We start from the raw sequence: 57,671 nt of genomic DNA on the forward strand, positions 1-57,671 counted from the left end.
CGAGGAAGGGGTAAACATGCTGGATATCGTCATCTGGATCTGCGGCATCATGCTCGGGCTGGGTGCCATCGCCTGCCTGATCCGGGTTGCCAAGGGTCCGTCAATCCTTGACCGGGTGCTTGCCTTGGACGTGATGCTGCTGATCATCTCCGCCGCCCTGTGCCTGGAGATGGTGCTGCACAAGCACACCGACTACCTGCTGTTCGTGGTTGCCGCGTGCATGCTCGGCTTCATCGGCTCGGTGACCGTCTCACGCTTCGTCTCGGATCAGAGGAATGCCTAATGGAACTCTTCCTCGATATCCTCGTCGCCATCCTGCTGATCCTCGGCTGCCTGATGTCCTTGATCGCAGGCATCGGCTTGCTCACCTTCCCGGACATGCTCACCCGCATGCACGCGGCCACCAAGCCGCAGGTGCTCGGCTTCCTGCTGATCTTCGCCGGGTTGGCCATCTACCTGCGCAGCTGGGCGGTGATCCCGGTCCTCGCGTTGGCTTGGGGCATGCAGCTGCTGACAGCGCCGGTTTCCGCCCACATGATCGGCCGTTCCGGCTACCGCACCAAGCACGCGGCCAAGGAAACCCTGTTCTCCGATGAGCTCAGCCTTGTGGTCAACAGGGTCAATGGCGCACCGCCCACCGGAGCAACACCGATGTCCAAGGCCGAAGCGCCAGAGGACAAGTAATGCGAAAAGAGCGGGGGCAGTTCAGCTGAACTGCTCCCGCTCTCGGCTTGCCGCCGAAGCCTATTTGGTGAACTTGGCAACAACCTTGTTGGCGCTGCGGTCGGCCACGGTCTGCATGATCGCTGCCACCAGGGCCGAGACGATCGCGAAGCCCAATGCGCGGCGGAAGGACGCTTCAGCCGCTTCCTCGGTGCCCTTGCGTGGCGCTTTGCTGCCGGTTGCCTTCAACCAAATGAAATCAACCAGCTTGCCACCGAGCATGCCCGCGCCAACGGTGATTCCGGTAGTGACAAGTTTCTGCACTTTATCCATTTTTTCCTCGCGATCAAGCTCGTGACACATCGTTCCTCTGCCCAGCATACCTGCGGTATGGTGGGGGAGCAGTAATTATTCCGACAGGGGAGCGTCAGACTTCTACGAAGTCGCAGGACGCTGAGAGTGCGATGGATCGCAGACCCTCGAACCTGCCCCGGCTAGTACCGGCGAAGGAAGTCGAGCATCTCGGATGCGGATAGGCGCAGCATGCCCTCATTCCGTGCATCCCCCCTCCTTTCCATAGGAGGACCAACAGTGAACGAAACAATTTCGAAGCATCGTACCGGCTGGCGTGTCGTCGATATCGTCGTGGCATCGGTGATCGCCGTGGCTTCAGGAGTCATTTTCTGGGCATGGAGTGCCGGCTATGGCCTGTTTTCGCTGGCCTTCGCGGCTTTCCCTCCAGCCACCGCGCTGCTCACCGGCATGTGGCTGTTCCCCGCGGTGCTCGGCGCATTGATCATCCGCAAGCCTGGCGCCGCGATCTACTGCGAGCTGCTGGCCGCCGTGGTTGAAGCGCTGCTCGGCTCGCACTATGGGTTGACCGTGCTGATCTCCGGCCTGGTCCAAGGCCTGGGCGCGGAGCTGGTCTTCGCGGCATTCCGCTACCGCAAGTGGAACCTGGGCGTGGCACTTCTGGCAGGCCTGTTCTCCGGCCTGTTCGCCGGCATTACTGAGGCATACATCCTGGCCTACTACGTCGAGTACACCGCCGGGATGAAGATCTTCCACGTGATCGCCACCGGTGTTTCCGGTCTGGTCATCGCCGGGCTGCTGTCCTGGCTGGCCACGCGCGGACTGGCGAAGACCGGTGCCCTGAGCGCACTGGCGAGCCGGCGTGCACACCTGGAAACCGCAAAATGAGTTCAGTTGCCAATTCCGATGCCGCCTCGCTGACCCAGCGCGGAGCGTCAATCACCGCAACTGGTTTCGGCTGGCAGCACTCGGAGCGGCAGGAACCTGCCATCTCGGGGCTGGATCTGCAGATCCACGCCGGTGAAAAGGTGCTGCTGCTCGGTCCATCCGGTGCTGGCAAGTCGACGTTGCTGCATGCAATGGCCGGGCTGCTGGAAGCCGATGAGGATCAGCAGCTTGCCGGCCAGCTGCTGATTGATGGCAACGATGCGTTCAGCCGGAGCCACCCGGTGGGCTTGATGCAGCAGGACCCGGAAACCCAGGTCGTGCAAAGCAGGGTCGCCGATGATGTGGCCTTCGGAGCGGAGAACCTCGGGATGGATCCGGGCGTGATCCGCCAGCAGATCCCCGAAGTGCTGGACGCGGTCGGATTGGGCGCGCTGTCCTTCGACCACCGCACCCAGCAGCTCTCCGGCGGGCAGAAGCAGCGCTTGGCCCTGGCTGGCATCCTGGCCATGGAACCCGGCCTCATGCTGCTCGATGAACCGACCGCCAACGTGGACCCGCAGAGCATCGGGCCGTTGCGCGATGCGGTGCTGAACGCCGCGAAGCTATCCGGTGCCACGCTGGTTGTGGTCGAGCATCGGCTCGAAGCCTGGGCAGAGCATATGGACCGGGTTATCGTGCTGGAACCGGGCGGGGGAGTCGCGCACGACCTGGATCCGCGTCAGCTGTACACCGAAGAACCCGTGCGCCAGGAGCTGGCTGCCGCCGGGCTATGGGTTCCCGGATATGTTCCGCAGGTGGCACCGGCCGAGAACCTTGCCGGAGCTATGCTGCTGGAAGCGCGGCAGCTGGTTTGCGCCCGCACGGCTACCGCGCCGCATACCCAGGCGGTGGATATGGAAGTGCAGGCGGGCACCGCGACGGTGATTCTCGGCGAGAACGGCGCCGGCAAATCGACGCTGGCCCTGGCCCTGGGCGGTTTGCTGTCCCCGGCCGGCGGCGAGCTGACGGCCACCGCGCAACTGGCTGACGGCCTGGGCAGTTCCCCGTTTGCCTGGAAAGCCGGTGCACTGATCGGGCGGATCGGCTCGGTCTTCCAGGAGCCCGAACACCAGTTCGTGACGCAGAGCGTCCGCGAAGAGCTGGCTTTCGCACCCAGCCGTGCGCAGGCGAGCAGCGCCAACGCGCCGAAGTACGACCCGGCCCAGGTCCAGGCGCGCGTCGATGCGTTGCTTGAACGCTTGGGGTTGGCGCATTTGGCTGAGGCGAATCCGTTCACGCTCTCCGGCGGAGAGAAGCGCCGGCTGTCCGTGGCCACCGTTTTGGCAGCCGCGCCAGAGGTGCTGATCCTCGACGAGCCGACGTTCGGGCAGGATGCGAACACCTGGCGGGAGCTGGCCGGGTTGCTGGTCGAAGAGCTGCAGCAGGGCACTGCGATCATTGCAGTCACCCACGATGAGCATTTTGCCTCGGTGCTCCAGGCCAACCAGCTGGTGCTCGCTTCCGGCACCCCGGATGCTGATGCCCCGCGCCAAGGGCCGGTGCTCGATGCGCCGGTAGGGCACAGCTGGCTGGCGAAGATCAATCCGCTGGCCAAGCTGGGTGCGGTGGCCGCGGCAACGCTGCCGCTGATCACCACCTTGGATTGGGTCTCGGCACTGGTGATTATCCTGGCGACCGTGGTGTTCTTCCCGCTGGCCGGGCTGAGCCTGCTGAAATTCCTCAAGCGTGCGTGGCCGTTGCTGCTTGCCGGGATCTTCGCGGCCTGGGGCATTGCCCTGGTGGGCCAGGACAGCGGCATGGTGTACGCGCAATTCGGCGCCTTCAGCATCACCGAGGGATCGGTAGCCGGCGGCATCGCCACCGGACTGCGCGCCTTCGCACTGGCCATCCCGTGCATCTTGCTGCTGGCCACCACGAACCCCAGCGATTTGGGCGGGGCGCTGTCCCAGCAGCTGAAGGTCCCGCACCGGTTTGTGCTCGGGGCGCTGGCAGGCATGCGATTGCTCGGGCTGATGGTGGAAGAATTCACCACGCTCAGCCTGGCCCGGCGTGCTCGCGGTGTCGGAAACTTCGGCACCGTGGGCCAGCGCATCAGGGCAACCCTCGGCCAGGTGCTGGCGTTGCTGGTGCAGGCGATACGCCGCGCCGGACGGCTGGCAACCACGATGGAGGCCAAGGGGTTCGGCACGGCCAAGCGCACCTGGATTCGCACGGCCACCTTCACCTGGCGTGATGGCATGGTGCTGGCAACCGGAATCCTGCTTGGCACGGCCGCCATGGCTGCGGCCGTGCTGGCAGGGACCTACAACCTGGTGTGGTCCTAGCGGATTGCGTCGCTCAGGGCGCTGAGCTCCTCATGGAGCTCGGCGTCCAGCCGCAACGGCTTGGCGTCGATGGTGCGCACCGGGGTGAGCAGGCGGATCGATGACACCAGCCACACGCCGTCGGCCTGGTACAGGTCTTCAGGGCGCAGCGGGCCATAGCCCAGCTCCCAGCCGTCCTGCGCCGCGGCATCGAAGATCGCGCTTTGCGTGGTGCCTGGCAGAATGCCGGTTTCCAGCATCGGGGTGAGCAGCCGCTTGGTCTCGCCATCGCGCTGGGCAACCAGCACGGTCGAGGTCGGAGCTTCGAGGATGATGCCGTCAGCCGAAGTGAAGATGACATCATGGGCGCCGTGCTTGTGCGCGTAGCGCAGGGCGGCCATGTTGATCGAATAGGAGAGGGTCTTGGCGCCCATCATGAGCCATGGTGCGCGTTCGGCCAGCTTCGAGTCGTAGCCGCGATCCAGCAGCAGGACGTCCACGCCGGTTTCGCGCTGTTCCTTGCCCAGCGCCGGTGCCGGGGTGACGGTGACCCAGCAAATGGCGGGATCGCTGTCGTGCTCGCCGCGTGCAGCAACCAGCTTCACCACGGCCTCTTCGGCGCCGCCGGTGGCGTCGAAGTCGGCCACCGCGGTGTCGACCGCGGCATACCAGCTGCGCGAATCGGGGATGGCCAAGTCTGCGACTTCAGCAGAGATTGCCAACCGTGCCAGATGCGCTTCGAATTTGCGGACGGCCTGGTTGGTGTAGAGCATCGATTCGAAGATGCCATCACCTCGCGTGACTCCCTGTGCGGTGACCAGAAGTTGCGGTGCGGTGATATCGGCAAGACGTCCAGCCGGATAGGCAGGATCCAAGAATACAAGTGAGCTCATAAAGACAGATTATCGAACCCCAGCGTCTTCTGCGTGATTTCTGCGGGCGGAGATTCAGACAAGCAGGGGATTGTTCGATAAGCTAAGCGAAGGATTTTGGCCTGTGCATCGCAGATCAGAGGCCGAAATGCCAACTTCGAGGGTGTAGCCAAAGGGGGTGCCTACGTGTGGCCAAGCAATGAAGTCTTCTTGCAGATCGGCGGCGTTCTCTGGAGCGTGCTGGTGGCGATCGAGCTAGCGGTCCGCTACTTCATGATCGGGATCGTTCCGGGCAACCGGCGCCCCACCACCGCAATGGCATGGCTCTTGGCCATCTTCTTCCTGCCCGTGGTGGGACTTGTCGCCTATTGGCTTTTCGCCAACCCGCGCCTGTCGCGCAGCCGGCTGGAAAAGCAGCGCCGGGCCCATGATGAAATCATGAAGGCCACGAGCCACATGCAGCTGCCCGAAGAGTTCCATTCCCAGGAGGAATGGGTCGAATCGGCGGTCATGCTCAATCGCAACCTCGGTGCCATGCCGCTGGAAGGCGGAAATCAGGTTGAGGTCCTCTCCGATTATCGTGCCTCGCTTGACGCGATGCGCGTGGAAATCGAAAAGGCCACGCGCTATGTTCACATCCAGTTCTACATCATGGGCGATGACCCGGATTATGTTGGACCGGTACTCGATGCGCTGGAAGCGGCAGCGGATCGAGGCGTGCACGTCCGCTTGCTCTTCGACCACTTGGGAACCTTGCGCGTAAAGGGCTACAAGGATTTCAAGAAGCGCCTGAAGAAGTCCAATATCAACTGGCGCCCGATGCTGCCCATCGACCTGATTGGCCGTCGTTGGCGACGTCCGGATCTGCGCAACCACCGCAAGATCCTGGTGGTTGACGGCGAGGTGGCTTTCACCGGGAGCCAGAACCTGATCGAACCTGGCTACAAGCGCGAGTCCGCCCACAAGGTTGGCCGCGAATGGGTTGAAATGATGTTGCGCGTCGAAGGCCCGCTGGTGCGCAGCCTGGACGTCACCTTCGCTACCGACTGGTGGCAGGAGGACGACGACCAGGAAGTGCTGATGGACATGGCCGAGGCCCGCCACCCGCTGGCCTACGAGGAACGCCCTGGCTCCACCCTGGCGCAGCTGCTGCCCAGCGGCCCAGGCTACGGGACCGAGAACAACCTGCGGCTGTTCAATACGCTGATCTATTCGGCCTCCGAACGCCTGGAGATCACCAGTCCCTACTTCGTTCCCGACGATTCGCTGCTCTACGCCATCACCACTGCCGCACAGCGCGGGGTGGAAGTCGAGTTGTATGTTTGCGAAGAAGGCGACCAGTTCCTGGTGCACCATGCACAGCAGTCGTATTACCAGCAGCTGCTGGAAGCCGGCGTGCGCATCCACCGGTACCCGGCTCCCATGGTGCTGCATACCAAGTGCTTCACCGTGGATAACGAGGTGGCGGTGGTGGGATCCTCGAATATGGATATGCGTTCGTTCAGCCTGAACATGGAAATATCCGTGATGCTGCTGGGCCAGGAAATGGTCGATGCGGTCAACCAGGTGCAGAACCACTATCGGGATATTTCTTCGGAGATCACCCTGTCGCAGTGGCGCCGCCGGCCGCGCATGCAACGTTGGATCGACAACGTCGCACGCCTGACGGCCACCTTGCAGTGACGCGTAGCGCTTAGGATTCGTCCGGGAAGCTGGCCCCCAGCGCCTGGAGCACACCACGGGATTTGGTGATGACCTCGTCCCATTCGTCGGCGGGAACCGAATCTGCGGTAATCGCTCCGCCCAAGCCCAAGCTCAAGCGCCATGACTGGTCAGCCAGCTGGTCGCATACCAGGGTGCGGATCACCACTGAGAAGTCGGCAGCGCCATCAGCACCCAAATAGCCCACCGCCCCTGAGTACAGTCCGCGGGCACGATGGTCTTCCAGCTCATCCAGGATATTCATTGTGGACAGCTTCGGTGCACCGGTCATGGAACCGGGAGGGAACGCTTCACGCAGGGCCTCGGCGGCCAAGCGCGGGGAGGACAGCGTGGCGTCGATGGTCGAGACCATCTGGTGCACCGTCGCATAGGATTCCACCGCGCACAGCCGGGCTACCTTCACCGAACCGGGAACCGCATGGTGCGACAGGTCGTTGCGCAGCAGGTCGACGATCATGATGTTCTCGGCCCGGTCCTTGGGATGCGTAGCCAAATCATGCTTCAAAGCGAGATCCGATTCTTCATTCTCGCCGCGCGGACGGGTGCCCTTGATCGGCTCGGCCCGCAGCTGCCCGTCCTTGGACAGCGCGAGGAAGCGTTCCGGCGACATGCTGGCGATCTGCAGATTGGCGAAGCGCAGGTAGTGGGCAAAGGGTGCCGGGCTGGAGCGGCGCATGCGGCAATAGGCTTCGAATGGATCGAACTGTTCGGCATGGGCGGTCAACTCGGTGGTCAGGCACACTTCGTAGGTGTTGCCTTCATAGATCTCCCGTTGAGCTTTGCGGATCTTGTGCTTGTAGCCGGTTGCAGTATCCGCGCAGCTGAATTCCGGGATGGGCAATTCCCGCCCGCTGCGCAGTTCTGGCGGATTGCCCAATAGGATGCTCACTGCCGCTGCGGGCTCGGCAATGCTGTGCAGATGCATCTGCTCTTGGTGATGGTCGATGACCACCACGGTGTCCGGCGCGAAGAACTGGGCATCCGGGCGTACCCGTCCGGGTTCAACCACAGCCTGCAGATCTGCGGCGCCGACCTCGCGTTTCAGCTCATACCCGAGATACCCCACCCATGCGGGCAACGGATAGCCGGTTTTCGCATCGATTGGCGAGCCAGGCCAGCAGCCAGCCAGGGCGCGGAAGAAATCTTTGCCCAGCCGTACTTCAGCGCCGGGCAGTCGGATGCTCGTGCCGTGGCTGGTAGCGCTCAGCAACGGCGGCTGCTGAGCAGTGGAGAGAGCAAGCACCGAATAGCGATTGCGTCCCAATGGGTCGCTGAGCTTGTGGCTTGTCGATTCCAATAACGCGGCATGCGGAAGGACAGCGGCCAGTTGCTCGAAAATCGAGGCCGCATCAGCTGGCGCCTCGTAGCTCTGGCGGAATTCCAGGACGCTGGGGGCCGTGTTGGGGCCTGCGCACCGCTGGCGTATTCCTGCGGGCAGGTATCGGCAGGCCAGTGCCCAGATTTGCATGGGATCGCGGTCGCTGGCGACGTCCATCACCAGGTCGGCCGCGTGGTGCGGATTATGGGCCTTCAGGTACCGATCTTCCTGCTCGGCCCACATGTCCCAGTACGGGCTGTAGGTCTCGACGTCGCGGGCCAGCGCCCGGTCGCGGCGGCAGTTTTCCGGGGCCTCAAGCCAGATTCCGAGGTCGAGGTACTTCCGGGCTGCGCCATGGAGCGCGCCGACGCCTTCAACGATAACGATCTCGGCAGGCGAGAAGTTGCTGGATTGGCCGAGGGTACTCGATTCCCAATCCCAGGTGGGGTATGCAGCGGTGATCCCTGCTGCCAGCTGCGGCAGGATCCGTTCATACAGCTCGAAGGAACTGTGCAGTCCATCCCAACCGTGGTAGAGGTCTTCAAGGCGCAAAATAGCTACGGAGGCGGTGGCTTCCAAGTATTCCGCTAGGTCTGTTGCAAAGGTGCTTTTGCCGGATCCGGAACGCCCGTCAATGGCAATAAGTGTTGGTCTAGCGGTTTCCACGAGAGGTGATATTACTCCGCACGTAATCTACAAGGGCAGGCAGGGAAGCAGAAATGAGTTTCCAGGTCTCGCGGAAATCTCCCGCGTCACCGTACCAAGGGTCGTATATGCCCTGCTGGTCGTGCGGGGAGCTCGCGGTTCCCGGATCGAAGGAACGGAACATCCGCAGCTGTGGGCGTTCGCTCGGATCGATCTCGGCCAATTCGGGAACGAGATCCTCGAAGTGGTCGGTGTCCATTGCCAGGACAAGATCCATCTTGGCAATTTCGTCCGAGTCGATCTGGGCGGCAATGTGCTCAGCAGCATCAAGCCCATGGCTGCGCAGCGTACTGGCGGCCCGCTCATCGATGCGCTTGCCGACTTCGCCATCGGTGATGGCTCGCGAAATGACCTCCACCTGCGAGACCTCGGCGTCCTTGAGCGCATTCTTGAGCATGTACTCGGCCATGGGGGAACGGCAGATATTTCCCGTGCACACGATCATTATCCGGAACATGGCATCAGTCTATGGGCACAAGGCGATTCGATCGATAGCTACGCGCCCGTTTCCCGGCAACAAAACGGCAACGATTCGGTGCGCAGGGCCATGAATGGGTTACGACTAGGGGTTCGAGACGGCTTTGGGGGAGAAAAATTAGTGGATCAGCAACAGCAGCGCGGCGACCAGGATGAATAGGATGCCGAAGAGGATGTTCAGCAGCTTGGCACCCCGGTAGGTGGCAGTGAAGCGCTGGAAGGTACGGGCAGTGCCGGCAAAGAAGAAGAACATCACCAGGATGTCCACCACGATGACCGTGCCGATGAAGATGGCGTATTGGGACAGCAAAGGCTGATCGGTCCGGATGAACTGCGGGGTGAATGCCAGGAAGAAAACGATGGCTTTCGGATTAAGCAGGTTGACCAGGATTCCGCGGTTGAGCATTGCCCAGCGTGTCAGGCGGTGCCCGGTGCTGGTCCCGTCAGAGGCGACTTCCGGTTTGGAGAGCATCATGCGGATGCCCAGATAGACCAGGTAGGCGGCTCCGGCGTAGCGGATGATGCTAAAGAGCAGCGGGGAACTGGCTACCAGCAGTCCCACTCCTACCGCGACAATGACCACATGGATCAGCAAAGCGATCTGTTGCCCGATGACACCCCAGATGGATGCACGCCAGCCTTGGCGCATCGAGTTGCTCATCGTGTTTATTGCTCCGGCGCCGGGAGTGAAGCTGATGATGATGCAGGCGCTGAGCAGGGAAAACCAAAGTGAAAGTGTCACCTGATGATGTTAGTACCCGGCTATGGCGCGGCTGGTTTCGTCGCACGCTGTGTTACGACTTCTTCGCGGGCGCTGTCCACACCGGCGACGGCTTCGGCCATGAATTTACTGATGACCTGCAGCTGTTCTTCGTCATATCCGCTGAGGATGTCGAGCATCTTGATCCCCAGCGGCATGAACATTTCCCTGCCCTTGGTGCGGGCCTTGGAGGTCATGGCGATGCGGATGACGCGGCGGTCGCGGTCAGAGCGCTGGCGCTCGATCATGCCCAGCTTTTCCAGACGGTCCAGCATCGCGGTAGTGGCCGGTGAACTCAGCTGCAGCTCGCGACTCAGATCGCGCGGGGAGGGCAGCAGGCCGCGTTGCTCGTAGTTAATAATGATGGACAGCGCATTCATATCGGTGCGGTGGGTCCCGTAGATTGCTCCAGTGGATTCAACGTAGCGGTCCGAGGCTTGGCCGAATTCCTGCAGGAGCCTAACCACGTGATGGTGTTCTCGTGCGCTCATAATCGCAATCGTAGCTGGAAAATAATTTAATAGCTTGGCGAGTATTTCTATCATGGAAATAAATCTTGTACTATTGCCTTCTGGGTCGCTGTGCGATCCGCTGCCAGCAATCACGAGTGAGGATAGATCTGTGGCGCACCTAGCGAAAACCGATCAACCAGCAAACAGGAAGCGGTTGGATAAGAAGGGTATTGGCCTCAGGGCAGGGATTTACGCCCTGCTGATCATCCTGTGGCTGGCAGTGGCCGGTATCGGCGGCCCGACCTTCGGCAAGCTCTCCGAAGTCCAGACCAATGACCAGACCTCGTTCCTTCCGGCGACCGCCGAAGCCACCGAGGCGCTGCAGTGGCAGGGTAAATTCCGCTCCACCGAAGCAATCCCGGCCGTAGTCCTGCTTACTGGCACCCAGGGTGTTAGCAAGGAAGATGCCGAGCGGATCGGCGAGGCCTTGAAAGACTTCACCCATCTGGACGGCGAAATCACCGGCCCCTTCCTTTCCGAGGACGGCAAGGCGGCTGAATTCATCGTTCCGGTCTCCGGCGAGGTGAAAGTCGACGCCGGAGTCGAAGGGCTGCGCTCGCTGATCGCCGCCGAAAAGCCTGTTGGCTCCACCGCCTATGTCACCGGACCTGCTGGCTTCAGCGCCGATCTGGTTGAGGCCTTCGGCGGCATCGACGGCGTGCTGCTGGGCGTGGCCCTGGTGGCAGTGCTGGTGATCCTGCTGCTGGTCTACCGCTCGATCCTGCTTCCCTTCACTGTGCTGCTCACCTCGGTCGTGGCGCTGTGCGCAGCTATCCTCGCCGTGTACTTCATGGCCTCCGAAGGCTGGATCAGGCTTGATGGCCAGGCCCAGGGCATCTTGTCCATCCTGGTGATCGGCGCAGCTACCGACTATTCGCTGCTGTTCGTCGCCCGCCACAAGGAAGCCCTGGTCGCCGGCCAGGACCAATGGCAGGCTGTGGCGACAGCCTGGAAGAGGTCCCTGGAGCCGATCGTCGCCTCGGGCGGCACCGTGACAGTGGGCCTGCTGTGCCTGCTCTTCTCCGACCTGAACTCCAATAAGGCATTGGGTCCAATTGGCGCCTCAGGCATTATCTTCTCGATTATCGCCGCGCTGACTTTCCTGCCGGCAGTGCTCGGGTTGCTGGGCCGGGCAGCCTACTGGCCATTCGCCCCCAAGCTTGCAGCAGTAGATGCACAGGGTCAGGAGAAGGAAGGGATGTGGGGCCGCATTGCGCGTTTCGTTGCCAGCCATCCGCGTCCAATCTGGATCATTACCGCCGTGCTGCTCGCCGTGGGGGCGCTGGGCATGACCCAGCTCAGGGCCCATGGCGTGCCGCAAAGCGAGCTGGTGGTTGGCGGTTCCGAGGCGCGCGACGGGCAGATCGCCTTGGGCGAGCATTTCCCTGGTGGTTCGGGATCCCCGGCCACCGTGATCGTCGATGAAGCCCAGGCGAAGGTGGCCTTGGATAAGGCGCTGGATGTTACCGGCGTGGATTCGGCCTACCTGCAGGCCGCGGATGGTGGCCCGGCAATGCCCGCCCGTGGTGCTGATCCGATGAACGTCGAAGGCAGGAACCTGATCTCGGTGACCCTGGCTGATGCGGCGGACTCGGATGCCGCCAAGCAAACCGTGCTTGAGCTGCGTGAGCAGATGCATGCGGTGGATTCGGATGCATTGGTCGGCGGCACCACCGCAACGCAGATCGATACCAACGAGACGGCGATTGCGGACCTGTTCAAGATCATCCCGATCACGTTGCTGGCGATCTTGCTGATCCTCATGCTGCTGCTGCGCTCGATCCTGGCCCCGGTGCTGCTGATCCTGAGCACGGTGCTGTCCTATGGCACGGCGATGGGCGTCAGCGCACTGGTCTTCAACAACGTCTTCAACTATGTTGGCGCGGACCCTTCAGTGCCGCTGTTCGGCTTCGTGTTCCTGGTGGCCTTGGGCGTGGACTACAACATCTTCTTGATGACTCGAGTGCGCGAGGAATCCTTGAAGCGTGGAACCCGTGAGGGCATGCGCGTTGGCCTGAAGGTCACCGGCGGGGTGATTACCTCCGCCGGCGTGGTGCTCGCTGCAACCTTCGCCGCCTTGGGCGTAGTGCCAATCATGTTCCTGGGCCAGCTGGGCTTCATCGTGGCATTCGGAGTGCTCCTGGATACCTTTGTGGTCCGCAGCCTGCTGGTTCCCGCGCTGGTTGAGGAAATTGGACCAAAGGTCTGGTGGCCCTCGAAATTGGCGAAGAAGAAGTTCGAATTGAACTAGCAAGAAGTTCGCAGGATCCGGGAGTGCAAGTGGTGAACATCTCCCGGCATAGCAGTGCAAAGCGGGGCCGCTCACAGACGTGCCCCGCTTGAGCACTGTAGTATGGATCTTTGTGCGTCACCGGAAAATTCTGTGGCGTATGCGTCGACAGTTTAGATTTCCCCTCCAGTAGATCGCCCGGACAACCTCCGCCGGTTCACTTTTGGTAGCAGGCCTTGGCCTTGCACGTTGCGGACTTCCTCCTGGCTCGGCGAAACCCAACGCCTGCATCAGGCGTGCGAATCAGAGAGAAAGTTTGAATATGTCCGTAACTTTTAGCGCCCTCGGTGTGCCCGAATACCTTGCCAAGGTCCTTGCCGACAGCGGAATCGAATCCGCCTTCCCGATCCAGGAAGCGACCCTGCCTTCGACTCTCGCCGGCGGCGACGTCCTGGGCCGCGGCCAGACCGGTTCCGGCAAGACCCTGGCTTTCTCGCTTCCACTGGTAGCGCGTTTGGCAGATCGCCCGCAGCGCCGCAAGGCTCGTTTCCCCCGTGCGCTGATCATGGCTCCAACCCGCGAACTGGCAACCCAGATCGCCAAGACCGTTGAGCCTTTGGCGAAGGCTGCCGGCCTGCGCACCACCGTGATCTACGGTGGCGTGGCCCAGAGCCGCCAGGAAAAGGCCATGAACGAGGGCGTTGACATCGTCATCGCCTGCCCAGGCCGCCTCGATGACTTGATCAAGCAGAAGATCGTCGACCTGTCCCAGCTGGAAATCTCCGTGCTGGACGAGGCCGACCACATGGCAGACATGGGCTTCTTGCCTGTAGTACGACGCATCATGGACCGCATGCCAACCGGCATCCAGCACATGCTGTTCTCCGCCACCTTGGATAACGGCGTGGACAAGGTAGTCAAGCGCTACCTGAGCCACCCGACCATTCACTCGGTGGATGCGCCCGAGGCCGCTGTGAACACCATGGAGCACCACGTCTTCGTCATCGGCAACGATGATAAGAAGGACCTGATCCGCGTCCTGGCTCAGGGCACTGCCCGCCGCATCATGTTCATGCGCACCAAGCACCACGCCAAGAAGATGGCGCTGACCCTGTCCAAGGCTGGCGTTCCAGCAGTGGACCTGCACGGCAACCTGTCGCAGAATGCCCGTGACCGCAACCTTGCTGCTTTCGCTTCAGGCGAGGCGAAGGTGCTTGTCGCTACCGACGTTGCCGCTCGTGGCGTGCACGTTGATGGCGTGGAACTGGTTGTGCATGTTGATCCACCAGCAGAGCACAAGGCCTACACCCACCGCTCGGGCCGTACCGCACGTGCAGGTTCGGATGGAACTGTAGTGACCATCTGCACCCCTGATCAGCAGGGCGACGTTTCGACTTTGCTGAAGCAGGCCGGGCTGAAGGTACCTTTCGAAAAGGTCAACCTGAACTCGCCAGTTGTGGCTAAGGTCGTCGGCGAAGTTGCTGAGCATGTTCCATATGTTGCTCCAGCACAGCAGACCCGCAACCCAGCCAAGAAGAAGCCTGCCGGCGAATCCTCGAACGCCCGTGGCGGACGCGGTGGCGCACGCAATGCACGCGGCGGCAAGCCTGCCGGTGAGGCACAGGGCCGCGGCGGAGACCGTCGCCGTTCAGATCGTTCCGGTGCATCGAACCATTCGGAGCGTCCAGCACGCGAATCACGCGGCGCTAATGCTGAGCGTCCAAGCCGTTCGGCTCGTGGAGCGAATGGCGAGCGTCCGTCGAACTCCTCACCCTCAGCACGATCCGGAGGCCGCAATGCTGCAGGTGCCGCAGGTGGTCGCTCACGTGGACCACGTCGTGCATCAAGCCCTGCTACCGGCGGACGGTAAGAACTAGTACGAAAAAGAACCTCCAGACAGCCAAAAGCTGTCTGGAGGTTCTTTTTGTAGTGGGGTTGCCGACCTGACCGGACAATGGGAATTGGAGACTTTTGTGCCGCATTGTGCAAACGTTTCCTATGTAAAAAGTTGGAAAAATACTGAAAAGTTTGATGTTTTCCCTGCATCCGAGTGTAAATGTTGGAAACGCTTGCACTTGATGGAATTCGCTCAGTAGTGTGGGCTGAATCACTGGCGAGTCAGCTCTTATGGCTTGCCGCTCGTACCTTCGAATTCAATGGAGCATTTCGTGAACAGCAAAAGCGCTGCTTCCTCCGTGCGCAGTCAGCCACTGCCACCATACCTTCATAAACGTAGTTGGCGTCGTTGGGTCACCGCCTTGGCCGCAACCCCGATGCTGGCGCTCGCACCCATGGCACCCCTGGCTAGTATTCCCGCCGTGGCAGATGAAACTTCTGTGACTCTGGCCGGTTCTTTTCAGTCGTTGTTGGGATGTTCCGCTGACTGGATGGCTGACTGTGAAGCTACCAGCCTGCAATCCACGGACCAGGAAGGGCAATACAGCCTGGAAGTGGAAGTTCCGGCGGGGAACTATGAATACAAAGTAGCGTTGAACAAAAGCTTTGACACGTCTTATGGACTGGATGGGGGAGAAGAGAACATTCCCCTAGCCCTGAGTGCGGATAGCCGATTGCGCTTCACCTTTGATACGGCCACTGGGCTGACACAAGTTGTGCCACTGGACCTTCGCGGAAAATATTCAGATACTGATGCCGAATTGGTCGCTGCGCCGGTCAGGCAAGCCGGTTCTGGTGAGCAATTCTATTTCGTCTTGACAGACCGCTTTGCCAATGGCTCAACGGCTAACGACACCGGCGGTTTGGAAGGTGATCGACTAACCACCGGGTTTGATCCGACGGACAAAGGATTCTATGAAGGCGGTGATATCGCAGGCTTACACTCCAAGCTCGACTACATTCAGGGCCTTGGCACCAGCGCCATCTGGCTCACGCCCAGTTTTAAGAACATGCCGGTTCAGGGTAGTGGTGATGATGCCAGCGCCGGATATCACGGCTATTGGGTCACCGATTTCACTCAGATCGACCCACATCTAGGCACCAATGAAGAACTCTCCGAACTGATTGATGACGCCCACAAGCGTGGCATCAAGGTGTATTTCGACATCATCGTGAACCATACCGCGGATCTCATCGACAATAAGGAAAAGAAGTATTCCTACGTTGAGCAGTCTTCCCATCCCTATAAGGATGCTCAGGGTCAAGCCTTTGACCCGGCGGACTACGCAGGCAGTGATACCTTCCCAGAGCTAGACGCTTCCAGTTCCTTCCCTTATACCCCGGTTGTTTCTGACCAAGTCAAGAAGGTCCCCGACTGGCTCAATGATCCAACGCTCTATCACAACCGCGGGGACTCAACCTGGGAAGGTGAGTCGGTCACCTATGGCGATTTTCAGGGGCTTGATGACCTCATGACCGAAAATCCTAAGGTAGTCAACGGTTTCGCAGAGGTCTACAAGAACTGGGTGGACTTCGGAATTGATGGCTTCCGCATCGACACCGCAAAACATGTGAATTTTGAATTCTGGGAACAATGGACCAAACAAGTTCAGGACTATGCACGAGCCCAGGGTAAAGACGACTTCTTCATGTTTGGCGAAGTTTATGATGCCGATGCAAAGAAGCTTTCGCCCTACGTGCGTAAGACGGAAATGAATTCCGTCCTTGATTTCACGTTCCAATCTGCTGCTGCCGGTTTCGCGGGAGGAAATTCAGCCAAAACGCTAAGCACGCTGTTCTCGGCGGATGACTACTACACCACGGCAAACACCTCAGCTGATGCTCTACCAACTTTCCTTGGCAATCACGATATGGGGCGCATTGGGTACTTCCTGAACAACAGCAATCAGAAACTCAAACGTGATGAACTGGCCCATGAACTGATGTTCCTGACCCGTGGCCAGCCGGTGGTTTACTACGGTGACGAACAAGGATTTGCAGGCACCGGTGGAGACAAGGATTCTCGCCAATCACTGTTCGCTTCTCAAGTCTCGGAGTATCAGAACCAAGAATTGATTACCGGAGAAAAGCTCGGAACCCAAGATCGTTATGACAGTGATTCTCCGATGTACCAGCACATCGCGGCCCTCTCTAAACTTCGCGAATCAAACAAAGCGCTGAAGGGCGGGGCACAAGTAGAGCTATACGCCCAAGATTCCAAGGGAGTCTATGCATTCTCGCGTGTGGACCGTGACGAGAAAACCGAATACCTGGTGGCCCTGAACAACTCGGAAGAATCCGCTGATGTTGAGTTGTCGACTCTGACCTCCGACGCAACCTACTCAGCGTTCTATGGCGCCGAAGACAAACTCAGCAGTGCTGCGGACGGGAAACTCAACGTGACGGTGCCAGCGCTATCTGCAGTGGTTTATAAAGCTGACAAGAACGTAGATAGTGCTGCCTTCACACCTGAGATTTCCGCTCCAAAATCTGGGGCCGGGCTCAGCGGCGTAACACCCGTATCCGTGGATTTAGGCGAACAGGCGTGGGCTGAAACAAGCATGTCGTGGCGTGAAGTGGGCACCGAGAAGTGGCACCTACTGGGCGTGGCAGAAGACCACACCCCACGAGTCTTCCACGACGTTTCATCGCTACCACAAGGCACCTTGGTGGAATATCGTGCCGTGAGTACCAATGCCGCAGGAGAACACAGCGCCGCTTCCACCTATGCTTCCGTGGGCAACGACGTTTCCGGGTTTGCGAAGGAAAAACCGGCTGAATCGGATATCTCCATGGTCACCGTGCCGGGAAGCCATAACACCGAAATGGGTTGTGTCACCGACTGGGATCCGGCCTGCGAGGCAGCCAAACTCACTGAACAGCCTGGCGGGGTCTATTCTGGTGAATTCGATGTCCCAGCAGGGGACTATGAATACAAGGTAGCCATCAACGGATCATGGGATCTGAACTACGGCGCTGGTGGTATTGCCGGTGGTGACAACCTTAAATATTCTCACGAAGGTGGGACCGTCAAGTTCTTCTTCGATCCCCGCAACAACATCGCACAAAGCGATCAACAGGGTCCGATGATCACCTTACCGGGAAGTTTTCAAGACGAATTGGGCTGTAAATCCGACTGGGATCCAACCTGTCTCGCTACTTTAATGGCGGACGCTGATGCTGACGGTACCTACGAATTCACTACGGAGAAGATCCCGGCTGGTACCTACGAATTTAAGGTGTCACACAACTTCGGGTGGGACGAAAATTATGGCGTTGACGGTGCCGCCGGAGGTGCTAACTACAGTCTTTCGGTAACCGAAGGAAAGCCAGTGAGCTTCAGCTACGACTCGAAGACTCACCTGTTGCAGATTGGTTCTGACACCCAAACAGTCGCCGGCGTTGGTCAAATGAAAGCGCAGTGGATTTCCGCTGACACCCTAGCGATTCCTCGTGATCTAGGCACTGGTGAAAACTATGCCCTCTACGCTTCAAAGGACGCCAGCTTGAAATTGGAGGGAGAAGAGATCTCCGGTGCGAAGCCAATCGAGCTCAAAGAAATTATTGGTGGGTTGAGTGCCGAACAACGCAAGAAGTTCCCACACCTTGCCGACTACCGTGCCTTGCGTGTTGAGCTAGATCGCGAAGACGTAGCCTCTGCATTGCGTTCACAACTGGCATTGGCACGATTTGATGGCGAAGGGGATACCCAGAAACTCACCGCCTTCACCGGAGTTCAGAGTGCTGGTGTCATTGATGATCTCTATGCCAAGGCGCTTGACGATGTAGAACTGGGCGTGAGCTTCACCGGAAAACGCCCTACCTTTAGGCTCTGGGCACCCACGGCCCAAAAAACAACACTGCTGATTACTGACAAGAAGGAGAAGACTGCACGATACGCTGCTAGCTATTCGAAGGACAGCGGTGTGTGGACGGTAAAGGGTAAACCTCAGATGGCTGAGGCGAAGTACCGGTGGGAAGTTCAGGTCTTTGTCCCTGAAACGGGCAAGATCGAAACGAATATTGTTACCGATCCATATTCGGTTGCGTTGACCACTAATTCCACCCACTCGGTCGCGGTGAGCTTGGAAGACCCTCACCACCAGCCAAAACAGTGGCGTAAGGCCAAAGCCAAAAACGTCGAAAAGGACGTGGACCGCAGCATCTATGAACTGCAGATCCGTGACTTCTCGATTTCAGATGCTTCGGTGCCCGAGAATCAGCGGGGCCGCTACGGAGCGTTTGGAGCAAATGGGGCCGGGAGTAAACAGCTCAAACAGCTTTCCGAGGCTGGCCTGACTACCGTTCACCTGCTGCCAAGTTTTGATATCGCCACCATTGAGGAGGAACAGTCACAACGTGTTGAGACGGACTGTGATCTGAAGTCGCTGCCGGCAGCTTCCAGCAAACAACAAGAGTGCGTTACTGCCCACGGTGATGAAGACGGATTCAACTGGGGGTACGACCCCTTCCATTTCATGGCTCCGGAAGGTTCGTACGCCACGAACCCTGAAGGAGCGAACCGTGTCGAAGAATTCCGCTCGATGGTTGGATCCTTGCACAGCATGGGGCTAGAAGTAGTGCTTGATCAGGTGTTCAACCACACCGCAGCCTCGGGTCAAGCCGATCGCAGTGTGCTGGATAAGATCGTGCCTGGCTACTACCACCGTCTGGATGCCACCGGCAAAGTAGAAACCTCCACCTGCTGCCAGAACATTGCCACGGAAAACGCGGCTGCGCAGAAGCTCATGGTGGATGCCGTAGTGACGTGGGCCAGGGATTACAAGGTGGACGGTTTCAGATTTGATCTGATGGGACATCATTCGCGAGAAACCATGGAAGCCGTTCGCAGCGCCCTAGATGAATTGGAGCCAGGACGCGATGGCGTAGATGGAAAATCCGTATATCTCTACGGCGAAGGCTGGAACTTCGGCGAAGTCGCGGACAACGCCCGGTTCTACCAGGCCACACAGGGGCAATTGAATGGCACCGGCATCGGTACCTTCAACGACCGGTTGCGAGATGCGGTTCATGGCGGCAGCCCGGTTGATTCATCCTCGACCTTCCGCCAAGGCTTCGGCACCGGCCTGGGAACAGACCCCAACGGCAATGAGGTCAACGGAACTACTGATGAAGCTTTGGCAGACCTGAGGCAGGAAACGGACTTGGTACGTCTGGGGTTGGCAGGAAACCTTGCCGATTTCGAATTCATGGCTTCGGACGGCCAAGTGCACCGCGGGGATGAGCTGGACTACCGAGGCGCGGCAGCCGGGTATGCCTCCCAACCCGGAGAAGTGATCAACTACGTCGATGCGCATGACAATGAGACGCTCTACGACCTGACCGTGCTCAAGCTGCCTCGCGATACGTCCATGGAGCAGCGGGTGCGGATGAACACGCTGTCCCAAGCCACCGTAATGTACTCGCAGGCAGTTCCTTTCTGGCATGCAGGTACTGAGCTCTTGCGTTCCAAGTCCTTGGACCGCAACAGCTATAACTCGGGGGACTGGTTCAACCGGATCGATTTCACCGGGCAGGAAAACACCTTCGGTGCCGGCCTTCCTCCGAAAGCCGGCAATGGCGAAAAATGGGATCTGATGGCCCCGCTGCTTCAGGACCCTGAACTTAAGCCAAATGCCCAGGCCATGGCTCAGGCCGAGGGCGCTGCACTGGACTTGTTGCGCACCCGCAAGGAAGTAGGACTGCTGCGTTTGGGAACAGCGGAACTGATTGAACAGAAAGTGAGCTTCCCACTCAGCGGCCCGCAAGCTCAGCCTGGAATCATTGTGATGCACATTGATGACACCGTGGGTGCAGATGCTGACAGCAAGCATGACGGGGCATTGGTTCTGTTCAATGCTTCACCTCGCGAGCACACGCAAGTACTTGAGGAACTTGTTGGTCGCGACTACCAGCTGGCCACTGCCCTCGAGGAGGGAAGCGACGAGGTAGTGAAGTCGACCCTTTTCGACAGCGCCACCGGCGAGCTGAGGATTCCCGCACGCACCGCTGCGGTGCTGGTGGAAGCCGAAGGAGCTGGCCAGTAGTTTCCACCCAAGGACAAGGTTGGTGCCGCCGCAGAGTTTCTCGCGATGGGAACTCAACGCTGGCAGTAATCCTTGCGGACTACTCCCTCGCATCCAAGCAAATGGTGTGGGGGAGTAGCGCGTTAATGTTGGGAAATAGCGAGCCTAAAGTTTAGATCTGCTGGCTGATCCTGTTTCGACTAGGGGAAACATAGGCTTGAAGCAACAAATCATCGATAAACCTTCACCGCTTCAGGAGCACCAGCAATGATCGAATCCCTGCAGAACTTCGCCGCATCCTTCCCAGAGCCGTTGCAGTTCCTGGCCGTTGCCCTCATTGCTGCGGTTCCGCTGATTGAGTCCTACTTTGGTTCGGCCATTGGCGTGGTGATCGGTGTTCCGGTGGTTGCGGCAGTAGCTACTGCTGTGGTGGGCAACGTGCTTTCCATGTTGTTGTTTGTCAACAGTGCCCATGCGGTGCGTGCCAAGGTTCGCCAAGGCAAGGAATCGCAGAAGAAGGAACGCAAATTTGAGAAGCTGCGCCGAGCCTTCGACAAGTACGGCATTGCCGGGGTGAGCTTGTTGGGCCAGACCATCCTGCCTTCGCAGGTCACCTCGGCAGCGCTGGTTTCATTTGGCGCCAATAAGCAGAGGGTGATCCTGTGGCAGATCATCTCCATCATCCTGTGGGGCACGATTTTCGGTGTCTTGGCCGCACAGGGCATCAGCTTGATGAGCTGACAGGAACTCGCTGAAAGCGAACAAGCCGTCCTCGAATCATCGAGGGCGGCTTGCTTATGCATTATTTGCGGCGTCCAAAAGCAAAGTAGGAAATCGGCCCGAGGAAGTTGACCATGCTGGCCATCGCCCACAGGGGCTTGGGACCTCGCACCTGGTCGGCCGGGCGCTTGTATAGATCGCGAAGCGCTGTAATCATCAAGGTCAGCTCGATAATTGCTGCTGCGATGATCGCGATCTGGCCGCCGCGAGGCAGGTCTTGGAACTTGTGTTTCGTCTCCATTAGAAGGCTCCTAGGTTCGCCTCTCCTCAACGCTGGGCGAGGGGAAATGCGGTGAATGAAAAATTTTTTCAGTACGGGAATTATTCTCTCACCAGCGCAGTTGAAATGAGCAGAACGCAAAGATGAGCGAGGTTGGCTCAAGTTAATTTGACAGTCGAAACGGGCTGAGTAAACTTGAGTGCAGAACGCTCAATGGGGTAAATCCTCAGCGTTAGTACTTTCAATCAAGGCAAAGGAGAGCCATTATGTCGCGTGCCGTAGGCATTGACCTGGGAACCACCAACTCGGTCGTATCCGTGCTCGAAGGTGGTGAGCCAACCGTTATCGCAAACGCGGAAGGCAACCGCACTACCCCGTCCATCGTTGCTTTCTCGAAGAGCGGCGAAGTCCTGGTTGGCGATATCGCCAAGCGCCAGGCAGTAAACAACATTGACCGCACCATCGCTTCGGTCAAGCGCCACATGGGTACCGACTGGTCCATCGACATCGATGAAAAGAAGTACACCGCACAGGAAATCTCGGCTCGTACCCTGATGAAGCTGAAGAACGACGCTGAGTCGTACTTGGGCGAAAAGGTCACCGACGCTGTGATCACCGTTCCTGCATACTTCAACGACGCAGAGCGCCAGGCCACCAAGGAAGCCGGCGAGATTGCCGGCCTGAACGTCCTGCGCATCGTCAACGAGCCAACCGCTGCCGCACTGGCCTACGGCCTGGAAAAGGGCAACGAGGACGAGCTCATCCTGGTCTTCGACCTCGGTGGCGGCACCTTCGACGTGTCCCTGCTGGAAGTCGGCAAGGACGACGACGGCTTCTCCACCATCCAGGTCCGCGCAACCGCAGGCGACAACCGCCTGGGCGGCGACGACTGGGACCAGCGCGTTGTCGACTGGCTGCTGGCCCAGGCCAAGGCCAAGGGTGCAGACCTGTCCAAGGACAAGATCGCCCTGCAGCGCCTGAAGGAAGCTGCTGAGCAGGCCAAGAAGGAACTGTCCTCGGCTACCAGCACCAACATCTCGCTGCAGTACCTCTCGGTCACCCCAGAGGGCCCAGTGCACCTGGACGAGCACCTCTCGCGTGCCAAGTTCCAGGACCTGACCAAGGACCTGCTGGAGCGCACCCGCAAGCCATTCAATGACGTCATCGCAGAAGCAGGCATCAAGGTTTCGGACATCGCCCACGTGATCCTGGTTGGCGGTTCCACCCGTATGCCAGCCGTTGCCGAACTGGTCAAGGACCTGGCCGGCAAGGAAGCCAACAAGGGCGTGAACCCTGACGAGGTTGTCGCCGTGGGCGCAGCCCTGCAAGCCGGCGTGCTGAAGGGCGAGCGCAAGGACGTTCTGCTCATCGATGTCACCCCACTGTCCCTGGGCATCGAGACCAAGGGCGGCGTGATGACCAAGCTGATCGAGCGCAACACCGCCATCCCGACCAAGCGTTCGGAAACCTTCACCACCGCTGAAGACAACCAGCCTTCGGTTTCCATCCAGGTCTTCCAGGGCGAGCGCGAGTTCACCCGTGACAACAAGGCTCTGGGTACCTTCGAGCTGACCGGTATCGCACCGGCTCCTCGCGGCATCCCACAGGTCGAGGTCACCTTCGACATCGACGCCAACGGTATCGTGCACGTATCCGCTAAGGACAAGGGCACCGGCACCGAGCAGTCGATGACCATCACTGGTGGCTCCTCGCTGTCCAAGGAAGACATCGAGCGCATGGTTCAGGAAGCTGAAGCACACGCCGAAGAGGACAAGGCACGCCGCGAAGCTGCTGAGACCCGCAATGCTGCCGAACAGGCAGCCTACTCGGTGGACAAGCTGATCAAGGACAACGAAGACAAGCTGCCAGAAGAGGTCAAGACCGAGGTTCAGGCCGACGTTGACGCACTGAAGGCTGCTCTTGAGAAGCAGGACAACGACGACGAGGTCAAGGACGCGTTCGAGAAGCTGCAGGCTTCGCAGACCAAGCTGGGCGAGGCAATCTACGCCAACGCCCAGGCTGAGGGAGCTGCTACTGGCGAAGGCGAGCAGGCACCTAACACTGATGAAGACATCGTCGACGCCGAGGTCATCGACGAAGACGAAGCCGACAAGAAGTAGGGAGTTTAGGAATATGTCCGAGGCAAAGGACCAGAACGAGAACTCCGGCCAGGAGCCGGAGAACCAGCCCGAGGCCGCTGACCAGCAGCCAACTGCTGACGCCCTGGGTCAGGCCGAGGCGATCCTGAACGAAGCTGCTGCTGGCGCTGAAGCCGATGCGGAGCAGCCGGAAGATGCCGGTGCGGTGGAAACCGAACTGCGCAACGACCTGCTGCGCCTGCAGGCCGAATACGTCAACTACCGCAAGCGTGTGGAACGTGACCGGGCAGTGGCGCGTGAAAACGCCGTCCAGTCCGTGCTCAACACTCTGCTTCCGGTGCTTGACGACATCGATGCGGCACGAGCCCACGGTGACCTCACCGATGGCCCGTTCGCATCGATCGCCAACAAGCTTGACTCCGTGCTGGCTCAGCATGGCTTGGAGCGTATCAACGAGGCCGGCGTCGAATTCGACCCGAACATCCACGAAGCCCTGCTTCGCCAGGCTGTTCCGGAGATTCCAGCCGACCACGTGGGACAGGTGCTGCGCACCGGTTACCGCAAGGGAACCATCATCCTGCGCGCAGCCCAGGTGCTGGTAGCCACCGGCGAATAGCCACGAATAGCACAATCGATACTGCCCACTGCCGAGTCCTCGTCAGTGGGCAGTGTCGAATTGGCACTGAAAGGATGGGGCCCTGATGGCAAGTCAGGACTGGATCGAAAAAGACTTCTACGCCATTCTGGGCGTCTCCAAGGACGCCAGCGAGGCGGACATCAAGAAGGCGTACCGCAAGCTTGCACGCAAGTACCACCCGGATACCAACCAGGGGGACGCGGCCGCTGAAAAGAAATTCAAGGACATCTCCGAAGCCAACTCGGTGCTTTCGGATAAGGAAGAACGCGAGCAGTACGACGCGATCCGCGCCATGGGCGGCGGAGCGCGGTTCTCTGCGGGCGGCGGACCGGGTGGCCCAGGCGGGCAGGCCGGCTTCGAGGACATCTTCTCCAACCTCTTCGGAGGTGGCGGAGGCGGCGCTCGCGGTCGTGGCGGACAGCCGGACTTCTCCGACCTGTTCGGAGGCGGCGGCGGTTTTGGCGGCGGCTTCGGCCAAAGCGCACCGCCGCGCAAGGGTGCTGACCGCACGGCCAGCACCACGATCTCCTTCTCCGGATCGATCAAGGGAACCACCATTGGCCTGCGTGAACAGAACGGCGAGGTCATTGACGTGCGCATCCCGGCGGGAATCAAGGACGGCCAGTCGGTGCGCGTGCGTGGCAAGGGCCAGCCAGGAGCTGCCGGCAACGGCGACCTGCTGGTCAAGGTCAAGGTCAGCGAGCACCCGTTCTTCAAGCGCGAAGAGAACAACATCCGCATCCACGTGCCGGTGACCTTCGACGAAGCGGTACTCGGAGCAAAGATCCATGTGCCGACCTTGGATGGGGAATCCGTCGCGGTGAAGGTGCCAGCCGGATCCAACTCCGGACGAACCTTGCGCTTGAAAGGCCGCGGAGTGAAAACTTCCAAGGCCGCCGGCGATTTGCTGATCGTCTTGGACATCGCGATCCCGCAGAACCTGTCGGATGCTGCAAAGAAGGCCGTAGAGGAATTCGCCGCAGCCACCGAGGGCGAGGATCCACGAGTGGACTTGGCCGCCAAGGCCAAGCTCTAGGCTCAATAGGCTGTTTTCCCTGCCCGGCCATCGAATTGGCTGGGCGGGGAAGATAGACTCACAAACAAAAGGGCCCGAACCCGGGCTCCTTGCAGAAAGGTGGTAGAAGCAACGTGAACGGGGAGTACCTGCGACCTGTCTTCGTCATTTCCGTCGCCGCTCAACTTGCAGACATGCATCCGCAGACGCTGCGCCAGTATGACCGCATCGGCTTGGTCTCGCCGAGCCGCCAAAGCGGCAAGCAACGCCGCTACTCGCAGCACGACGTATCGCTGTTGCGCCAGGTGCAGTCGCTGAGCAAGGAAGGCGTCTCGCTGGAAGGCATCAAGCGGATCCTGGATCTGCAGGACCAAGTTGCGTTCCTGCAATCCGAAGTCAATGGACTGCGCCAGGAACTCAGTGCAGTACGCCAGGACCAATCGCGCATTTTCGCCGCCGGAACCTCTGGCGGAGACGTGGTTTCGCTGGCTCGGGGCATGAGGCCCGAACGCCGCGAGCAGTCTTACACGTTCTTCGCCGCCCGCCGGGCCATCGGACGCTAGATGCGGCCGTGGCGCGCTAGGCGCGCGTTCAACTGGCTGCGCACGGCGGGCCATTCGTGGGGGAGTATCGAGAAGAGCACGGTATCGCGCAAGGTGCCGGTGACCGGATCATATTTGTGATTGCGCAAGACGCCATCCTGCTTGGCACCCAACCGGGTAATTGCCGCCCGTGATGCGGCATTATGCCAATGCGTGCAGAACGCCACCGAATAGCACTCCAGCTGCTCGAAGGCCCGCTGCAGCAGCAGATATTTCGCTGCGGGATTGATCCCGGTGCCCTGGGCGGATATGGCCAGGAACGTTGATCCGATTTCCACACGGTGATTGGCCGCGTCGATATTCAAATACGTCGTGGCACCTACGGCCCTGCCGGTAGCCAGATCAATAATGGCAAAAGGCGCCATTTTACGGGCCTGCTGCAAAGCCAAACGGTGCTCAATATTTTCTGCCATTGCCTGGGCCGTAGGCGTGCTGGCAAACCACGCGTCATCCAACTGGCCCTGCTCAGCAAGGGCCACCAGATCTGGCGCATGCTCCAAAGAGAGCTGTTCCAAGCGGACCCCGGCATATTCCATCGTCGGGGCTTGGGCATGGGGAAGATCTTGCGCAGCAGAAAGGGCCATGGAATCCATTCTAGAATTCCATGGCCCTGACTAAGGTTTCATTACGGCGGTTAGCCGATGCGCGTGTACGCCAAATCGAAGACCAGGCGTCCAGCCTTCAGCGCCTTGCCCTCGAAGCTGGTGAGGATGCGTCGCTCGAAACGCGGTGCCCAGCCGCCCTGGACGTCAATGAAGTCAGGCTCGGGGTCAAAGCCTTCCATGCCATCGCGGCGCACCTTGGTCAAGTTGCTCTCCTCGCCGGAGAGGTTCCCTGGATGCTGGTTCTCGAAATCAGGGTGGGCTTCGAGGACCTCGCGCATCTGCTCCGCATAGTTCGACCAGTCGGTGGCCAAGCGCAGGGTGCCCCCTGGCTTGAGCACGCGGGAGACCTTGTCCAGGAATGAGGCCTTGATCAGGCGGCGCTTGTGGTGCCTCGGCTTGTGCCACGGATCGGAGAAGAAGATCCATATCTCGTCCGCGCTGTTCTCATCAAGCATGACGTCCAGCACCTCAGGGGCATTGGCCTGCACGGCGCGGACGTTGGTGATGCCGAAGGATTCGACCTTCAGCATCAACTGGGCCAGGCCTGGACGGTAGACCTCAACGGCGAGGTAGTTGCTCTCCGGATCGTCCTTGGCGGCGTTGGCGATGCATTCGCCCAGGCCGGTGCCGATCTCCACGATCAGCGGTGCCGTGCGGCCGAAGGCCTCGGCGGGATCGAGCTGGAAGTCGTCAGCAACCGAGGTGTCGGCAATCTTGCGGGGCGGCTCGATGACATACTGCTCGGCATTGCGCTCCCAGGCGCTGGCCCGGCGGCCCTGCAGGCGGTTGCCGCGACGCACGAAGGACACCGGCTCGGCACGGAAAAGGTCTGGGTTCCTGGGGGCAGAGCCATGGGGTGGACGTTGCTGCTCGCTCGATTCGCTCATGATGATTAATCCTAGCCGAGCAACCTGCAGCGATGCGTGCCGAACGGTGGGGGATTGGACACCCCTAGGGGGAATTCGGGGTGATCCCCGATGGAGCATGAGAGGCAAAAGAAGGAGAATGTAGCCATGACTGATTTAGTGCGCGGTATTCTCAACATTATCTGGCTGCTGTTCGGCGGCCTGTGGCTGGCCCTGGGTTACGTGCTGGCAGGCATCATCTGCTGCGTGCTGATCGTGACCATTCCCTTCGGCATCGCCTCGTTCCGCATTGCCGGCTATGCGCTGTGGCCCTTCGGCCGCACCGTAGTCGACAACGGACCGGTCGGCGCGTTCTCCACCCTGGGCAACATCATCTGGATCATTTTTGCCGGCATCTGGATTGCCATCGGGCACGTGGTGACCGCGATCCCGATGTTCGTATCGATTATCGGCATCCCGCTGGGCATCGCCAACCTGAAGATGATCCCGGTGTCCCTGATGCCCTTGGGCAAGGTCATCGTGCCTTCGGACAATTACATCGGCAACGTTCGCCGCTAGGTAGCACCAAGACGGCAATGGCTGCCAACTCCAATGAGTTGGCAGCCATTGCTCTAAGCCTGAATCGGATCAGCTCTTCAGGTACTCATCGTGCTGGCGGTGCGCCTCGGCGACCTCGACGCGGATCTTGTCCACGTCCTTGGCCTTGTCGCGGTATTTCTTCTCCATGGTCTTCACATACGCTTCTTCTTCCACCAGGGCGCGGTAGATGCGTTCGCGTTCGTTTGGATCCGAGGTGTAGCTCAGGTCGTTGTAGCTGCTGGCATGGCGGCGAAGGTTGCCGATGGCGGTTTGGGCCTTGCCAGCCTTGCTGAACAGCGAAGCGAGAATGGTCAGCACAAGGACGCCGATGATCACGCTCAGCGACAACCCGGTGCTGATTTCGATGACCGTCACGTGCTCCCCATCATTGATGAACGGCAGGTTGTTCTCGTGCAGCGCGTGCAGGATCAGCTTCACGCCGATGAACGCCAGAATCGTCGCCAAGCCATAGGACAGGTAGATCAAGCGATCCAGCAATCCATCAAGCAGGAAGTAGAGCTGGCGCAGACCCATGAGCGAGAACGCTGTGGCGGTGAATACTATGTAGACGTTCTGGGTGAGTCCGAAGATCGCTGGGATGGAATCCAGGGCGAAGAGGATGTCGGTTCCGCCGATGGCCACCATGACCAGCAGCATCGGGGTCAGGACCTTCTTGCCGTCGATCTTGGTGAACAGCTTGTCGCCGTCGTACTTGTCGGTGGTGTGGAACAGCTTCTTGGCCAATCGGATGATGAAGTTGTTGGCCTCGTCGGATTCGTCGTCCTTCTTCAGCAGGTTGCCTGCGGTGAGCAGCAGGATCAGGCCGAACAGGTAGAAGACCCAAGCGAACTGGTTGATCAGCGCCGCGCCGACAAAGATGAACGCGGTGCGGGCGATCAGCGAGAAGACGATGCCGAAGAGCAGCACTTTCTGCTGGTCTTCGCGGGGGACCCTGAAACTGGCGATGATGATCAGGAAGACGAACAGGTTGTCGACGGACAGGGCCTTTTCGGTGATGTAGCCGGCGAAGTATTCGGCACCCATGTCGATGCCGCCGAAGATGAGTACCAGCACACCGAAAATGAGGGCCAAGCCGACATAGATGCTGGACCAGATCGCTGCTTCACGCAGGGATGGAACGTGGGCCTTGCGGATGTGGAAGAAATAATCGAAGGCCAGTAGGGCGAGAATCACGACAATCGTGATGCCCCAAATCAAAGGGGAAGCTCCCATAGGGATTCCTGCTTTCGTAAGTTGCGCGCGGACGCGTCCGAGTAAGTCTCTTCACCGACACTGTGGCTGGCCGCAAAACCCGGCAGGACCATGAAGTCCCGCGTATTGACGGATTCAACGATTGTGAATACTCCCTTACGTTCTTTAACCCTAACCCGAAGCGGTGCTCCTGGAAAAATTCTGGTTTATGGCTGTCATGTTGTTCTGTAATGTACTTCGTCTTTGCCCAGTTGGGTAGGCGTCATATGCAATTCGAAGGATGCGGTGGGCAAAGTGCTCGAGTGAATTCTTCGGCCCAGGTCTCGGGTCGCCTTGGAAATCCTCGCAGGACTCGGAGCGCTGGCAACAGCATGCGCGGTACCTGCCGTTGATGCGTGGCCGGCTAATTCCGTGCAGACAGGATTTGCTCACGCAGGATATCGGCGTGCCCGCAATGCTGCGCCAATTCGCGCAGCATGTGCAGCTGGATCCAGCGCAGCGGCAACGACCCGCGCCGATTGCCGGAGAAAACGTGATCCCCGGTCTTGCCCTTGACCACTTCACGTGACAGTTCGATGGCCTGGGCATAGTCACGCCGAATGGATTCGATGGTGTCGGACGCGGACAAGTCGAAGGACTTGCTGGGCGACGACGCAATGCCCAGTTCGGCCCGGCTCTTGCCGGTGGCTGCTTCGCCAAACCAGACACGTTCGACGAAGATCGCATGTTTCACCAGCCCGAGCAACGTGGTCTTGGATTCAACCAGCTTCAACCGCGCTTCGTCTTCGTCCAGCCCGTCGAGGCTGGAAAGCAGCATCTGCCGGTGCTGATCGATGAATACTTGGACCATGTCATCGTGGGGCAGGGAAAAAATATCTTGGGAATCCGGGTTGGCCATGCCTCATCCTAAGACTGCAAATCGCGCTCCACAAGGGGTTTTGCCGCCGAGGCAAAGGGAAGAAAAATATCTCGAGAATTTTGCTCTAGCGGGAATATTAGGACTAGGAGTATAGTTGAGTTAAGTACACTCAAGTTTATGGGTTCACTCCATTAGAGAAAGGATGCGCGTGGACACGAAACTCACCACTAAGAGCCAAGAAGCTCTCTCAGCCTCCGGGATGAACGCTTCAACCGCAGGCAATCCGCAGATTGAACCTGCGCACCTGCTGAAGGCATTGCTGGACCAGCGCGAGTCCGTCGCAGTCGCCTTGCTGAAGACTGCCGGGTTGGATGTCGACGCGCTATCCGTCAAGGCAAGCGCCGTCATCAACGCCTTGCCCTCCAGCTCTGGCACCTCGGTGGCCCAGGCACAGTACTCCCGGCAACTGCTGCAGGTCGTGAGCAACGCGCAGGCAGCCGCCGCGGAAATGGGGGACACCTACGTCTCCACGGAGCATCTGCTCATCGCCCTGGCATCGGACCAGACCAAGGCAGGTGAAGCCCTGCGCGAGTTCGGCGCCACCCGTGAACTGCTGGTGGGTACCTTGCCGACCATCCGCGGCGACCGCAAGGTCGATAATCCGGATCCCGAGGCCACCTTCCAGTCCCTGGAGAAGTTCGGCACCGATATGACCGCCCTGGCGCGCTCGGGCAAGCTGGATCCCGTCATCGGCCGCGACCGCGAGATCCGCCGCGTGGTGCAGGTGCTCTCCCGCCGCACCAAGAACAATCCAGTGCTGATCGGTGAACCCGGCGTGGGCAAGACCGCTGTGGTCGAGGGCCTGGCCCAGCGCATGATCGCTGGCGACGTCCCGGAGTCGCTGCGCGGCAAGACCTTGATCTCCTTGGATCTGGGTGCCATGGTCGCCGGTGCCAAGTACCGCGGCGAATTCGAGGAGCGGCTGAAGTCGGTGTTGGAAGAGATCAAGGCTTCGGATGGCCAGATTGTCACCTTCATTGACGAGATCCACACCGTGGTCGGTGCTGGTGCCTCCGAGGGTGCGATGGACGCCGGCAATATGCTCAAGCCGATGCTAGCCCGTGGCGAGCTGCGCCTGATCGGTGCCACCACGCTGGACGAGTACCGCGAGAACATCGAGAAGGACCCGGCCCTGGAACGCCGCTTCGCCCAGGTATACGTGGGCGAGCCGAGCGTGGACGACACCATCGCCATCCTGCGCGGGTTGAAGGAGCGCTACGAGGCGCACCACAAGGTCTCCATTGCCGACTCCGCACTGGTGGCTGCTTCCACGCTGTCCAACCGCTACATCTCCGGACGCCAGCTGCCGGACAAGGCCATCGACCTGGTCGATGAGGCCGCCAGCCGGTTGCGCATGGAGATCGATTCGGCGCCGGAGGAGATCGACGAGCTGCGCCGCGAGGTGGACCGATTGACCATGGAAGAACTGGCTCTGTCCGATGAGACGGATCCAGCTTCGGTGGAACGCCTGGATGCCCTGCGCAAGGACATGGCTGACAAGAAGGAAAAGCTGGATGCGCTGAATTCCCAGTGGGAAGCGGAGAAGGCTGGCCTGAATCGCGTCGGCGATCTGAAGGTCAAGCTCGATGAACTGCGCAGCCAGGCCGACAAGGCCCAGCGCGAGGGTGACCTGGAGAAGGCATCGCGCCTGCTCTACGGGGAGATTCCGACGCTGCAGCAGGAGCTGGATGCGGCGGCCGCCGCCGAAGCCGACAAGGCCGAGACGCACACCATGGTCGCCGAGGAAGTCACCGCGGATGACATTGCGGAAGTCATCTCGGCCTGGACGGGCATCCCGGCTGGTCGCATGCTGCAGGGCGAAAGCCAGAAGCTGCTGGAGATGGAAGAGATCATCGGGCAGCGCCTGATGGGCCAGAAGCAGGCCGTCGCCGCGGTCTCCGATGCCGTGCGCCGTACCCGTGCCGGCATTGCCGACCCGAACCGGCCCACCGGTTCCTTCCTGTTCCTCGGTCCAACCGGTGTCGGCAAAACCGAGCTGGCCAAGTCGCTGGCGGACTTCCTCTTCGATGACCCGCGCGCGATGGTGCGCATCGACATGTCCGAATACTCGGAGAAGCACGCGGTGTCCCGCCTGGTCGGCGCCCCTCCGGGCTACGTGGGATACGAAGAGGGAGGGCAGCTCACCGAAGCCGTACGCCGCCGCCCGTACTCGGTGATCCTGCTGGACGAAGTGGAGAAGGCGCACCCCGAAGTCTTCGACATCCTGCTGCAGGTACTCGATGACGGCCGGCTGACCGATGGCCAAGGGCGAACGGTGGACTTCAGGAACACCATCCTGATCCTCACCTCCAACCTGGGTTCCCAGTTCCTGGTGGATCCAAGCTTGGAAGACGAGGCCAAGAAGTCGGCGGTGATGAACGTGGTCAACGCTTCGTTCAAGCCGGAGTTCTTGAACCGCCTGGATGAGGTCATCCTCTTCGATCCATTGAGCATCGAGGAGCTGGGCAGCATCGTCAAGCTGCAGATCGACTTGCTCGCGCAACGCCTGGCCGATCGCCGCCTGAACCTGGAGGTGGACCAGGCCGCCAGCGAGTGGCTGGCCCTGACCGGTTATGATCCGGCCTACGGCGCCCGTCCGCTGCGCCGCCTGGTGCAGCGCGAGATCGGCGACCGGCTGGCCAAGGAGATCTTGGCTGGGGCGGTGCAGGATGGCGACACCGTGGCCGTCACCCTGGACGAGGTCGGCGACAAGCTCAAGGTGGCCAAGAAGTCCTAGCAACTGGCAACGGCGAGGGCGTGAACAGATGGAAATCCGTTCACGCCCTCGCCGTTGCTGTACTCAAGCTGCCTAGCTGTCGGTGGTCTCCTGGCCGTTGGACTTTTCGTCGGCCGGCTTTTCGTCCTCGGACTTCTTCTCTTCGGAGCTACCGGCATCGTCATCGTCGGCGCCCTCGGGCAGCAACGAGCTGCGGACGTTGCCCTCCGAAAGACTCAGGAAGCAGGAAACGGTGCGGTCGCCCTGGGCCCAGGTGCTCTCCGATGGGCGGGAGAAGTGATAGGTCCAGGTGGAGTCCAACCCTGCACGCGGGTCCAGCGAGACCGACTTGCACAGGTCTTCGGACTGGGTGAGCAGCACGTTGGCACCGGGGTACTCCTCGCCGTTGACCTGGAAGATGCCGATTACTTGCGCGTTGTGGGAGGAATCACAGGTCACGACGGTCTGCGGATCCAGTGGCGACGTGAACCCCCGCAGGCAATCGCCTTGCTCCAGCTGCGTAGGCGGCATCCCGGTGGCAATGATGCCGTCGAGGCCTGGATTCTCATTGCGTTCCACATTGTTCGCAGTTGGCGAAGCAGGTGAATCCACGAGCCTCAACACCACGAAAACCACTGCAGCGGCCAGCGCCAGAACGGCGACAATCATCAGGGCCCATTGGGCACTCTGCCGCTTCGGCTTCTCCGGTTCTGGCTGCAATGGCGGCAAAGCCGCCTGCGGCTCGGGCAGATTGTTTTCCACCACCTGTTGAGCTCCTTTGTGGTTGGGTCGGGCGATCGCTCGCCGGCTCAATACATAGTCGTTGGACTAATCCACAGTCTAGCTGTTTCGTTGGGTGTTGCATTCAGCGCTCGCCGGTGAATCGTGTTAACCTTTAATTACGAAAGAACTGATCACATATTCGGGGGCCTTCACCTTTTACAGGTGGACCACCTCCCGACTCTACTGAAAAGAGGGGGTCACGCCATGGGGCGCGGCCGTCAAAAGGCTAAAGCACAGCGTCAGGCGCGAGATATCAAGTACTACTCGCCATCCACTGACCTTTCGGCACTTGAACGCGAGTTGGGCGTTCGGTCCGATCATCATGCTCAGAATTCTGAGCGTAATGATTCATCGTATGACGACGAATACTCGGAATACGACGAGCTGACTAAGAAGTACTCGGGAGATGACGAAGACGAGTAGCCTCGTCTTCTGATGCCGGGAGTCCTTGGCTCAGAGTGCCACACCTTAAGCATTGAGTGGTACAGCTCTTCAGTACATTTTGCGACAAGCCGCAGCGACTAAGCTAAATTAGCTTTTAGTCGCTGCGGCCTTTGTCGTGCCCAGCAATTCTAAGGTGTAACGTGAGCACTCCAGAAGAACTGTCGATCCAGATGGCGCATCATTCGGCGATCCGCTCCATGCAGCGCATTGTGGAGCAACAAGCCCCGCCCTCGCCGGAAAACGAAGCCCGGGACGGAGTCCGGCGGCTGCTGGACACCGGGAATGTCCTCGTGGTGACCGGCGCCGGCGTATCCACGGATTCGGGTATCCCGGATTACCGCGGCCCCAATGGCTCATTGCAACGCCACCGGCCAATGACTTATCAGGAATTCCGCTTCCGTCCAGAAGCCAGGCAGCGCTACTGGGCCCGCGGCTACGTCGGCTGGCGGCATATGGACAAAGCCGAACCCAACCGCATTCACCGGCGCTTGGCGCAGTGGGAAGAACAGGGGAAAATCAGCGGCATCATCACCCAGAACGTGGACGGGCTGCACCAGCAGGCAGGATCCAAGCGCGTGATTCCGGTGCATGGCGATCTGTCGATCGTCCGCTGCCTGGACTGCGGGAACAGTGAGAACCGCCTTGACTTCGATCTGCGCCTCCAAGCAGCCAATGAGGGCTACCTGGAGGCCGTGGAGATCGATCCCGGCGCGGTGAACCCCGACGGCGATGTGGAGCTGCCCCAGTACCTGGTGGACCGGTTCAACATGGTGGCCTGCTTGCGCTGCGGATCGCTCGCGCTGAAACCTGACGTGGTGTACTTCGGCGAGAGCGTTCCAGCCGAACGCAAGGAGCGTATCGCGGCACTGGAAGCTGAATCCACGGCGCTGCTGGTGATGGGCTCCTCGCTTGCGGTCATGAGTGGCTACAAAATCCTGTTGAACTTCGTCAAGCGGGATCTGCCGGTGGCGCTGATAACCAATGGCCACGTCCGCGGCGAGCAGAAGGCCACCTGGCGCTGGCGGGTGCCGTTGGAAGACGCGCTGAAGCAATTGGACTAGCGGGAGAATATTTCGCTCCGCATGCCATGGTGGTTTAAAAACCGATGCGCCGCACTGGAATCAGTGCGGCGCATCGAGTTTATAGGAGCTTTCGGTGGCCTACTTGGCGTAGTTGCCGGTCAGCAGCACTGCGCCGCCGTCCACGCCCTTGGCACCCTGGACGAAGTCCAGCCCGGCCTCGGCGGCCGATGGATCCAGGTCCTCGACCTGGCCCATTACCCAAGCGCCCATGCCCGCGACGTTCAGCAGCTCGACTGCACGATCAGCGACTGCAGGATCAACGACAGCAACCATGCCCACGCCCAGGTTCAGGGTGCGCTCCAGATCCGGCTGCGGCACGTTGCCCAGCTGGGCGATGGTGGAGAAAACTGCTGGCAGCGCCCAGGTGGAGCGGTCCACGCGGGCCATCAGGCCGCGGGGCAGCACACGCGCCAGGTTGGCGGCCAGGCCGCCGCCGGTGACGTGGCTGAAGCCGTGCACGCCGAAGTTCTCGCCGTCGTTCAGCGCGCCGACCAGATCCAGGCAGGCGGTGGTGTAGATGCGGGTCGGAACCAGCAGCTCCTCGCCCAGGGTGCGGCCGAATTCTTCGACCTGGCGGTCCAGTTCCCACTTGGCGTGGGCGATGACGCGGCGAACCAGCGAGTAGCCGTTGGAGTGGATGCCGGAGGAGGCCATGCCGATGACCACGTCGCCGGCCTTCACTCGCTCCGGGCCGAGCAGCTGGTCGGCTTCGATGACGCCAGTGGCGGCACCCGCCACGTCGTACTCGTCCTCGGCCAGCAGGCCCGGGTGCTCGGCGGTCTCGCCGCCGACCAGCGCGGTGCCGGCCAGCTTGCAGCCCTCGGCGATGCCGCGCACGATGTCGGCGATGCGCTCCGGGACCACCTTGCCGGTGGCGATGTAGTCGGTCATGAACAGCGGCTTGGCGCCCACCACGACGATGTCATCGACCACCATGCCGACCAGGTCCTGGCCGATGGTGTCGTGGATGTCCAGCTTCTGGGCGATGGCGACCTTGGTGCCCACGCCGTCGGTGGAGGTGGCCAGGTACGGCTTCTTGTAGCCGGTGAGGAACGATACGTCGAAGAGCCCGGCGAAGCCGCCGACCCCGCCCACGACGCCGGAGGTGTGGGTTGCCTTGATCGCGCCCTTCATCAACTCAACGGCACGGTCACCGGCCTCAACGTCAACGCCGGCACCGGCATAGGTGATGGAAGTTGGCTGCTGATCATTGCCGCTCATGGCAGTCGGTTCCTTTTCTGTTCGGGGCGACGCGGATGCGGCGCCCTTTGCAACGGGATGGTTGGGGATCGTGAAGGGGATTAGCTGTTGATTTCGAACTCGGCATCAGGGCCCGGCTCGCAACCGGCCTGGTTGCTGCGCTCCAGCAGGTTCTTGCCACGGCGCTCCTCGTTGGCCAAGGCGATCGGGTAGTCGCCGGTGAAGCACGCGGTGCACAACCGTTCGCGCGGCTGGCGGGTGGCCTCGATCATGCCGTCTTCGGAAATGTAGGCCAGCGAGTCGGCGCCGATGGAGGTGGCGATCTCGTCCACGGCCGCGCCGTTGGCGATCAGCTCGGCACGCGACGCGAAGTCGATGCCGTAGAAGCAAGGCCACTTCACCGGAGGCGAGGAGATCTTCACATGCACCTCGGCGGCACCGGCCTCGCGCAGCATGCGCACCACCGCGCGCTGGGTGTTGCCACGGACAATCGAATCGTCGACCACGACCACGCGCTTGCCGCGCAGCACGGTTTCCAGGGCGTTGAGCTTGAGCTTGATGCCCAGCTGGCGCAGGGTCTGGCTCGGCTGGATGAAGGTGCGGCCCACATAGGCGTTCTTCACGAAGCCGTGGGTGAACGGGATGCCGGATTCCTCGGCGTAGCCGATGGCGGCCGGGGTGCCGGACTCCGGGACCGGGATCACGATGTCTGCCTCTGCGCTGTTCTCGCGGGCCAGCTGGCGGCCCATCTCCACGCGGGACTCGTACACCGAGCGGCCGGCAATGGCGGCATCTGGACGCGCCAGGTAGACGTACTCGAAGACGCAGCCCTTGGGGGTGGACTCGGCAAAGCGGGTGGAACGCACGCCGTTCTCATCGATGGCGATCATTTCGCCTGGCTCGATTTCGCGGATGAACGAGGCACCGACGGTAGCCAGACCCGGCTGCTCGGAAGCGACCACCCAGCCGCGGTCAAGGCGGCCCAGGACCAGCGGGCGCACGCCGTGCGGGTCGCGGGCGGCGTACAGGGTGTCCTCGTTCATGAAGACGAAGCAGAAAGCGCCTTCGATCTTCGGCAGCAGCTCCAGCGCGGTTTCTTCCAGCGACTGGCCTTCGGAGCCGGCCAGCAAGGCGGTGACCAGCGCGGTGTCGGTGGTGTTGCCCTGGGCGAGTTCGCCGCGGACCTTGCCGCCTTCGGCCTGCTGCTTGGCGGAGACCATGTCGGCCAGGTCGGCGGAGTTGGTCAAATTGCCGTTGTGGGCCAGCGCGACGGTGCCGGTCTGGGTCGGGCCCAGGGTCGGCTGCGCATTGGCCCAGTGGCTGGCACCGGTGGTCGAATAGCGGCAGTGGCCAATGGCCAGCTGGCCGGTCATGGAGTTCAGCGTATTCTCGTCGAATACCTGGGAGACCAGGCCCATGTCCTTGTAGACATTGATGCGCGCGCCATCGCTCGTGGCGATTCCGGCGGATTCCTGTCCGCGGTGCTGCAGGGCATACAGGCCGTAATAGGTGAGTTTTGCGACCTCTTCGCCAGGAGCCCAAACGCCGAAAACGCCGCATTCATCCTGCGGGCCCTTGTCGCTTGGAAGCAGGTCGTGATTTAAGAATCCATCGCCACGCGCCATGTTGGTTATTCTCTCATGTTCCGGTTGGTCGACACCGACCAAGAATGTGGTGGGTGGCGGCCAGGTGCGCGGCCGCCTGCTCTTCTAATTCAGGAGAAAAGCTGCCTAGCCTTGTTGTCCGCTGGAGTCAGTGTCCTCGGCCAGAGGAACTGCCAGATGCTTGGTGGTTTTGCGTGAGGTCACGCGGTCAACAATCACATATGCCAGTGCGCCGATGCCTACGCCCAAGCCTGCGCCGAAGATTGCAAAGAATCCGGAGGCCGAGGCACGGGTGTATTCCTGCGACGGTTCGCCAAGCAGGCCGATGATGAGGCCGACTAGCGCGCCGAAGACCGCGAAGGTCAGAATGAATGGCCAGAACTTGGGCGATGAGTGAATTTGCACTTCAATGCCCTGATCGGCAGGCGACGGTGTAGCGGGGTGTTGCTCCATGCCTTTAAGGGTACTCAATAAGTGGTAGGTGTGCTGACAAGTCTGCCCTAAGTCCCGAAGCGTGCAATTGCCCAGTTTGCAGGGCTTCGGCCCAACTTATGCGGCCAGTAGCCAAGGAAAGCCAGAGTTCAGCAGGCATTTCGACCACATTCGGGGGAGTTCCGCGGGTATGCCGAGGCCCGGCTATGCACTGGGTCACACCGAAGGGCGGAACGCGCACCTCGACCGAATTGCCCTCGGCGCGGGAAGCCAGCTCCTCCAGCGAAAACCGCACTGCCGTGGCCAGCACCGGCCGGGCTGTTTTTCCTTGTCCCCGCGCGGTTGAGGACCATTCGCGCAAGGCCGCTCGGCCAGCGGTTTCGTCAACGCGCCGTTTGATTGCCATGGGTCGATTCCACTTTCTCTCAATGACAGAGAAACGTCATATTCCTCTGTGCGGGATCCCTGCCGCGGATCCGGGAAAACCGTAAATCCAGCCATGCCAACTCTAGTCCAACTCGCCGAACGCCAGCTGACAGCTTCGAAGGTGCTCAGGTGCAGTACTGGAAGCGAAATCGGCCGGCGTGCGGGGACCCGGATGCCGTTCGAGTGCAGGGCTGGGCGCTGGTCTTGCGTGCGTCATAGACGCGGTTGGCCCATGGATTCTCCGGTAAACTCGACCGCGTGAAGGTACTGGTTATTGGCCCAGGCGGCCGTGAACATGCAATTGTCCGTGCACTGAGTGCAGACCCCTACGTCAACGAAGTTCATTGCGCCCCCGGCAACGCCGGTATCGCACAGGACGTCACCACCCACGCAATCGACGCGCAGGACCCTGCAGCAGTCGTCGCGCTAGCCCAGGAACTGGGCAGCGACCTGGTGGTCGTCGGACCCGAAGCGCCACTGGCCGCAGGCGTCGCCGATGCCCTGATCGCCGCGCAGATCCCGGTCTTCGGCCCGACCCAAGCCGCCGCGCAGCTCGAAGCCTCCAAGGCTTTCGCCAAGAACGTCATGGCTGCCGCCGAGGTTCCCACTGCGATGGCCCATGTAGCCGCGACCCGCGAGGAAGCCGCCAATGCGCTGGATGACTTCGGTGCACCGTACGTGGTCAAGGACGACGGCCTGGCCGCCGGCAAGGGCGTGGTGGTCACCAGCGATCGCGAGGAAGCACTGGAGCACGCAGATGCCTGCTTCGCGGCCGGCGGCACCGTGGTCATCGAGGAATTCCTCGACGGCCCTGAAGTGTCCCTGTTTGTCATCTGCGATGGCAAGCATGCGGTGCCGCTGTCCCCGGCGCAGGACTTCAAGCGCATCTTCGACAATGACGAAGGCCCGAACACCGGCGGCATGGGTGCCTACTCGCCGCTGGAATGGCTGCCGGAGAACTTCGTCGACGAGGTCATGGACCGGGTCGCCTACCCGACCCTGCGCGAAATGGAAAAGCGCGGCACCCCGTTCACCGGCGTGCTGTACTGCGGTCTGGCCATCACCAAGCGCGGCATCCGCGTGATCGAGTTCAACGCGCGCTTCGGCGACCCGGAAACCCAGGCTGTGCTGGCACGCCTGAAGACGCCGCTGGGCGGGGTGCTGCTGGCTGCCGCCACGGGCCGGCTGGATGATGCCGAGCAGCTGACCTGGTCCGCGCAGACCGCGGTCGATGTGGTCATCGCCGCGGAGAACTACCCGGACACCCCGGTCAAGGGGGCAGTGATCTCCGGCCTGGACGCAGCCAACGCGATCGACGGCGTGCACGTGATGCATGCAGGCACCTCCGCCGACGCGGACGGGAACATCATCGTTTCAGGCGGCCGCGTGCTGGCAGTGGTGGGCCTGGGCGATGGCTTGGCGGCGGCCCGCGCCGCGGCCTATGCCGGGGTAGCCGAGATCAGCTGGGATGGCGCCCAGTCGCGCACCGACATTGCGCTGAAGGCCGAACGCGGCGACATCGTCATCGCCAACGACAGCAAGTAGAGGACAACAGAACTCATGGCAGGATTCCAGACCGAAGTGCTCGACCTCGAAGGTTGGGACCATTTCTACTCGGGCAAGGTACGCGACCTGTACGTGCCTGCAGGAGCCAGCTTCGAAGAGACCGACCGGGTCCTCGTGGTGGCTTCCGACCGCATCAGCGCCTACGACTTCGTGCTGGCCAGCGAGATCCCGGACAAGGGCAAGGTGCTCACCCAGCTCAGCCTCTGGTGGTTCGAGCAGCTGGGCGGCTTCGCCAACCACGTGATCTCCACCGACGTGCCGGCCGCCGTGGCCGGCCGCGCCATGGTGTGCAAGAAACTTGGGATGTACCCGATCGAGTGCATCGCCCGCGGATACCTGACCGGTTCCGGCCTGGCCGAATACAAGGTCTCGCAGACCGTGTGCGAGCTGCCCCTGCCAGAGGGCCTGGTGGATGGTTCGCGCCTGGAGCCGGCGCTGTTCACCCCGTCGGCGAAGGCCGAAGTGGGGGAGCATGACGAGAACATCTCCTTCGCCCAGACCGTGGACCGCGTGGGCACCGAGGTCGCCGAAGCGCTGCGCGAGAAGACCGTGGCCCTGTACGAGCAGGCAGAGAAGATCGCCCGCGCACGCGGCATCATCCTGGCCGATACCAAGGTGGAATTCGGTGCCGATCCGGCCACTGGCGAGATCACCCTGGGCGATGAGGTGCTGACCCCGGATTCCTCGCGTTTCTGGGATGCCGAAACCTACCAACCGGGCCAGGCGCAGGCCAGCTTCGACAAGCAGTTCGTCCGCGATTGGCTGACCTCGGCCGAATCGGGCTGGGACAAGAACTCGGGCGAAGAGCCGCCGCTGCTGCCAGCGGAGATCATCGAGAAGACCCGTGCCCGCTACATTGATGCCTATGAACGGCTGACCGGACAGGCCTTCAACGCCTAGCCCGGATGCCCAGCGACAGGACCCCGTACCGCCGATTAAGGCAGTGCGGGGTCCTGGGCTTAAGCCGAGCCATCTGGCGGCGGTTGGAAACGGGTGGCTAGACTCAAGGCATGGCTGGCAAAGCGGCAACGGTGGAAGAATATCTCGATGCGCTGGAACCGGATTTCTGGGCAGAGCTCGAAAGGATTCGCGCCCTGGTGAAGGAACTGGTTCCGGAAGCGGAAGAAACCATGAGCTATTCGATGCCCATACTGAAGTACAAGCAGCGTGCCTTGGTCTACTTCACCGCGTCGAAGAAGCACCTGAGCTTCTATCCATCCTGCTGGGCCATTGAGGAGATGGAAGACCGGTTGGAGGGCTTCAGCAAGACCGTCCATGCAATCCGATTCACTCCGGCCGCGCCGTTGCCCGACGACCTGGTCAGGGATCTCGTGCTCGTCCATGTCCGGGAGATTGACGCGGGAAGGCAGTAGGCGCCCGCCAGGCTACACCAGCGAGTCCTTCCACGCCTTGTGCAGGGCCGCGAAGCGCCCGTTATCGGCAATCAGCTGGGCCGGGGTACCGTCCTCGGCGATCTTGCCGTCGTGGACCACCAGCACCCGGTCGGCGATCTGCACGGTGGACAGGCGGTGCGCAATGATCAGTGCGGTGCGGTTGCCCAGCAGGGTCTGCAGTCCGCGCTGCACTGCACGCTCCGAGGGGATATCCAAGGAGCTGGTGGCCTCATCCAGGATCAGCACCGCAGGATCGGCCAGGAAGGCGCGGGCGAAGGAGATCAGCTGGCGCTGGCCGGCCGAGACCCGTCCGCCACGCTTGTTCACGTCGGTGTCATAGCCTTCGGGCAGGTCCATGATGAACTCATGGGCGCCGACTGCGCGGGCCGCATCCTGGATCTGTTCCAGCGATGCGCCGGGACGGCCCAGCGCGATATTCTCGGCCACCGAGCCGGAGAAGAGGAAGGCCTCCTGGGTGACCATGACGACGTGCTGGCGCAATTCCTTGTTGGACAGTTCGTTGATCGGCACCGAATCCAGTTCCAGGGTGCCCGAACGCAGGTCGTAGAAGCGGGCAATGAGCTTTGCCAGCGTGGACTTGCCGGCACCGGTCTGGCCCACCACTGCCACTGTTTGCCCGGCGGGGATCCGCAGGTCGAATTCCTCCATGATCACCGGGCCGTCGCCGTAGCCGAAAACCGCGTCCTTGAAGACCAGCTCGCCGGCCACCTTTCCGATGCTGCGCGGGGCAGCAGGCTCGCGCACGCTCGGTTCCTCCTCCAGCAGTCCCGAAACCTTCTCCAGTGCGGCGGTGGCCGACTGCAGCGAGGAGTAGAACATCGCGATCTGCTCGACTGGCTGGAACAGGCGCTTGGATGCGAGCAGGATGGCCACCATCGCGCCGACCTGCATGGTGCCGTCGATGATGCGGAACCCGCCGTAGGCCAGCAGCGAGGCCACCGTCAGGTTGCCGATCAGCACCAGGCCGGGCTGCAGCACGCCGAAGAGGTTGAAGGAACGTACCGAGTTCACCCGGTACTGCTCGGCGAGATCCGAGTAGTTCTCGTCGTTGGCTGCCTCGCGGCGGAACGCCTTGACCGCGCGGATGCCGGTCATCGTCTCCACAAAAGTGGAGATGACCCTGGCCGACACCACGCGGGATTCGCGGTACAGGAGCTCGGAGCGGCGCTGGTACCAGAAGAACAGCAGCGTGACCGGGATGGCGGCCACGCAGACCACCAGCCCGCTGCGCCAGTCGAGGAAGAAAATCGAGGCCAGGGTGAAAACCACGAACACGCAGGAGGAAGCCAGTTCCGAAACGCCCTGGTCCAGCAGTTCGCGCAGCGTTTCCAGATCAGAGGTCTGCCGGGAAATGATCCGTCCGGAAGTGTAGTTCTCGTGGAATTCGAGGCTCAAGCGCTGGGTATGGCGGAAGACCTGCTGGCGAAGATCCAAGAGCATCGCCTGGGAGATCCGTGCCGCGCTGGTGATGTACCAGGAGAGCAGCACGCCGCTGAGGACCGCACCGAGGATGTAGCCTGCACCGGTCAGCCCCAACGCGCCCCAATTGCCCTCGCGCACCTGCGGCAAGGTCCAGTCGATCGCGAAGGCGATCAGCACCGGAAGCAGCACGCGCGCCGCATTGGATACCAGCACCAGCACCACGGTGAGGATGAACAGCTTCTTCTGCGGCATGGCCAACGCGGCCAGCAGCCGGAAGGAGCGCTGGCGCACGACCTTGCGTTCGGCCGCAGAGAGCTTGATGGCGTCTTCATTGGCAACGCCCAGGGGCTTGCTCATCGGGAAACCTCCGAGGTGGCTGGCTGCTCTTCGTCGTCGAGGCTCGCGATGACGAAACGGTAATGCTCATTGGTGCTCAGCAGATGGGTGTGTCTGCCCACCGCATCGATGCGGCCGTCGCGCAGCAATGCGACCCGGTCGGCGAGCATCACGGTCGAGGGCCGATGCGCCACGATCAGCGTGGTGGTCCCGGCCAGCACGTCGCGCAGCCGCTCGGTGACCAGTTCCTCGGTGCGCACATCCAGGGCCGACAGCGGGTCGTCGAGAACCAGGACGCTCGGGCGTGCCGCGATGGCACGGGCCAGGGCGATGCGCTGGCGTTGCCCGCCGGAGAGCGACAGGCCCTCCTCGCCGATCAGGGTGTCCACCCCGTCCGGCAGCGCATAGGCGAACTGCGCCTGTGCGACGTCCAATGCTTCTGCAAGCAGCGCTTCGCGCTGCCGCTCATCGAGGTGTTCCGGGGCGCCGAGCAGCACATTGCCGCGAATGGTGGTGGAGAACAAGGTGGTGTCCTCGAAAGCCACCGTGATTTCCGCTCGCAGCTGCTCAAGGTCCCAGTCCTTGACGTCCTGGCCATGGACCAGCACCTTGCCGGCGGTGGCTTCATGCAGGCGCGGCACCAGGTTCAGCAAGGTGGACTTGCCCGAACCGGTGATGCCCACCAGGGCCATGGTTTCCCCGGGGCGGATTTCCAGATTGATGTCTGCCAGGATCGGCCGGTGGGTGCCGGCGGTATCAGGGTAGGCGAAGCGCACATGCTCCAGCTTCACGCTGCCATCGCGTTCTGCCGGGATCTGCGGCTGTGCGGGGGAGGCGATGTCGTTGATTGAATCCATCACTTCGAAATGCCGGTCCAGGGCAGTTTTGGTGCTCAGCGTCATGCCCAGCAGCATGCCCATGCCTTCGACGGGGCCGGCGATGACCGCGGCGATCGCGAAATAGGCCACCAGCGAGCCGACGCTCAACGTGCCGTTGGCGACCTGGGCAAGGCCGATGACCAAGCCGATGCCCAGAATGGTTTCGGGGACGGCAACGACGGTGAGCAGGAAGCTGGCCAGTGTCTTGGCCTTGGTGATTTCGGTTTCCTGCAGGGACTTGGCCTGGGCGTTGAAGCCCTCGTAGACGTGCGGCCCGCGGCCAAAAGCCTTGATGACCCGGATGCCGTGCACGGATTCTTCCACGGCGGTGGCGAGATCGCCGGCCTGGTCCTGGCTTCGCCGGCTGGCGGCCCGGTAGTCGTTGCGGAAGCGGTAGGCCTTGATGGCAATCGGGATGGAACCCAGCAGGTAGAGCAATCCCAGGATCCACGAATGGGTGAACATCAGCACCAGGCCGGTGATGACGGTGACGGTTTCAACTACCAGCATCATCGCGCCGAAGGCGAGCCAGCGGCGCAGGAGGGACAGATCCGACATGGAGCGGGAGAGCAGCTGTCCCGAGCCCCAGCGTTCGTGGAACGCCACGGGCAGGCGTTGCAGGTGCTTGTAGAAGCGGATGCGCATCTGCGCTTCAAGTCCTGCTGCGGGGTTCAGCACGAATTGGCGGCGCAGGAAGATCAGCAGCGCTTCGACGAAGCCCAGCGCGGCGATGATGCCGACGGAAATCCACACTTCCGAGGCCGCTCCATCACGCTGCAGCACGACATTCACCAGCCAGGCGAGGACCTGTGGGATGGCCAGGGCGACAATGCCTGCTCCGAGCGCGCAGAGGAATCCGCAAAAGAGCCGAGGGAAAATCGGCTTGACGAAGGGAGCGAGACGCTTCAGTGTTGCAGTGAGCGGGACCGGATCATTGGATCCATTCGGTTGAGCCTGAGCCACGGTACCCCGCATTCATCCAGAAGTTTGACAGAGCTACAGACTACCGGCAGTAGTTGGGATAATTCAATCAATACGCCACTTTGGGAAAGAAGTGCTTCACAATGGATGGGAATAATCCCCGGCCGAGCACCAGCAAGGTGCTTGACCGGGGATTATCTGGAAGAATTTCTTGCTTTAGCCGCGGGCCGCCAGGGTGACCAGCACGGCCTCCGGAGGGCAGGCAAAGCGGATCGGGGCGAAGCGCGAGGTGCCGATGCCGGCGGAAACGTTCAACGGAACGGTGTTGCCGTTGTAGTCCCAATCGGTCAAGCCGCGGGCACGCCAAGTCGGCAGGTCGCAGTTGGAGACCAATGCGCCGTACCCGGGGATGCAAACCTGGCCGCCATGGGTGTGGCCGGCGAAAATGACATCGGCCTTCGCCTCGGTGAATTGGTCCAGGACCCGCTGGTAGGGCGCGTGGGTGAGCGCAATCCGCACGTGGGGAGCCTGGTTGCTGGAGGAGGACCCGCGCGGCCAGCCCGCAAAGTGGTCGAGATCGAGGTGCGGATCATCGACTCCCGAAAGGTCCAGGCGCAGGCCGTTGAGCACGGTGGAATGCGCGCGGTTGGACATATTGATCCAGCCGGCGCTGCCGAAGGCACGGTGCATCTCTTCGAACGGCAGCTTGTCGCGGGAGGCTGGATTGGGGGTTCCGGTTGACGGAGCCAAGTACTTGAACGGGTTCTTCAGCTTCGGAGCGTAATAGCAGTTCGAGCCGGGAACGAATGCGCCAGGGAAAGCCATCAGCGGTTCCAGCGCCTTGATCAATGCCGGCACGCCCTTGCGGTGGCTGAGGTTGTCGCCGGTGTTGATGACGAAGTCGGGCTCCAGATCTGCCAGGCTGCGCAGCCACTGGGTTTTGGCTTCCTGCCCCGGAACCATGTGGATGTCCGACAGGTGCAGGACCTTGATGTCGCCGTATCCGCGCGGCAGGACCTTGAGCGTCTCATGGCGCAGCCCGAACTTCTGGGCCTCCAGCATGCCGTAGCCAACCAATGCGCCGCCGATGGCCAGGGCGCCGCTGGCGGCGAGGGCCACCGTGCCACTGGCGTGGCGCAATGCCGAAACGAAATTATTCTGTTCAACCATGACTTCTATGCCATCGTCCTTTCAAGCCCTGAGGCCACTTCAGCTGAAGTTCTCCTATGCCAATCTAAACCGGAAGGCCGCGTTCAACCAAAGTTGAACGCGGCCTTCGCGGCTCACGGGCTAGTCGTCGGACTTATTGCCGTTTCCGTTTCCATTGCCGTTGTCGTTTCCCCGGCCAATGTCGCGGGCGTCAGGCTTCGAGGAGGATTCTTTCTTCGGCTTGGAATCGTCCTTCGACTCTTCCTTGTCATTGTCCTTCTCATCCGAGTCGGACTTGGAATCCTCTTCTTCCTTCGGCTTTGGTGGAGGCGGCTGGCGGCGGGCCGAACCGAAGCTGTTGCGCTCGTATTCGTGCACAGCCTCTTCCATGAAGTCGACCCAGAGCGGGGCGGCGTAGGTCGAGGAGTCGACCATCCACGGTGCCTTCTCGTCGTTGATCATCGCGCCGTGCATCTGGTTCTTCTCTTCACCGGCCTTGCCATCCAGACGGCCTACCCACGCCGCGGTGGAAATGCCGGTGGTGTAGCCGACGAACCAGGTCGATGAGGCGTAGTTGTTGGTACCGGTCTTGCCAGCGATCGGGCCGGCTACCCGGCCCTTGGAGACGCGCTTGGTGGCGATCTTCTGCAGGGTGCCGTTCAGATCGGCAATATAGGTCGGGTCGATCTGCTGGGAGCAGGATTCCTTCTTGACCTTGTACTCGTTGCCGTCCTTATCGGTTACGCCGGTGATGGCGCGTGGTTCGCAGTATTCGCCCTTGTTGGCGAACGCCGCAAAGGCCGCGGCCTGGGACAGCGGAGTGATTTCTGCCGAGCCAATGATGAACGAAGGGTTCGCCGGGCTGATTGGAGCTGGCCCGCCCTTGGCACCTTGATCGAGCAGCCCCAATTTCTCGGTGTAGTCGGCGATGGTGCACAGGTCGGTCTTGAAGGCCTCCTGGACAGTTGCGGAGTTAATCGACCAGTACAGGCCGGTATCCACGGTCATCGTGCGGTAGAAGCCAGGCGATGCATTCTTTGGTTCCCACTTTGAACCGACAGATGTCGTGCCGCCGGGAAGGCATGACGCACGCCACTTGGTTCCGGGCATGAAGGCCTGCTTCTTGGCATTGATCTTGTCGTACATGTGGTTGCCTTCGGACAGCCAGCCCAGCGTGGTGTACGGCTTCATGGTCGAGCCGCCCTGGAAGCCGCCGGCACCGCCAAGCGAACGCTCTACAGCGAAATTGTAGTAGGTGTTCTCGCCCGAGTTCTTAATTTCCGGACCGTAAGTGGTGTTCTGCGCCATGGTCAGGATCTTGCCGGTGCCCGGCTCGACCGAAACGATGGAGGAGTAGACATCCGTGTTGGACTTGGCCTTCGGATCAATGGCCTTCGCGGAGTCCTTGGCAGCCTTCTTGTTCAGCTTGCTGTTCAGGGTGGTCTTGACGGTCAGGCCCCCGCGGTACAGCAGGTTTTCGCGATCTTCCTTGGTCTTGCCGTAAGACTCATCGGTCAAGATCAGGTTGGTGACGTAGTCGCAGAAGTAGGCATTTTCCTTGGCCGCGGTGCAGCCGGAAGGCGAGATGCTCGGATCCAGTTCAAGATCCGACTTGACTGCCTGGTCGTATTCCTTCTTGGTGATCGCGCCGGTGCGGTACATGTTGCCCAGCACCTTGTTGCGGCGATCGATGGAACGCTCAGGGTTGTTAATCGGGTTGTAGACGTTAGGCAGCTGGACCATGCCGGCAAGCATGGCAGACTGCTGCAAGTTCAAGTCCTTGGCATCAACCGAGTAGAAGCGCTGAGCGGCAGCCTCCACGCCATACTCGCGACCCGAGAAGAGGACCAGGTTCAGGTAGCCCTCCAGGATCTCGTCCTTGGACATTTCCTTTTCGATAGCCACCGCGTACTTCAGCTCGCGGATCTTGTCTGCATAATCCTTCTGGCCGGAGACGGTGGATTCTTCCGCACCAGTGAGCACCTGGTTGTTCACCAGCAGGTTGTTGACGTACTGCTGGGTCAAGGTGGAAGCGCCAGAGCGGCTCGAGGAGGTGAGGTTGCCGACAACTGCACGGGCGATGCCCTTGGGGTCGATGCCCTTGTGCTCGTAGAAACGCTCGTCTTCCACCGAGATGATCGCCTTGCGCATGTTCGGCGAGATGTCATCTAGCTTCACAGGCTGGCGATTTTGCTGGTAGAAGGTCGCAATCGTCTTGCCATCCGCGTCAAGGATCGTGGAAGGCTCCGGGATAGGGAGCTTCTCGAACGAGCTCGGGAGCGCGCTGACGATGTTGTTACCAGTGGTCAAACCGGTTTTAGCGATAGCTGCAATGGGCACGAGCATGCCTGCTGCGAGCACACCACACAGGGCACTGATTCCGAAGAATGCAACGACTTTTCCCAGAGTGGTAGCTGTATCAAAAAAGGGGGACTTCTTGGCTGCCATACCCACTAGTTTACAAGGACGCGCTAACGTATCGAGTATGACTAAATGGGAATACGCCACTTTGCCGCTTTTGATTCACGCTACGAAGCAGATTTTGGACCAGTGGGGTGATGACGGCTGGGAGCTGGTAACCGTCGTTCCCGGCCCCAATGGCTCATCTCCAGTGGCCTACATGAAGCGTCCGAAAGCCTAACGGGCAACAACATCTACTGAAGGAGAAATCCCATGCAAGAAGCTACTTCCTCGCGTGTCGAGGCTCGCCTGGCCGAGCTTGGCCATGCCTTGCCAGCCGTGGCAAAGCCGGTTGCGGCGTACCTGCCTGCCGTTACTTCCGGCAACTACGTTTACACCTCCGGTCAGCTTCCGCTGATTAAGGGTGAACTCACAGCGGTTGGAAAGGTTGGCGCCGAAGTTTCAGCCGAGGAAGCAAGGGCCCAGGCACAGACCGCCGCGCTCAACGCGCTGGCAGCCATCAAGGCGGAAATTGGTGATCTAGATCGCATTAAGCGCATTGTGAAGGTTGTCGGTTTCGTGTCGTCGGCACCGGACTTCACCGGACAGCCAGGAGTCATCAACGGAGCCTCCGAATTCTTCGGCGAAGTTCTCGGCGATGCAGGCCTGCATGCACGTTCGGCCGTCGGCGTAGCCGTACTGCCGCTGGATGCACCTGTCGAGGTTGAGGTCATCGCCGAATTTGAGTAATTCAGGCCAGTTTCCCGCTGCGCGGTCCCGACGGGCTTTCCCGTCGGGNCCGCGCAGCGGCATGGTTCGACGGCTCTTCGACCTGCCGCCGCATCAGATTGCCACCGCCGAGAACTGGTTCTCTTTCGGTTCGCGCACCCCGCGTACCCCGCGGCGAGCGTCCTCGGTGTGCCTGGTGAGGGATTCCTCCCACGGTGTGGAAACCTACCTGACTTATCGCCCCGGGGGCTCTCCTCTGGGCAACGTAGCCTTCCCGGGCGGCAGCCATGAGACGAGCGACCGTGCCACCTACCAATGGTTCGGCCCGAGCCTGTCCCAATGGTCCAAGCGCATGGACCTGCTGGATCAGCAGCTGGTCCAGGCCTATCTTGTTTGCGCCATTCGCGAGCTCTTCGAAGAGACCGGGATCCTGCTGGCCGGAACCGACGAGCAATCCGTCGTTGAAATGACCGATGCCGAAGACTGGATGACCGCCCGCGAAGCCATCGCCGGACAAGATCTTGCCTTTGACGAATTCCTGCGCCGCCGCGGACTCGGTTTGCGTACCGACCTTCTGCGTCCTGTATCGCACTGGCTCAATCCGAACTTTGCCCTGCGCCGCTTCGACACCTGGTACTTCACCGCCACCGTGCCGAACCGCCAGGAAGCCTCATTGCTGCGTGGCAAAGGAAAATGGGGACGTTGGTCTGCTGCCGGAGACATCTTGGCAAAGCGCGGCACCAGCGAGCTGGGGGACAGCATTGGCCAACCCAACACGGTGAACCTCACGCTCTCGGAGATCAGCTACCCTGCAGTGGAAATGATCCTGGAAGCCATGGCGGAAGCCAACGGAGTGATCGCCTACCTCTCGCGGGCGCGATCGCTGAACCTCAAGCATCCGGATCTGCTGGTGCGCGATGGAATCTACTACCTGGAAGTCCTGGGATCCATCAGCGCCGAGTCCTCCCGGCCGTGGCAGACCACTGCCGGGCACTGAGCACACTGCTTAAAACACAACAGGCCGAAAATCCTTTGAGGATTTTCGACCTGAAATGCTTTGTCGTGCTTTAGCGCGAACGCTGGCGCAGGCGCTGGATGTCCAGGATCACGACGGCGCGTGCTTCCAGGCGCAGCCAGCCGCGCTGGACGAACTCGGCCAGAGCCTTGTTCACGGTTTCGCGGGAAGCACCAACCAGCTGGGCCAGTTCTTCCTGAGTCAGTTCGTGGGCAACCAGGATGCCGTCGGTAGCCGGGCGGCCGAAACGGTCAGCCAGGTCCAGCAGCGCCTTGGCAACGCGGCCAGGAACGTCAGAGAAGACCAGATCGGCCAGGGACTCATTGGTGCGACGCAGACGTGCAGCCAAAGCCTGCAGCAGCTGGATCGAGACCTCAGGGGAGTTCAGGATAGCCTTGCGCATGTTCTCGTGGCTCAGGCCAGCCAGGCGGGTCTCCGACACGGCGGTGGCGGTAGCGTTGCGTGGGTGTGGATCGAACAAGGCCATTTCGCCAAATAGTTCGCCCGGGCCAAGAACAGCAATCAGGTTCTCGCGACCATCCGAAGAGGTGCGGCCGAGCTTGATCTTGCCAGAAACGATGAAGTACAGACGGTCACCCTGATCGCCTTCACGGAACACCGATGCACCGCGGGACAGATCAACCTCGGTCAATTCTTCGGTTAGCGCGGCGAAAACTTCATCACCAAGCGACGCAAACAGTGGCGCGCGACGCAGTACCTCGATATCCATTAAATCTCCTGTCAACAGTAGTAGGCGCTTACTTCATTGTGCCGTATTCGGTAACAATGTGACAGTTTCCACACGTGGTTTAACCAAGAAAATGTCGAAAATCACGCACATTCGACTAAAACTCGCGAATCTGCTCGCAGAAATCCATCAGCTTCTAAGGGTACCTTGGGTCTATACGAACTTTATGAATGAACTGGGGTCTGGGTGCTGGGAATTTTCAGCTGGCTCGATGTAGTCATCTGCGCTGTATTGCTGATGTTCTTCATCGTTGGAGTTCGCCGAGGTTTCCTCCTGACAGTTGGCGACATGCTCGGCCTGCTCGTCGGTGGCGTCGCCGCATTCTTCGCGATCCCGTTGGTCTCCACTTTTGCCACGAATCCGTGGTGGCGTGTCGGACTGATGATCGCCACCGCCGCGGTGCTGATCATCCTCGGCCAAGCGCTGGGACGGGTGATCGCGACCCGGATCAGGCACTGGATGAATGTCGATTTCCTGCGTGCCGCAGACCGCATCGCCGGTGGCGTGCTGTCGGTGTTCATCACCGCAACAATCATTGGTGGCTTGGCCTTTTCCACGGCAAGCATGGGTATCCCGAGGCTTTCGCTGGAGATCAGCAAGTCCAAGATGATCGACACGATTCGCGGCCTGACACCCGAGTTTGTCGATGCGGCCATATCCACCGCACGCTCCAAGGTGATCGCTGAAACCCTGCCCGCGTTCCTGGAGCCTTTCGCCCCTCCGGTGCAGGCGCCAGTGGACACCGAATGGGCCGCCAACGACCTGCAGCTGGCAGCCGCGCAATCGGCGGCCAAGATCTCCGGCACCGCCGTGCAGTGCGGCGTTAACCTGACCGGTTCGGGCTTCGTTGTCGACCACGAATTGGTCATGACGAATGCACACGTGGTGGCAGGATTGAGTGCTGCAACCGTGGAGGTCGGCGGTGACGAAGTTCACCGCGGAAAGGTTGTTTATTTCGATCCCCAGGCGGACATCGCGCTGCTTTACGTCGAGGGACTGCAGGCTGAGCCCATCGACCTGGCCACCGATGACCTGATGCGTGGCGACTCGGCAACATTCGTCGGCCACCCGTCGGGCGGACCGCAGCAGATCCGCGGAGCGCTGATCGCCTCGCGCGCCTTCGTCTCCATCGCCAACATCTATGGCGAAGACCCGTCGCGGATTTCGGTCTACCAGCTCACCGCGGAAGTGGCGCAGGGCAATTCCGGCGGACCGCTGCTGGATGAATCCGGCGACGTGGTGGGTCTGATCTTCGCCAAATCCCGCAGCGATGACGAGGTTGGCTTCGCCCTGAGTCTCGAAGAGATCGAGCAAGCCTTGGAACTCGGCAGCCAGCGGCGCACCAGCATCAAGACCGGCGACTGCGTTTCCGGCTGATGCCTGCGGCTACTTGCCGAGCAAATGCGCGAGCTGCTGCACGGCCAGCTTGTAGCCGTGCACTCCCGCACCGATGATGATCGAGCTGGCTACCGGCGAGATATAGGAATGGTGGCGGAAGGCCTCGCGCTTGTGCACATTGGAGATGTGCACCTCGATGGCGGGCAGCTGCACGCCGCTGATCGCATCGGCCAGCGCTACCGAAGTATGGGTGAACGCACCGGGGTTCATGATGATGCCTGCCGCGGTCGTGCGGGCCTCGTGGATCGCGTCGATGAGCACGCCCTCGTGGTTGGACTGCACCGCGCGCACCTCCAGGCCGTAGGCGGCCGCGGTGTCACGGGCCAGCTGCTCGACATCGGCCAGCGTGTCGTGGCCATAGATTTCCGGTTCCCGGGTGCCCAGCAGATTCAGATTGGGGCCGTTGAGCAGCAAGATGGTGTTCGATGCGTTCTCAGTCATGAACCCAAATCTATTACACGGCAGGCATAATCCAGCGTCGTTGCGCCGGGTCCGTAATACAAGAAGCCGCCGTTCTTCCGCACCAGCGGTGCAGATGAACGGCGGCTCTTGCGGCAGTGCGTGCAGCGGCTACTTGCCCATGGACTGCGCGATCTGGCTCATGACCGTCGAATCCGAGAGCGTGGTGGCGTCGCCGACCTCGCGGCCTTCGGCCACGTCCTTGAGCAGGCGGCGCATGATCTTGCCCGAGCGTGTCTTGGGCAGCTCGGGCACCACCAGCACATGCTTCGGCTTGGCGATCGGGCCGATGTCCTTGCCCACGTGGTTGCGCAGGGTCGCCACGACATCCTCGCCCTCGGCAGGCTCGGTCTGCAGGATCACGAACGCGACCACTGCCTCGCCGGTGGTCTCGTCCTTCGCCCCGACCACCGCGGCTTCGGCCACGTACGGGTGGGCGACCAGCGAAGACTCGATCTCGGTGGTGGACAGGCGGTGGCCGGACACGTTCATCACGTCATCCACGCGGCCCAGCAGCCAGATGTCGCCGTCGTCATCCTTCTTCGCGCCGTCGCCGGCGAAGTACATGTTCTCGAAGCGGGACCAGTAGGTGTCCTTGTAGCGTTCCATGTCGCCCCAGATGCCGCGCAGCATGGCCGGCCATGGTTCGCGGATGACCAGGAAGCCGCCTTCGCCGTCGGCTACGGATTCGCCGGCTTCGTCCACCACGTCGATGGCGATGCCCGGGACTGCCACCTGGGCCGAGCCAGGCTTGGTGGCGGTGACGCCCGGCAGCGGCGCGATCATGTGCGCGCCGGTTTCGGTCTGCCACCAGGTGTCCACGATCGGAGCCGGGTGCTCCTTCTTCTCGCCGTTCTTGCCGTTGTTGGAGCCGATGACATCGCGGTACCACATCCAGGCTTCCGGGTTGATCGGTTCGCCCACCGAACCGAGCACGCGCAGCGAGGAGAGGTCATAGCCGTCCGGGATCTCGCGCCCCCACTTCATGAAGGTGCGGATGGCGGTCGGCGCGGTGTACAGGATGGTGACGCCGTACTTCTCCACGATTTCCCACCAGCGGCCCTGGTGCGGGGTATCCGGGGTGCCTTCGTAGATCACCTGGGTGGCGCCGTTGACCAGCGGCGCGTAGGTGACGTAGGAGTGGCCGGTGACCCAGCCGATGTCTGCGGTGCACCAGAAGACATCGGTTTCCGGGTGCAAATCGAAGGTGTCGCGGTGGGTGACCGCGGTCTGCGTGAGGAAGCCGCCGGTGGTATGCACGATGCCCTTGGGCTTGCCGGTGGTGCCGGAGGTGTAGAGCACGAACAGCGGGTGCTCGGAGTCGTGGGCCACCGCGGTGTGCTCGGTGGCGGCGTTGCCGACCACGTCATCCCACCACTTGTCCAGCGCGCTGAATTCGGTAGGCTCGCCGTTGCGCTTGACCACCAGCACGTTTTCAACGGTGTGCCCCGGTGCTTCCAGGGCGGCATCCACTGCAGGCTTCAGCGGGCTCGGCTTGCCGCGGCGCCAGGTGCCATCGGCGGTGACCACGAGCTTGGCGTCCGCGTCGTCGATGCGGCTGCGCAGCGCGTCGGCGGAGAAGCCGCCGAAGACCACCGAGTGGATGGCGCCGATGCGGGCGCAGGCCAGCATGGTGATCACCGCTTCGGGGATCATCGGCAGGTAGACGGCGACGCGGTCGCCCTTGGCCACGCCCAGGGACTCGAAGGCGTTGGCGGCCTTCTTCACTTCCTCGGCCAGCTGTGCGTAGGTGTAGCTGCGGGTATCGCCCGGCTCGCCTTCGAAGTAGATGGCCACGCGGTCGCCCCGGCCGTTCTCCACATGGCGGTCCAGTGCGTTATAGGCAGCGTTGAGCTTGCCGCCGACAAACCACTTGGCAACCGGCGCTTCAGACCAGTCGAGGGTGTCGGTGAAATCGGTGTCCCAGTCCAATACCTGGCGGGCCTGGTCCGCCCAGTAGCCCAAGCGGTCTTCCTTGGCTGCGTCGTAGCGGGCCTGGGTGGCGATGGCTTGATCGCTGAAGTCCTTGCTTGGGGCAAAGGAGCGGGTTTCGGTCGACAGGTTGTCCAGGGTCTTCGAATCACTCACTGTGTTCGCGTCCTTCCACGTAGTCACAAATGTTTCTCTGTGATCAAAGTTACAGCCTCGGAGGATGAAGGTGTGCTTTGTGTCACTGCGATAGCGGAAATCGGGTAATTTGTGCGCCAAGCGGTGGATTGAACGCGATGAACAGCATGCCGGGGCAGTGTTCCGGGGTGAAAACCCAGCGCGCTCATGACACGATCTAAAGCGTGGCGAAGAAACTTGAGAATGAAACCGAGCTGGGGCTGAAGCGCCGGGCACGCAAGATCAACCGGGAACTGGCGCAGGCCTACCCCTACGCGGTGCCCGAGCTGGACTTCGAGACTCCCTTCGAACTGCTGGTAGCCACCGTGCTCTCGGCGCAGACCACCGACGTGCGGGTCAATGCAATCACTCCAGCGCTCTTCGCCCGTTTCCCCGACGCCCTCGCAATGAGCCAAGCCGAGCGTGCCGAGCTTGAGCAGCTGATCCGCCCCACCGGCTTCTTCCGCGCCAAGACGGATTCGCTGCTCGGGCTATCCGCTGCGCTGGTGGAACGCTTCGACGGCGAAGTGCCAGCCAAGCTCGACGAGCTGGTGAAGCTTCCCGGAGTGGGACGCAAAACCGCCAACGTCGTATTGGGCAATGCCTTTGGCGTCCCCGGAATCACCGTGGACACCCATTTCGGGCGGCTGGCCAACCGCCTGGGCTGGACCGCTGAAACCGACCCGGTGAAGGTCGAGCACGCGGTGGGTGAACTATTCGAGAAGCGCGACTGGACGATGCTCAGCCACCGGGTGGTCTTCCATGGCCGGCGCGTCTGCCATGCGCGCAAGCCCGCCTGCGGGGCGTGCGTGATCGCCAAGCTGTGCCCGTCGTACGGCATCGGCGAGGAAATACCGGCCAAGGCCAAAGCGTTGCTCAAGTATGAGCTTGCACCAGGACGGGAAGAACTGCTGGCGAAAATGATCGCCGGAGCAACTCGCCGCGAGCTGAGGGCTGAAGGATACGGATTGGACGCATGAGCGCACGCTTGGAATTGGAACAAGTCATCGCCCGCCACACGGCGCAGGTCGGGGCAACGCAGCGGCTGCCCAACGAGTGGGTGATGAACGAGATGGAGCTCGGTGCCGCGCGCCGGGCCGCGGTGCTGATCCTGTTCGGCGCGGCCGGCGAGGCAGTGCTGGAACCGCAGTCCCAGATGGACGACCTGGACCTGTTGTTCGTGGAGCGGGCAGCGACCCTGCGCAAGCATGCCGGGCAGATCGCCTTCCCCGGCGGCGGCATCGACCAAGAGGATCCGAGCGTTGCCAGCGCCGCTCTGCGCGAGGCATGGGAAGAAACCGGCGTGGATACCGCCGGCATCGAAGTACTGGGCACCTTGGGGGAAACCGAACTGCCGGTGTCGAACTTCCTGGTCACCCCGGTGCTTGGGTGGTGGCATACCGAATCCGAGGTGTATCCGGCAGACCCGGCAGAAAGCGCTGGGGTGTTCCGCGCCCCGGTGGCGCACCTGCTGGATCCGAAGAACCGCCTGACCGGCGTGGTGCATCGTGGCACGCGCAAATTCAAGTCCCCGGCCTTCGATTTCGAAGACCGGATCATCTGGGGCTTCACCGCGATCGTGCTGGACCGGCTGTTCAACGAGCTGGGGTGGACCCGTCCGTGGGACAACCGGCGCGAACTGCGCATGGCCTGAGGCCCGCTATTTCGCGTCCGCGTAATTCCCTGAAATCGCAACGCTGACCGGGAAACGCGGCGAGGCCTGGCCGAACAGCGAGCGTCCGGCCAGCATCGCCGCGTGGCGGATTAGCTCCTGCAGCTGCCCGGCTAATTCGGTGGGGCATTCGAAGACAATTTCGTCATGGACGAAGAACACCTGGCGGCAGCTCCGGCTCCACCCGGCCTGATGGATCAGGTGGCGCGCGTGGCCCATCCACACCAAGGCCCACTCGGCCGCGGTAGCCTGCACGACAAAATTCCTGGTGAACCGGCCACGGGCCCGCGCCGCGGAGTCAGCGGCCCGCTGCGATGCCTCATCGCTGGTGGCCCGCTGCGCCGCCAGCCACTGCTCATCTGCGGGAGGGCAGCCGCGGCCAAGGAAACTGCGCACGCCTCCACCCTGTTCGCCAGCCTGCGCCGCCTGTTCGACAAAACGCATGGCGGTGGGAAAGCTGCGGGTCAGCGCCGCGCCGACGGTGCCCGAAGCACCGCCACCTCCGCCGTAGATGACCGAGAGCATTCCCAGCTTGGCTTCATCGCGCGAAGC

49 protein-coding genes and 1 riboswitch (2 of these 50 cut by a window edge) are annotated in these 57,671 nt (G+C 61.3%); of the genes, 25 read left to right on the forward strand and 24 right to left on the reverse strand.

What is annotated here, in order from left to right; translation table 11 throughout:
• The 3 genes in view from EKH49_RS13545 to mnhG are tightly spaced (at most 2 nt apart) and all read left to right on the forward strand, a layout consistent with a single transcriptional unit that may run on beyond the window.
• Window positions 1-14 carry the end of a Na+/H+ antiporter subunit E gene (locus EKH49_RS13545; RefSeq protein WP_330857440.1) on the forward strand. The gene continues 613 nt to the left of window position 1, outside the view, so 14 of the gene's 627 nt are visible here — the last part of the coding sequence; its start codon lies beyond the left edge, outside the window; it ends in the stop codon at window positions 12-14.
• A gap of 2 nt (window positions 15-16) precedes the next feature.
• Window positions 17-283, forward strand: coding sequence for a monovalent cation/H+ antiporter complex subunit F (locus EKH49_RS13550; RefSeq protein WP_038991741.1), 267 nt, complete (start codon window positions 17-19; stop codon window positions 281-283).
• On the forward strand, window positions 283-684 hold the full coding sequence (gene mnhG, locus EKH49_RS13555) for a monovalent cation/H(+) antiporter subunit G (RefSeq protein ID WP_038991739.1): 402 nt from the start codon (window positions 283-285) through the stop codon (window positions 682-684). The genes EKH49_RS13550 and mnhG overlap by 1 nt, the downstream gene beginning before the upstream one ends.
• Window positions 685-744: 60 nt before the next feature.
• Here the strand turns inward: mnhG and EKH49_RS13560 are convergent, their stop codons facing one another.
• Window positions 745-996 (reverse strand): DUF4235 domain-containing protein, encoded by a 252-nt coding sequence (locus tag EKH49_RS13560; protein WP_038991737.1) that lies wholly within the window; start codon window positions 994-996, stop codon window positions 745-747.
• Between the two features lie 75 nt (window positions 997-1,071).
• A riboswitch (TPP riboswitch) is annotated at window positions 1,072-1,192 on the forward strand.
• A 14-nt stretch (window positions 1,193-1,206) separates the two neighbouring features.
• Between EKH49_RS13560 and EKH49_RS13565 the strand changes: the two genes are divergently transcribed.
• Both EKH49_RS13565 and EKH49_RS13570 read left to right on the forward strand, forming a co-directional pair.
• The gene (locus tag EKH49_RS13565; RefSeq protein WP_442903509.1) at window positions 1,207-1,863 is read left to right on the forward strand and encodes an ECF transporter S component; all 657 of its coding nucleotides are present in this window, start codon (window positions 1,207-1,209) and stop codon (window positions 1,861-1,863) included.
• A complete protein-coding gene (locus EKH49_RS13570) occupies window positions 1,860-4,187 on the forward strand; it encodes an ATP-binding cassette domain-containing protein (protein ID WP_128471254.1) in 2,328 nt (775 codons plus the stop codon). The genes EKH49_RS13565 and EKH49_RS13570 overlap by 4 nt, the downstream gene beginning before the upstream one ends.
• On the opposite strand, the gene EKH49_RS13575 is transcribed toward EKH49_RS13570, so the two are convergent.
• The gene (locus EKH49_RS13575) at window positions 4,184-5,059 is read right to left on the reverse strand and encodes an aminodeoxychorismate lyase (RefSeq protein ID WP_066141108.1); all 876 of its coding nucleotides are present in this window, start codon (window positions 5,057-5,059) and stop codon (window positions 4,184-4,186) included. The genes EKH49_RS13570 and EKH49_RS13575 overlap by 4 nt on opposite strands.
• Before the next feature lie 165 nt (window positions 5,060-5,224).
• Between EKH49_RS13575 and cls the strand changes: the two genes are divergently transcribed.
• Window positions 5,225-6,721, forward strand: a complete 1,497-nt coding sequence (gene cls, locus EKH49_RS13580) for a cardiolipin synthase (RefSeq protein ID WP_269088443.1) — start codon at window positions 5,225-5,227, stop codon at window positions 6,719-6,721.
• A gap of 10 nt (window positions 6,722-6,731) precedes the next feature.
• Here the strand turns inward: cls and EKH49_RS13585 are convergent, their stop codons facing one another.
• From EKH49_RS13585 to EKH49_RS13600, 4 genes are all read right to left on the reverse strand, one after another.
• Window positions 6,732-8,744 carry a chorismate-binding protein gene (locus EKH49_RS13585; protein WP_236641163.1) on the reverse strand — a complete coding sequence of 671 codons (2,013 nt, stop codon included), beginning with the start codon at window positions 8,742-8,744 and terminating at the stop codon, window positions 6,732-6,734.
• Window positions 8,731-9,240, reverse strand: a complete 510-nt coding sequence (locus tag EKH49_RS13590) for a low molecular weight protein-tyrosine-phosphatase (RefSeq protein WP_038991730.1) — start codon at window positions 9,238-9,240, stop codon at window positions 8,731-8,733. The genes EKH49_RS13585 and EKH49_RS13590 overlap by 14 nt, the downstream gene beginning before the upstream one ends.
• A 138-nt stretch (window positions 9,241-9,378) precedes the next feature.
• Window positions 9,379-10,002, reverse strand: coding sequence for a LysE family transporter (locus tag EKH49_RS13595; protein WP_128471256.1), 624 nt, complete (start codon window positions 10,000-10,002; stop codon window positions 9,379-9,381).
• Window positions 10,003-10,022: 20 nt separating this feature from the next.
• On the reverse strand, window positions 10,023-10,511 hold the full coding sequence (locus EKH49_RS13600) for a MarR family winged helix-turn-helix transcriptional regulator (protein WP_128471257.1): 489 nt from the start codon (window positions 10,509-10,511) through the stop codon (window positions 10,023-10,025).
• A 130-nt stretch (window positions 10,512-10,641) separates the two neighbouring features.
• Here EKH49_RS13600 and EKH49_RS13605 point away from each other — a divergent pair, with 130 nt between their 5' ends.
• From EKH49_RS13605 to EKH49_RS13620, 4 genes are all read left to right on the forward strand, one after another.
• Window positions 10,642-12,783 (forward strand): MMPL family transporter, encoded by a 2,142-nt coding sequence (locus tag EKH49_RS13605; RefSeq protein ID WP_128471258.1) that lies wholly within the window; start codon window positions 10,642-10,644, stop codon window positions 12,781-12,783.
• 301 nt (window positions 12,784-13,084) lie between these two features.
• Entirely contained in the window at window positions 13,085-14,632 is a 1,548-nt protein-coding gene (locus tag EKH49_RS13610) for a DEAD/DEAH box helicase (RefSeq protein WP_128471259.1), read from the forward strand.
• 421 nt (window positions 14,633-15,053) lie between these two features.
• Complete coding sequence (gene pulA, locus EKH49_RS13615) at window positions 15,054-20,705, forward strand: pullulanase-type alpha-1,6-glucosidase (protein WP_442903510.1); 5,652 nt, start codon at window positions 15,054-15,056, stop codon at window positions 20,703-20,705.
• A gap of 246 nt (window positions 20,706-20,951) precedes the next feature.
• On the forward strand, window positions 20,952-21,425 hold the full coding sequence (locus EKH49_RS13620) for a small multi-drug export protein (protein ID WP_128471260.1): 474 nt from the start codon (window positions 20,952-20,954) through the stop codon (window positions 21,423-21,425).
• A 61-nt stretch (window positions 21,426-21,486) separates the two neighbouring features.
• On the opposite strand, the gene EKH49_RS13625 is transcribed toward EKH49_RS13620, so the two are convergent.
• Window positions 21,487-21,705 carry a PLD nuclease N-terminal domain-containing protein gene (locus tag EKH49_RS13625; RefSeq protein WP_128471261.1) on the reverse strand — a complete coding sequence of 73 codons (219 nt, stop codon included), beginning with the start codon at window positions 21,703-21,705 and terminating at the stop codon, window positions 21,487-21,489.
• 245 nt (window positions 21,706-21,950) lie between these two features.
• Between EKH49_RS13625 and dnaK the strand changes: the two genes are divergently transcribed.
• The 4 genes from dnaK to EKH49_RS13645 all read left to right on the forward strand — a co-directional run bounded on the left by dnaK (window position 21,951) and on the right by EKH49_RS13645 (window position 25,998).
• The gene (gene dnaK / locus EKH49_RS13630; RefSeq protein ID WP_128471262.1) at window positions 21,951-23,804 is read left to right on the forward strand and encodes a molecular chaperone DnaK; all 1,854 of its coding nucleotides are present in this window, start codon (window positions 21,951-21,953) and stop codon (window positions 23,802-23,804) included.
• Between the two features lie 13 nt (window positions 23,805-23,817).
• Window positions 23,818-24,399, forward strand: a complete 582-nt coding sequence (locus EKH49_RS13635) for a nucleotide exchange factor GrpE (protein WP_128471263.1) — start codon at window positions 23,818-23,820, stop codon at window positions 24,397-24,399.
• An 85-nt stretch (window positions 24,400-24,484) separates the two neighbouring features.
• Entirely contained in the window at window positions 24,485-25,456 is a 972-nt protein-coding gene (locus EKH49_RS13640; protein ID WP_128471264.1) for a DnaJ C-terminal domain-containing protein, read from the forward strand.
• A gap of 113 nt (window positions 25,457-25,569) precedes the next feature.
• Window positions 25,570-25,998, forward strand: coding sequence for a heat shock protein transcriptional repressor HspR (locus EKH49_RS13645; RefSeq protein ID WP_128471265.1), 429 nt, complete (start codon window positions 25,570-25,572; stop codon window positions 25,996-25,998).
• Here EKH49_RS13645 and EKH49_RS13650 read toward each other — a convergent pair.
• Window positions 25,995-26,621, reverse strand: a complete 627-nt coding sequence (locus tag EKH49_RS13650) for a GNAT family N-acetyltransferase (protein ID WP_201739616.1) — start codon at window positions 26,619-26,621, stop codon at window positions 25,995-25,997. The two genes, EKH49_RS13645 and EKH49_RS13650, sit on opposite strands and share 4 nt — an antisense overlap.
• 50 nt (window positions 26,622-26,671) lie before the next feature.
• The gene (gene trmB, locus EKH49_RS13655) at window positions 26,672-27,529 is read right to left on the reverse strand and encodes a tRNA (guanosine(46)-N7)-methyltransferase TrmB (protein WP_128471266.1); all 858 of its coding nucleotides are present in this window, start codon (window positions 27,527-27,529) and stop codon (window positions 26,672-26,674) included.
• A 126-nt stretch (window positions 27,530-27,655) separates the two neighbouring features.
• Here trmB and EKH49_RS13660 point away from each other — a divergent pair, with 126 nt between their 5' ends.
• Window positions 27,656-28,066, forward strand: coding sequence for a YccF domain-containing protein (locus EKH49_RS13660; protein ID WP_038991721.1), 411 nt, complete (start codon window positions 27,656-27,658; stop codon window positions 28,064-28,066).
• Window positions 28,067-28,135: 69 nt separating this feature from the next.
• Here the strand turns inward: EKH49_RS13660 and EKH49_RS13665 are convergent, their stop codons facing one another.
• Window positions 28,136-29,320 carry a TerC family protein gene (locus EKH49_RS13665; protein WP_128471267.1) on the reverse strand — a complete coding sequence of 395 codons (1,185 nt, stop codon included), beginning with the start codon at window positions 29,318-29,320 and terminating at the stop codon, window positions 28,136-28,138.
• A gap of 382 nt (window positions 29,321-29,702) precedes the next feature.
• Window positions 29,703-30,197: a DinB family protein gene (locus EKH49_RS13670; protein WP_128471268.1), complete on the reverse strand. Its 495-nt coding sequence runs from the start codon at window positions 30,195-30,197 to the stop codon at window positions 29,703-29,705.
• Between the two features lie 169 nt (window positions 30,198-30,366).
• On the opposite strand from EKH49_RS13670, the gene clpB reads away from it, so the two are divergent.
• Window positions 30,367-32,955, forward strand: coding sequence for an ATP-dependent chaperone ClpB (gene clpB, locus EKH49_RS13675; protein ID WP_128471269.1), 2,589 nt, complete (start codon window positions 30,367-30,369; stop codon window positions 32,953-32,955).
• A 72-nt stretch (window positions 32,956-33,027) separates the two neighbouring features.
• Here the strand turns inward: clpB and EKH49_RS13680 are convergent, their stop codons facing one another.
• Window positions 33,028-33,699: a septum formation family protein gene (locus tag EKH49_RS13680; protein WP_128471270.1), complete on the reverse strand. Its 672-nt coding sequence runs from the start codon at window positions 33,697-33,699 to the stop codon at window positions 33,028-33,030.
• A gap of 222 nt (window positions 33,700-33,921) precedes the next feature.
• Here EKH49_RS13680 and EKH49_RS13685 point away from each other — a divergent pair, with 222 nt between their 5' ends.
• Window positions 33,922-34,140: a DUF3073 domain-containing protein gene (locus EKH49_RS13685; protein ID WP_038991764.1), complete on the forward strand. Its 219-nt coding sequence runs from the start codon at window positions 33,922-33,924 to the stop codon at window positions 34,138-34,140.
• Between the two features lie 191 nt (window positions 34,141-34,331).
• The gene (locus tag EKH49_RS13690; protein WP_128471298.1) at window positions 34,332-35,222 is read left to right on the forward strand and encodes a Sir2 family NAD-dependent protein deacetylase; all 891 of its coding nucleotides are present in this window, start codon (window positions 34,332-34,334) and stop codon (window positions 35,220-35,222) included.
• 99 nt (window positions 35,223-35,321) lie between these two features.
• Here EKH49_RS13690 and purM read toward each other — a convergent pair whose 3' ends face one another.
• The 4 genes from purM to EKH49_RS13710 form a co-directional block, all read right to left on the reverse strand.
• Complete coding sequence (purM, locus tag EKH49_RS13695) at window positions 35,322-36,464, reverse strand: phosphoribosylformylglycinamidine cyclo-ligase (protein WP_128471271.1); 1,143 nt, start codon at window positions 36,462-36,464, stop codon at window positions 35,322-35,324.
• An 80-nt stretch (window positions 36,465-36,544) separates the two neighbouring features.
• On the reverse strand, window positions 36,545-38,068 hold the full coding sequence (gene purF, locus EKH49_RS13700) for an amidophosphoribosyltransferase (protein ID WP_128471272.1): 1,524 nt from the start codon (window positions 38,066-38,068) through the stop codon (window positions 36,545-36,547).
• 105 nt (window positions 38,069-38,173) lie between these two features.
• Complete coding sequence (locus EKH49_RS13705) at window positions 38,174-38,500, reverse strand: hypothetical protein (protein WP_128471273.1); 327 nt, start codon at window positions 38,498-38,500, stop codon at window positions 38,174-38,176.
• Window positions 38,501-38,504: 4 nt separating this feature from the next.
• Window positions 38,505-38,885, reverse strand: a complete 381-nt coding sequence (locus EKH49_RS13710) for a sterol carrier family protein (RefSeq protein WP_083515562.1) — start codon at window positions 38,883-38,885, stop codon at window positions 38,505-38,507.
• Between the two features lie 278 nt (window positions 38,886-39,163).
• On the opposite strand from EKH49_RS13710, the gene purD reads away from it, so the two are divergent.
• The 3 genes from purD (at window position 39,164) to EKH49_RS13725 (ending at window position 41,844) form a co-directional block, all read left to right on the forward strand.
• Complete coding sequence (gene purD, locus EKH49_RS13715; protein ID WP_128471274.1) at window positions 39,164-40,450, forward strand: phosphoribosylamine--glycine ligase; 1,287 nt, start codon at window positions 39,164-39,166, stop codon at window positions 40,448-40,450.
• A 15-nt stretch (window positions 40,451-40,465) separates the two neighbouring features.
• A complete protein-coding gene (locus tag EKH49_RS13720; RefSeq protein WP_128471275.1) occupies window positions 40,466-41,371 on the forward strand; it encodes a phosphoribosylaminoimidazolesuccinocarboxamide synthase in 906 nt (301 codons plus the stop codon).
• A 110-nt stretch (window positions 41,372-41,481) separates the two neighbouring features.
• Window positions 41,482-41,844 carry an iron chaperone gene (locus tag EKH49_RS13725; protein WP_128471276.1) on the forward strand — a complete coding sequence of 121 codons (363 nt, stop codon included), beginning with the start codon at window positions 41,482-41,484 and terminating at the stop codon, window positions 41,842-41,844.
• A 12-nt stretch (window positions 41,845-41,856) separates the two neighbouring features.
• Here the strand turns inward: EKH49_RS13725 and EKH49_RS13730 are convergent, their stop codons facing one another.
• From EKH49_RS13730 to EKH49_RS13745, 4 genes are all read right to left on the reverse strand, one after another.
• Window positions 41,857-43,665 carry an ABC transporter ATP-binding protein gene (locus EKH49_RS13730; RefSeq protein WP_128471277.1) on the reverse strand — a complete coding sequence of 603 codons (1,809 nt, stop codon included), beginning with the start codon at window positions 43,663-43,665 and terminating at the stop codon, window positions 41,857-41,859.
• The gene (locus EKH49_RS13735; protein WP_128471278.1) at window positions 43,662-45,485 is read right to left on the reverse strand and encodes an ABC transporter ATP-binding protein; all 1,824 of its coding nucleotides are present in this window, start codon (window positions 45,483-45,485) and stop codon (window positions 43,662-43,664) included. Before EKH49_RS13735 ends, EKH49_RS13730 begins: the two co-directional genes overlap by 4 nt.
• 174 nt (window positions 45,486-45,659) lie before the next feature.
• Window positions 45,660-46,613 (reverse strand): metallophosphoesterase, encoded by a 954-nt coding sequence (locus EKH49_RS13740; protein WP_128471279.1) that lies wholly within the window; start codon window positions 46,611-46,613, stop codon window positions 45,660-45,662.
• Window positions 46,614-46,733: 120 nt separating this feature from the next.
• A complete protein-coding gene (locus tag EKH49_RS13745; protein WP_236641167.1) occupies window positions 46,734-48,938 on the reverse strand; it encodes a transglycosylase domain-containing protein in 2,205 nt (734 codons plus the stop codon).
• A gap of 327 nt (window positions 48,939-49,265) precedes the next feature.
• On the opposite strand from EKH49_RS13745, the gene EKH49_RS13750 reads away from it, so the two are divergent.
• Window positions 49,266-49,742 (forward strand): RidA family protein, encoded by a 477-nt coding sequence (locus tag EKH49_RS13750; protein WP_128471281.1) that lies wholly within the window; start codon window positions 49,266-49,268, stop codon window positions 49,740-49,742.
• Between the two features lie 1,046 nt (window positions 49,743-50,788).
• On the opposite strand, the gene EKH49_RS13760 is transcribed toward EKH49_RS13750, so the two are convergent.
• Window positions 50,789-51,466 carry a Crp/Fnr family transcriptional regulator gene (locus EKH49_RS13760; protein ID WP_022874282.1) on the reverse strand — a complete coding sequence of 226 codons (678 nt, stop codon included), beginning with the start codon at window positions 51,464-51,466 and terminating at the stop codon, window positions 50,789-50,791.
• 204 nt (window positions 51,467-51,670) lie between these two features.
• Here EKH49_RS13760 and EKH49_RS13765 point away from each other — a divergent pair, with 204 nt between their 5' ends.
• Window positions 51,671-52,861: a MarP family serine protease gene (locus tag EKH49_RS13765; RefSeq protein ID WP_066141031.1), complete on the forward strand. Its 1,191-nt coding sequence runs from the start codon at window positions 51,671-51,673 to the stop codon at window positions 52,859-52,861.
• Between the two features lie 9 nt (window positions 52,862-52,870).
• Here the strand turns inward: EKH49_RS13765 and aroQ are convergent, their stop codons facing one another.
• Window positions 52,871-53,323, reverse strand: a complete 453-nt coding sequence (gene aroQ / locus EKH49_RS13770; RefSeq protein WP_038991696.1) for a type II 3-dehydroquinate dehydratase — start codon at window positions 53,321-53,323, stop codon at window positions 52,871-52,873.
• 129 nt (window positions 53,324-53,452) lie between these two features.
• The gene (gene acs / locus EKH49_RS13775; protein WP_128471282.1) at window positions 53,453-55,429 is read right to left on the reverse strand and encodes an acetate--CoA ligase; all 1,977 of its coding nucleotides are present in this window, start codon (window positions 55,427-55,429) and stop codon (window positions 53,453-53,455) included.
• A gap of 203 nt (window positions 55,430-55,632) precedes the next feature.
• Here acs and nth point away from each other — a divergent pair, with 203 nt between their 5' ends.
• Both nth and EKH49_RS13785 read left to right on the forward strand, forming a co-directional pair.
• Window positions 55,633-56,427 (forward strand): endonuclease III, encoded by a 795-nt coding sequence (gene nth / locus EKH49_RS13780; protein ID WP_128471283.1) that lies wholly within the window; start codon window positions 55,633-55,635, stop codon window positions 56,425-56,427.
• Complete coding sequence (locus EKH49_RS13785; RefSeq protein ID WP_128471284.1) at window positions 56,424-57,101, forward strand: NUDIX hydrolase; 678 nt, start codon at window positions 56,424-56,426, stop codon at window positions 57,099-57,101. The genes nth and EKH49_RS13785 overlap by 4 nt, the downstream gene beginning before the upstream one ends.
• 6 nt (window positions 57,102-57,107) lie before the next feature.
• Here EKH49_RS13785 and EKH49_RS13790 read toward each other — a convergent pair whose 3' ends face one another.
• Window positions 57,108-57,671, reverse strand: partial view of a bifunctional 3'-5' exonuclease/DNA polymerase gene (locus EKH49_RS13790; protein ID WP_128471285.1) — the final stretch only. It continues 1,086 nt past the right edge of the window; 564 of the gene's 1,650 nt are visible here — the last part of the coding sequence; the start codon falls outside the window, past its right edge; its stop codon occupies window positions 57,108-57,110.

It is taken from the genome of Glutamicibacter sp. HZAU, assembly GCF_004100365.1.
Lineage (GTDB): Bacteria > Actinomycetota > Actinomycetes > Actinomycetales > Micrococcaceae > Glutamicibacter > Glutamicibacter nicotianae.

What these genes read in the sequence shown, in the direction of transcription:
- EKH49_RS13550 (WP_038991741.1), top strand. Translation starts at nt 17, where the DNA reads ATGCTGGATATCGTCATCTGGATCTGCGGCATCATGCTCGGGCTGGGT.
- mnhG (WP_038991739.1), top strand. Translation starts at nt 283, where the DNA reads ATGGAACTCTTCCTCGATATCCTCGTCGCCATCCTGCTGATCCTCGGC.
- EKH49_RS13560 (WP_038991737.1), bottom strand. Translation starts at nt 996, where the DNA reads ATGGATAAAGTGCAGAAACTTGTCACTACCGGAATCACCGTTGGCGCG.
- EKH49_RS13565 (WP_442903509.1), top strand. Translation starts at nt 1,207, where the DNA reads ATGCCCTCATTCCGTGCATCCCCCCTCCTTTCCATAGGAGGACCAACA.
- EKH49_RS13570 (WP_128471254.1), top strand. Translation starts at nt 1,860, where the DNA reads ATGAGTTCAGTTGCCAATTCCGATGCCGCCTCGCTGACCCAGCGCGGA.
- EKH49_RS13575 (WP_066141108.1), bottom strand. Translation starts at nt 5,059, where the DNA reads ATGAGCTCACTTGTATTCTTGGATCCTGCCTATCCGGCTGGACGTCTT.
- EKH49_RS13590 (WP_038991730.1), bottom strand. Translation starts at nt 9,240, where the DNA reads ATGTTCCGGATAATGATCGTGTGCACGGGAAATATCTGCCGTTCCCCC.
- EKH49_RS13600 (WP_128471257.1), bottom strand. Translation starts at nt 10,511, where the DNA reads ATGAGCGCACGAGAACACCATCACGTGGTTAGGCTCCTGCAGGAATTC.
- EKH49_RS13610 (WP_128471259.1), top strand. Translation starts at nt 13,085, where the DNA reads ATGTCCGTAACTTTTAGCGCCCTCGGTGTGCCCGAATACCTTGCCAAG.
- pulA (WP_442903510.1), top strand. Translation starts at nt 15,054, where the DNA reads ATGGCACCCCTGGCTAGTATTCCCGCCGTGGCAGATGAAACTTCTGTG.
- EKH49_RS13620 (WP_128471260.1), top strand. Translation starts at nt 20,952, where the DNA reads ATGATCGAATCCCTGCAGAACTTCGCCGCATCCTTCCCAGAGCCGTTG.
- EKH49_RS13625 (WP_128471261.1), bottom strand. Translation starts at nt 21,705, where the DNA reads ATGGAGACGAAACACAAGTTCCAAGACCTGCCTCGCGGCGGCCAGATC.
- dnaK (WP_128471262.1), top strand. Translation starts at nt 21,951, where the DNA reads ATGTCGCGTGCCGTAGGCATTGACCTGGGAACCACCAACTCGGTCGTA.
- EKH49_RS13635 (WP_128471263.1), top strand. Translation starts at nt 23,818, where the DNA reads ATGTCCGAGGCAAAGGACCAGAACGAGAACTCCGGCCAGGAGCCGGAG.
- EKH49_RS13640 (WP_128471264.1), top strand. Translation starts at nt 24,485, where the DNA reads ATGGCAAGTCAGGACTGGATCGAAAAAGACTTCTACGCCATTCTGGGC.
- EKH49_RS13650 (WP_201739616.1), bottom strand. Translation starts at nt 26,621, where the DNA reads ATGGCCCTTTCTGCTGCGCAAGATCTTCCCCATGCCCAAGCCCCGACG.
- trmB (WP_128471266.1), bottom strand. Translation starts at nt 27,529, where the DNA reads ATGAGCGAATCGAGCGAGCAGCAACGTCCACCCCATGGCTCTGCCCCC.
- EKH49_RS13660 (WP_038991721.1), top strand. Translation starts at nt 27,656, where the DNA reads ATGACTGATTTAGTGCGCGGTATTCTCAACATTATCTGGCTGCTGTTC.
- EKH49_RS13665 (WP_128471267.1), bottom strand. Translation starts at nt 29,320, where the DNA reads ATGGGAGCTTCCCCTTTGATTTGGGGCATCACGATTGTCGTGATTCTC.
- EKH49_RS13670 (WP_128471268.1), bottom strand. Translation starts at nt 30,197, where the DNA reads ATGGCCAACCCGGATTCCCAAGATATTTTTTCCCTGCCCCACGATGAC.
- EKH49_RS13685 (WP_038991764.1), top strand. Translation starts at nt 33,922, where the DNA reads ATGGGGCGCGGCCGTCAAAAGGCTAAAGCACAGCGTCAGGCGCGAGAT.
- EKH49_RS13690 (WP_128471298.1), top strand. Translation starts at nt 34,332, where the DNA reads ATGGCGCATCATTCGGCGATCCGCTCCATGCAGCGCATTGTGGAGCAA.
- purM (WP_128471271.1), bottom strand. Translation starts at nt 36,464, where the DNA reads ATGAGCGGCAATGATCAGCAGCCAACTTCCATCACCTATGCCGGTGCC.
- purF (WP_128471272.1), bottom strand. Translation starts at nt 38,068, where the DNA reads ATGGCGCGTGGCGATGGATTCTTAAATCACGACCTGCTTCCAAGCGAC.
- EKH49_RS13705 (WP_128471273.1), bottom strand. Translation starts at nt 38,500, where the DNA reads ATGGAGCAACACCCCGCTACACCGTCGCCTGCCGATCAGGGCATTGAA.
- EKH49_RS13710 (WP_083515562.1), bottom strand. Translation starts at nt 38,885, where the DNA reads ATGGCAATCAAACGGCGCGTTGACGAAACCGCTGGCCGAGCGGCCTTG.
- EKH49_RS13720 (WP_128471275.1), top strand. Translation starts at nt 40,466, where the DNA reads ATGGCAGGATTCCAGACCGAAGTGCTCGACCTCGAAGGTTGGGACCAT.
- EKH49_RS13725 (WP_128471276.1), top strand. Translation starts at nt 41,482, where the DNA reads ATGGCTGGCAAAGCGGCAACGGTGGAAGAATATCTCGATGCGCTGGAA.
- EKH49_RS13730 (WP_128471277.1), bottom strand. Translation starts at nt 43,665, where the DNA reads ATGAGCAAGCCCCTGGGCGTTGCCAATGAAGACGCCATCAAGCTCTCT.
- EKH49_RS13740 (WP_128471279.1), bottom strand. Translation starts at nt 46,613, where the DNA reads ATGGTTGAACAGAATAATTTCGTTTCGGCATTGCGCCACGCCAGTGGC.
- EKH49_RS13745 (WP_236641167.1), bottom strand. Translation starts at nt 48,938, where the DNA reads ATGCTCGTGCCCATTGCAGCTATCGCTAAAACCGGTTTGACCACTGGT.
- EKH49_RS13750 (WP_128471281.1), top strand. Translation starts at nt 49,266, where the DNA reads ATGCAAGAAGCTACTTCCTCGCGTGTCGAGGCTCGCCTGGCCGAGCTT.
- EKH49_RS13760 (WP_022874282.1), bottom strand. Translation starts at nt 51,466, where the DNA reads ATGGATATCGAGGTACTGCGTCGCGCGCCACTGTTTGCGTCGCTTGGT.
- aroQ (WP_038991696.1), bottom strand. Translation starts at nt 53,323, where the DNA reads ATGACTGAGAACGCATCGAACACCATCTTGCTGCTCAACGGCCCCAAT.
- EKH49_RS13785 (WP_128471284.1), top strand. Translation starts at nt 56,424, where the DNA reads ATGAGCGCACGCTTGGAATTGGAACAAGTCATCGCCCGCCACACGGCG.